This window comes from Sphaerisporangium rhizosphaerae (assembly GCF_042665155.1).
In the GTDB taxonomy this organism is placed as follows: domain Bacteria; phylum Actinomycetota; class Actinomycetes; order Streptosporangiales; family Streptosporangiaceae; genus Sphaerisporangium; species Sphaerisporangium rhizosphaerae.
This window is the reverse complement of the sequence record NZ_JBHTCG010000023.1, coordinates 56,584-112,451: the sequence shown is the minus strand read 5'-3', so window position 1 is coordinate 112,451 and position 55,868 is coordinate 56,584. Positions and strand designations below refer to the sequence as shown.

General features: G+C 72.5%; 51 protein-coding genes (2 of these 51 only partly in view). 17 read left to right on the top strand and 34 right to left on the bottom strand.

From position 1 onward, the window contains the following. Positions 1-733, top strand: partial view of a serine hydrolase domain-containing protein gene (locus ACFQSB_RS27965; RefSeq protein ID WP_380829885.1) — the 3' portion only. It extends 365 nt beyond the left edge of the window; only the last 733 of its 1,098 coding nucleotides appear in the window; its start codon lies off the left edge, out of view; it ends in the stop codon at positions 731-733. A 147-nt stretch (positions 734-880) separates the two neighbouring features. Here ACFQSB_RS27965 and ACFQSB_RS27960 read toward each other — a convergent pair whose 3' ends face one another. Beyond that, positions 881-1,828, bottom strand: coding sequence for a zinc-binding dehydrogenase (locus tag ACFQSB_RS27960; protein WP_380829884.1), 948 nt, complete (start codon positions 1,826-1,828; stop codon positions 881-883). A 476-nt stretch (positions 1,829-2,304) separates the two neighbouring features. Between ACFQSB_RS27960 and ACFQSB_RS27955 the strand changes: the two genes are divergently transcribed. From ACFQSB_RS27955 to ACFQSB_RS27945, 3 genes are all read left to right on the top strand, one after another. Continuing rightward, positions 2,305-3,108, top strand: coding sequence for an NPP1 family protein (locus tag ACFQSB_RS27955; RefSeq protein WP_380829883.1), 804 nt, complete (start codon positions 2,305-2,307; stop codon positions 3,106-3,108). A 196-nt stretch (positions 3,109-3,304) separates the two neighbouring features. Continuing rightward, positions 3,305-7,264, top strand: coding sequence for a metallophosphoesterase (locus tag ACFQSB_RS27950; protein WP_380829882.1), 3,960 nt, complete (start codon positions 3,305-3,307; stop codon positions 7,262-7,264). A 69-nt stretch (positions 7,265-7,333) separates the two neighbouring features. Further along, a complete protein-coding gene (locus ACFQSB_RS27945; protein WP_380829881.1) occupies positions 7,334-8,467 on the top strand; it encodes a HupE/UreJ family protein in 1,134 nt (377 codons plus the stop codon). Positions 8,468-8,521: 54 nt separating this feature from the next. Here ACFQSB_RS27945 and ACFQSB_RS27940 read toward each other — a convergent pair whose 3' ends face one another. From ACFQSB_RS27940 to ACFQSB_RS27900, 9 genes are all read right to left on the bottom strand, one after another. Then, on the bottom strand, positions 8,522-9,136 hold the full coding sequence (locus ACFQSB_RS27940; protein WP_380829880.1) for a response regulator transcription factor: 615 nt from the start codon (positions 9,134-9,136) through the stop codon (positions 8,522-8,524). Positions 9,137-9,334: 198 nt separating this feature from the next. Then, positions 9,335-11,971 carry a glycoside hydrolase family 3 protein gene (locus ACFQSB_RS27935; RefSeq protein WP_380829879.1) on the bottom strand — a complete coding sequence of 879 codons (2,637 nt, stop codon included), beginning with the start codon at positions 11,969-11,971 and terminating at the stop codon, positions 9,335-9,337. Then, complete coding sequence (locus tag ACFQSB_RS27930; RefSeq protein ID WP_380829878.1) at positions 11,968-12,711, bottom strand: PIG-L deacetylase family protein; 744 nt, start codon at positions 12,709-12,711, stop codon at positions 11,968-11,970. Before ACFQSB_RS27930 ends, ACFQSB_RS27935 begins: the two co-directional genes overlap by 4 nt. Further along, positions 12,701-13,723, bottom strand: coding sequence for a glycosyltransferase (locus ACFQSB_RS27925; protein WP_380829877.1), 1,023 nt, complete (start codon positions 13,721-13,723; stop codon positions 12,701-12,703). The genes ACFQSB_RS27930 and ACFQSB_RS27925 overlap by 11 nt, the downstream gene beginning before the upstream one ends. Next, positions 13,720-14,979: a sugar efflux transporter gene (locus ACFQSB_RS27920; protein WP_380829875.1), complete on the bottom strand. Its 1,260-nt coding sequence runs from the start codon at positions 14,977-14,979 to the stop codon at positions 13,720-13,722. The genes ACFQSB_RS27925 and ACFQSB_RS27920 overlap by 4 nt, the downstream gene beginning before the upstream one ends. 28 nt (positions 14,980-15,007) lie before the next feature. After that, entirely contained in the window at positions 15,008-16,606 is a 1,599-nt protein-coding gene (locus tag ACFQSB_RS27915; protein ID WP_380829874.1) for a flavin-containing monooxygenase, read from the bottom strand. A 9-nt stretch (positions 16,607-16,615) separates the two neighbouring features. Next, positions 16,616-17,776 (bottom strand): radical SAM protein, encoded by a 1,161-nt coding sequence (locus tag ACFQSB_RS27910; RefSeq protein ID WP_354835639.1) that lies wholly within the window; start codon positions 17,774-17,776, stop codon positions 16,616-16,618. Beyond that, on the bottom strand, positions 17,773-19,023 hold the full coding sequence (locus ACFQSB_RS27905) for a glycosyltransferase family 2 protein (protein WP_380829873.1): 1,251 nt from the start codon (positions 19,021-19,023) through the stop codon (positions 17,773-17,775). The genes ACFQSB_RS27910 and ACFQSB_RS27905 overlap by 4 nt, the downstream gene beginning before the upstream one ends. Before the next feature lie 203 nt (positions 19,024-19,226). Next, a complete protein-coding gene (locus tag ACFQSB_RS27900; RefSeq protein WP_380829872.1) occupies positions 19,227-20,486 on the bottom strand; it encodes a sulfate adenylyltransferase subunit 1 in 1,260 nt (419 codons plus the stop codon). A gap of 154 nt (positions 20,487-20,640) precedes the next feature. Here ACFQSB_RS27900 and tnpA point away from each other — a divergent pair, with 154 nt between their 5' ends. Next, on the top strand, positions 20,641-21,042 hold the full coding sequence (gene tnpA, locus ACFQSB_RS27895; protein WP_380829871.1) for an IS200/IS605 family transposase: 402 nt from the start codon (positions 20,641-20,643) through the stop codon (positions 21,040-21,042). Then, positions 21,035-22,219, top strand: coding sequence for an RNA-guided endonuclease InsQ/TnpB family protein (locus ACFQSB_RS27890; protein ID WP_380829870.1), 1,185 nt, complete (start codon positions 21,035-21,037; stop codon positions 22,217-22,219). The genes tnpA and ACFQSB_RS27890 overlap by 8 nt, the downstream gene beginning before the upstream one ends. Before the next feature lie 174 nt (positions 22,220-22,393). Here the strand turns inward: ACFQSB_RS27890 and cysD are convergent, their stop codons facing one another. The 11 genes from cysD to ACFQSB_RS27835 form a co-directional block, all read right to left on the bottom strand. Next, positions 22,394-23,299, bottom strand: a complete 906-nt coding sequence (gene cysD, locus ACFQSB_RS27885; protein ID WP_354835632.1) for a sulfate adenylyltransferase subunit CysD — start codon at positions 23,297-23,299, stop codon at positions 22,394-22,396. A gap of 11 nt (positions 23,300-23,310) precedes the next feature. Continuing rightward, entirely contained in the window at positions 23,311-24,093 is a 783-nt protein-coding gene (locus tag ACFQSB_RS27880) for an SDR family oxidoreductase (protein ID WP_380829869.1), read from the bottom strand. After that, positions 24,078-25,049: a sulfotransferase gene (locus tag ACFQSB_RS27875; protein WP_380829868.1), complete on the bottom strand. Its 972-nt coding sequence runs from the start codon at positions 25,047-25,049 to the stop codon at positions 24,078-24,080. Before ACFQSB_RS27875 ends, ACFQSB_RS27880 begins: the two co-directional genes overlap by 16 nt. A gap of 22 nt (positions 25,050-25,071) precedes the next feature. Beyond that, positions 25,072-25,968, bottom strand: coding sequence for a family 3 encapsulin nanocompartment shell protein (locus tag ACFQSB_RS27870; protein WP_354835626.1), 897 nt, complete (start codon positions 25,966-25,968; stop codon positions 25,072-25,074). A gap of 13 nt (positions 25,969-25,981) precedes the next feature. Then, positions 25,982-27,022: a transketolase family protein gene (locus ACFQSB_RS27865; RefSeq protein WP_380829867.1), complete on the bottom strand. Its 1,041-nt coding sequence runs from the start codon at positions 27,020-27,022 to the stop codon at positions 25,982-25,984. Then, a complete protein-coding gene (locus ACFQSB_RS27860; RefSeq protein ID WP_380829866.1) occupies positions 27,019-27,792 on the bottom strand; it encodes a 1-deoxy-D-xylulose-5-phosphate synthase N-terminal domain-containing protein in 774 nt (257 codons plus the stop codon). The genes ACFQSB_RS27865 and ACFQSB_RS27860 overlap by 4 nt, the downstream gene beginning before the upstream one ends. Continuing rightward, a complete protein-coding gene (locus ACFQSB_RS27855) occupies positions 27,789-29,792 on the bottom strand; it encodes a M20/M25/M40 family metallo-hydrolase (RefSeq protein ID WP_380829865.1) in 2,004 nt (667 codons plus the stop codon). Before ACFQSB_RS27855 ends, ACFQSB_RS27860 begins: the two co-directional genes overlap by 4 nt. Further along, positions 29,783-30,811: an N-acetyl-gamma-glutamyl-phosphate reductase gene (argC, locus tag ACFQSB_RS27850; protein ID WP_354835618.1), complete on the bottom strand. Its 1,029-nt coding sequence runs from the start codon at positions 30,809-30,811 to the stop codon at positions 29,783-29,785. The genes ACFQSB_RS27855 and argC overlap by 10 nt, the downstream gene beginning before the upstream one ends. Beyond that, positions 30,808-31,716, bottom strand: a complete 909-nt coding sequence (locus ACFQSB_RS27845; protein WP_380829864.1) for a RimK family alpha-L-glutamate ligase — start codon at positions 31,714-31,716, stop codon at positions 30,808-30,810. The genes argC and ACFQSB_RS27845 overlap by 4 nt, the downstream gene beginning before the upstream one ends. Next, a complete protein-coding gene (locus tag ACFQSB_RS27840; RefSeq protein ID WP_354835614.1) occupies positions 31,709-31,894 on the bottom strand; it encodes a lysine biosynthesis protein LysW in 186 nt (61 codons plus the stop codon). The genes ACFQSB_RS27845 and ACFQSB_RS27840 overlap by 8 nt, the downstream gene beginning before the upstream one ends. Positions 31,895-32,049: 155 nt before the next feature. Then, positions 32,050-32,778 carry a 2OG-Fe dioxygenase family protein gene (locus ACFQSB_RS27835; protein WP_380829863.1) on the bottom strand — a complete coding sequence of 243 codons (729 nt, stop codon included), beginning with the start codon at positions 32,776-32,778 and terminating at the stop codon, positions 32,050-32,052. Between the two features lie 334 nt (positions 32,779-33,112). Here ACFQSB_RS27835 and ACFQSB_RS27830 point away from each other — a divergent pair, with 334 nt between their 5' ends. Next, a complete protein-coding gene (locus ACFQSB_RS27830; protein WP_380829862.1) occupies positions 33,113-35,860 on the top strand; it encodes a helix-turn-helix transcriptional regulator in 2,748 nt (915 codons plus the stop codon). Between the two features lie 13 nt (positions 35,861-35,873). After that, positions 35,874-36,281, top strand: coding sequence for a hypothetical protein (locus ACFQSB_RS27825; protein ID WP_380829861.1), 408 nt, complete (start codon positions 35,874-35,876; stop codon positions 36,279-36,281). A gap of 29 nt (positions 36,282-36,310) precedes the next feature. On the opposite strand, the gene ACFQSB_RS27820 is transcribed toward ACFQSB_RS27825, so the two are convergent. Further along, complete coding sequence (locus tag ACFQSB_RS27820) at positions 36,311-37,636, bottom strand: trypsin-like peptidase domain-containing protein (RefSeq protein WP_380829860.1); 1,326 nt, start codon at positions 37,634-37,636, stop codon at positions 36,311-36,313. Positions 37,637-37,854: 218 nt separating this feature from the next. Here ACFQSB_RS27820 and ACFQSB_RS27815 point away from each other — a divergent pair, with 218 nt between their 5' ends. The 5 genes from ACFQSB_RS27815 (at position 37,855) to ACFQSB_RS27795 (ending at position 41,165) form a co-directional block, all read left to right on the top strand. Then, positions 37,855-38,190 carry a PadR family transcriptional regulator gene (locus tag ACFQSB_RS27815; protein ID WP_380829859.1) on the top strand — a complete coding sequence of 112 codons (336 nt, stop codon included), beginning with the start codon at positions 37,855-37,857 and terminating at the stop codon, positions 38,188-38,190. Further along, on the top strand, positions 38,187-38,591 hold the full coding sequence (locus ACFQSB_RS27810; protein WP_380829858.1) for a DUF1048 domain-containing protein: 405 nt from the start codon (positions 38,187-38,189) through the stop codon (positions 38,589-38,591). The genes ACFQSB_RS27815 and ACFQSB_RS27810 overlap by 4 nt, the downstream gene beginning before the upstream one ends. 23 nt (positions 38,592-38,614) lie before the next feature. Continuing rightward, complete coding sequence (locus ACFQSB_RS27805; RefSeq protein ID WP_380829857.1) at positions 38,615-39,460, top strand: ABC transporter ATP-binding protein; 846 nt, start codon at positions 38,615-38,617, stop codon at positions 39,458-39,460. Further along, positions 39,457-40,218, top strand: coding sequence for an ABC transporter permease (locus tag ACFQSB_RS27800; protein WP_380829856.1), 762 nt, complete (start codon positions 39,457-39,459; stop codon positions 40,216-40,218). The genes ACFQSB_RS27805 and ACFQSB_RS27800 overlap by 4 nt, the downstream gene beginning before the upstream one ends. Before the next feature lie 125 nt (positions 40,219-40,343). Then, on the top strand, positions 40,344-41,165 hold the full coding sequence (locus ACFQSB_RS27795) for an NAD-dependent protein deacetylase (RefSeq protein ID WP_380829903.1): 822 nt from the start codon (positions 40,344-40,346) through the stop codon (positions 41,163-41,165). Between the two features lie 77 nt (positions 41,166-41,242). Here ACFQSB_RS27795 and ACFQSB_RS27790 read toward each other — a convergent pair whose 3' ends face one another. After that, positions 41,243-42,469 (bottom strand): NAD(P)-binding domain-containing protein, encoded by a 1,227-nt coding sequence (locus ACFQSB_RS27790; RefSeq protein WP_380829855.1) that lies wholly within the window; start codon positions 42,467-42,469, stop codon positions 41,243-41,245. A 58-nt stretch (positions 42,470-42,527) separates the two neighbouring features. Between ACFQSB_RS27790 and ACFQSB_RS27785 the strand changes: the two genes are divergently transcribed. Continuing rightward, positions 42,528-43,448: a LysR family transcriptional regulator gene (locus tag ACFQSB_RS27785; protein ID WP_380829853.1), complete on the top strand. Its 921-nt coding sequence runs from the start codon at positions 42,528-42,530 to the stop codon at positions 43,446-43,448. Here the strand turns inward: ACFQSB_RS27785 and ACFQSB_RS27780 are convergent. From ACFQSB_RS27780 to ACFQSB_RS27770, 3 genes are all read right to left on the bottom strand, one after another. Then, entirely contained in the window at positions 43,435-44,220 is a 786-nt protein-coding gene (locus tag ACFQSB_RS27780) for a ribonuclease HII (protein WP_380829852.1), read from the bottom strand. The two genes, ACFQSB_RS27785 and ACFQSB_RS27780, sit on opposite strands and share 14 nt — an antisense overlap. A 270-nt stretch (positions 44,221-44,490) precedes the next feature. Next, positions 44,491-45,108 (bottom strand): FMN reductase, encoded by a 618-nt coding sequence (locus ACFQSB_RS27775; protein ID WP_380829851.1) that lies wholly within the window; start codon positions 45,106-45,108, stop codon positions 44,491-44,493. A gap of 285 nt (positions 45,109-45,393) precedes the next feature. Further along, a complete protein-coding gene (locus ACFQSB_RS27770) occupies positions 45,394-46,515 on the bottom strand; it encodes an LLM class flavin-dependent oxidoreductase (RefSeq protein ID WP_380829850.1) in 1,122 nt (373 codons plus the stop codon). A 222-nt stretch (positions 46,516-46,737) separates the two neighbouring features. On the opposite strand from ACFQSB_RS27770, the gene ACFQSB_RS27765 reads away from it, so the two are divergent. Then, positions 46,738-48,369, top strand: coding sequence for a sensor histidine kinase (locus tag ACFQSB_RS27765; protein WP_380829849.1), 1,632 nt, complete (start codon positions 46,738-46,740; stop codon positions 48,367-48,369). A 114-nt stretch (positions 48,370-48,483) separates the two neighbouring features. Here ACFQSB_RS27765 and ACFQSB_RS27760 read toward each other — a convergent pair whose 3' ends face one another. Together ACFQSB_RS27760 and ACFQSB_RS27755 are read right to left on the bottom strand one after the other, a co-directional pair. Further along, positions 48,484-48,945 carry a nucleoside deaminase gene (locus tag ACFQSB_RS27760; protein ID WP_380829848.1) on the bottom strand — a complete coding sequence of 154 codons (462 nt, stop codon included), beginning with the start codon at positions 48,943-48,945 and terminating at the stop codon, positions 48,484-48,486. Positions 48,946-49,000: 55 nt separating this feature from the next. Continuing rightward, on the bottom strand, positions 49,001-49,234 hold the full coding sequence (locus tag ACFQSB_RS27755) for a zinc-ribbon domain-containing protein (RefSeq protein ID WP_354835572.1): 234 nt from the start codon (positions 49,232-49,234) through the stop codon (positions 49,001-49,003). A 110-nt stretch (positions 49,235-49,344) separates the two neighbouring features. Here ACFQSB_RS27755 and ACFQSB_RS27750 point away from each other — a divergent pair, with 110 nt between their 5' ends. Continuing rightward, positions 49,345-49,956 carry an ArsR/SmtB family transcription factor gene (locus ACFQSB_RS27750; RefSeq protein WP_354928213.1) on the top strand — a complete coding sequence of 204 codons (612 nt, stop codon included), beginning with the start codon at positions 49,345-49,347 and terminating at the stop codon, positions 49,954-49,956. Further along, entirely contained in the window at positions 49,956-50,699 is a 744-nt protein-coding gene (locus tag ACFQSB_RS27745; RefSeq protein WP_380829847.1) for an SRPBCC family protein, read from the top strand. Before ACFQSB_RS27750 ends, ACFQSB_RS27745 begins: the two co-directional genes overlap by 1 nt. A gap of 48 nt (positions 50,700-50,747) precedes the next feature. On the opposite strand, the gene ACFQSB_RS27740 is transcribed toward ACFQSB_RS27745, so the two are convergent. From ACFQSB_RS27740 to ACFQSB_RS27715, 6 genes are all read right to left on the bottom strand, one after another. Next, positions 50,748-51,068, bottom strand: coding sequence for a hypothetical protein (locus ACFQSB_RS27740; protein ID WP_380829846.1), 321 nt, complete (start codon positions 51,066-51,068; stop codon positions 50,748-50,750). Positions 51,069-53,076: 2,008 nt separating this feature from the next. After that, positions 53,077-53,232, bottom strand: coding sequence for a hypothetical protein (locus tag ACFQSB_RS27735; protein ID WP_380829845.1), 156 nt, complete (start codon positions 53,230-53,232; stop codon positions 53,077-53,079). A 604-nt stretch (positions 53,233-53,836) separates the two neighbouring features. Further along, positions 53,837-54,115 (bottom strand): MoaD/ThiS family protein, encoded by a 279-nt coding sequence (locus ACFQSB_RS27730; RefSeq protein WP_354928219.1) that lies wholly within the window; start codon positions 54,113-54,115, stop codon positions 53,837-53,839. Between the two features lie 3 nt (positions 54,116-54,118). Further along, entirely contained in the window at positions 54,119-55,201 is a 1,083-nt protein-coding gene (locus ACFQSB_RS27725; protein ID WP_380829844.1) for a WD40/YVTN/BNR-like repeat-containing protein, read from the bottom strand. Positions 55,202-55,340: 139 nt separating this feature from the next. Continuing rightward, complete coding sequence (locus tag ACFQSB_RS27720) at positions 55,341-55,643, bottom strand: DUF6510 family protein (protein WP_380829843.1); 303 nt, start codon at positions 55,641-55,643, stop codon at positions 55,341-55,343. A gap of 1 nt (position 55,644) precedes the next feature. Beyond that, positions 55,645-55,868, bottom strand: the final stretch of a protein-coding gene (locus ACFQSB_RS27715; protein ID WP_380829842.1) for a ferredoxin reductase. 517 nt of this gene lie beyond the right edge of the window; 224 of the gene's 741 nt are visible here — the last part of the coding sequence; its start codon lies off the right edge, out of view; the stop codon is at positions 55,645-55,647.

Here is a 55,868-nt window from a genome sequence, read left to right as displayed (position 1 = left end):
CGACGAGCCCATCACCGTCGAGCAGGTCTGCGATCGGGAGGAGTCCACGCGGCGGCTCGCCGGGCAGTTCCCGCGCTGGGAGCCGGGCACCCAGGCCGGCTACCACGCCGTCACCCAGGGGCACCTGGTCGGCGAGGTCGTCCGCCGGGTCACCGGCCGCACCTTGGGCGCCTTCTTCGCCGAGGAGGTGGCCGGGCCGCTCGGCGCCGACTTCCACATCGGGACGCCGGCCGAGCACGACCACCGCGTCGCCTCCGTCATCGCGCCCCCGCCGTCGCCGGGGGACTCCGGCGAGCCCGGCAACCCCCCGCTCCGGGCCGAGGACGCCAACACCGTCGCCTGGCGGCGCGCCGAGATCCCGGCCGGGAACGGGCACGGCAACGCCCGGGCGGTCGGCGCCGTCCAGTCCGTGCTGTCCAACGGCGGGACGGCGCGCGGGGTGCGGCTGCTGTCACCGGCCGGCTGTGAGCGCGCCCTGGAGGAGCAGTACCACGGCCCGGACCGCGTCCTCGGCGTGCCGATGCGCTACGGCATCGGGTACGGGCTGGGGGGCGGCATGTTCCCCGGCCGGCGCACCTGTTACTGGGGCGGGTGGGGCGGTTCGCTGGTCGTCAACGACCTCGACGCCCGCATGACCGTCGCCTACGCGATGAACCGCATGCTGAGCGGCAGCCTGGGCGACGACCGCGGCCTCCTGCTCGTCACCGCCGCCTACGAAAGCCTTCCGGCGTAGGCGCCGACTGTTCCTCATCGGCGCCTCCACCCGGCCAAGGGCCGACCAGGCCGGCTACGTCTGAGGCTGGGCGTACTGTCGCCGGGAGGGCGACCGCGGTCGCAGGTGGCTGCTGTACCGCACCGTCCACGCGGACCCGCTGGTCGTTCAGGGGATCAGCAGGGTCTTGCCGGTCGTCATCCTGGATTCGATGGCGTGGTGGGCTGCGGCCGCCTCGGCGAGGGGGTAGGTCTGGCCGATGACGGGGCGCAGGCGACCGGACGCGGCGAGCGCGAGGGCCTCCTCGGTGAGGGCGCGCGTCCGCGCGGCGTCGGGCGGAGGCGCGGAGATCACCTTCACGTGCTCGCCGGCCTGCGGCCACGACCCGCCGGCCATGCCGTAGATACGCGCGCGCCCGCCGGGCCGCACGGCGGACATGCCCTGAGTGCCCACCGGCCCGCCCACCCCGTCGAAGACCACGTCGACGCCGGCGCCGCCGGTCAGCTCGACCACCTCGCGTTCCCATCCGGGACGGGTGTAGTCCAGGCAGGCGACCGCGCCCAGAGACCTGACCAGCTCCGCCTTGCCGAGACCGGCCGCGCCCACCACCTTGGCGCCCGACGCCGCCGCCAGTTGCACCAGCAGGGTGCCGACGCCGCCTCCGGCCGCCTGGACCAGCACCCACTCGCCCGGCCGGATCTCCGCCTGCCGGTGCAGCATGACCGCCGTCCGCCCGTCAGCGAGCAGCGCCACCGCGTCGGGCAGTGCCACGCCCGGCGGGACCGCGATCGCGTCCTGCGCCCGGCCGAGGGCCAGCTCCGCGTAACCGCCGGCACCGCCGGTCGTCATGACCACGGTCGTCCCGGCCAGCCCCGGATCGACCTGCGGCCCCACGGCGCGTACCCGGCCGCCGACGCCGTTGCCCGGGACGCGCGGCAGGGTGGGCGTGCCGAAGACCGGCGGGGCGTTCCCGCCGCGCACCTGCGTCTCCACGAACGTGATGCCCGCGTACGCCACCTCGACCAGCACCTGCCCCGGTCCGGGGACCGGATCCTCGACCTGCCGGAGGCGCAGGACCTCCGGCCCGCCGACCCGCTCCATCACCACAGCGCGCACGCCCGCCGTCCCTTCCCGGACCTTCGTCGAAGCGCCGTCGCCGGCGCGTCCCGGACGATCGGCACGCCGGTCGCCGGGTGGCCGCTTCGTCTCGCAGGGGCCAGCATGCGAGTTGAACCTAGGTTGAGGTCAACCCGGCACGAGCGGCCCGCCCGGGGGCGTCCCTGAGGCGGGGGCGCGAGGGTGGCGACGACTGCCCTCGAGGGGGAGCCGAGCGTTCGCTCGTGATCCATCTTTCCGCCCTCGCCGCTCCATGCCGATGTCATCCGGCGCGGGGACCTTGATCATGTGCCTGCCACGTGGTGTCGTGACACTGCGAGGCATGTTCCACATCGGCGCCGCAACGCCGCCGGTGCCCCTGCCACCCCCCACCATGCCGGCGCGATGTCGCGGCATGGCCCGTGCTTCGAGAGAGCGGAAGAATGCGAAAACTGCCGTCATCCACGTCGTCCCCCAGGGCATCGAAGTCAGCGACCGTGTCGGACAGGAGCACGTCCCCCGCCAGGCGTTCCAAGCGCGGGCGTTCCCGGCTCGGGGTCGTGCTCGGCGTCACCGCTCTGGCGGTCGTCGTTCCCGCGTCGGCGGCCTTCGCCGACCCGCCGCACAACCTGCCGCAGAACGCCGGCGGCTACGAGCAGTCGTTCTCGCCGGCCTTCGACTACGACGGCGACGGCTGCTACGCGACCCCCGCCATCGGGCCGGACGGGACCCTCGCCCCCGGGCTGAACCCGACCGGCGCGGTCAACGGCAACTGCCGCGACCAGTCGGACCTGGACAACTCGCAGACCTACGCCCGTTCGAAGTGCAACAACGGCTGGTGCGCCGTCGTCTACGCCGGCTACTTCGAAAAGGACCAGGCGCTGCCCGGCAGCAGCCTCGGCGGCCACCGCCACGACTGGGAACACGTCATCTCCTGGATCAACCAGGCGTCCAACCAGGTGGAGTACGTGTCGACCACGCAGCACAGCGGCGTGGTCACCTACGCGCGCTCGCAGGTGCGCTTCGACGGCTCCCACCCCAAGATCGTCTACCACAAGGACGGGCTGTCCACGCACTTCTTCCGGCTCGCCAACGGCAACGACGAGCCGCCGGAGAACCACTACCACAACTGGCGCTACCCGCCGCTGGTGGACTGGAACGGCTGGCCCAGCACCGCGCTGCGCGACAGGCTGATGAACGCCGACTTCGGGGCGGCGACCATCAAGATCAACGACGGGCGGTTCCAGGACCTCCTGTCGCGCTCCAAGCCGGCCGGCATCCCGTTCGACCCCGCAGCCTGAGCGACCCGCCCCCTCCGCCTGACCGGCCGGTCGTTCCGCTTCATAGCCGGATGATCAAAATGAGGGGATAGTTCCGACTCCCTTCAGCCTCCCCATGCGAAGCGTTCATTCGTGCGCTCCAGTGTGTCCGCCCGAGGACAAGCCGCTTGATCGGTGCTTGTGGACACGATGGAAGGACTGCATTCTGATGCGGCCAATGGCAGCACGAAGGTCGCTGGGCGGCTTGGGGGGACGCGGACGTCTTGCCGCGGCCGCCGCCGTCGTGGCGTTGCTCGTCAGCAGCGCCACGACGACGGCGTACGCCGACCCGGCGCCGGCAGGACACGATCGCGGACGGCCCAGCCCGTCGCCGACCGCCTCCCAGGCCCCTCCGACGCTCACCCCCGCCGAGGGCGCGTACGTCGAGGGCACGGCGAAGGTCGCGGCGGCCCCGGCCGTGGCCGGCGACAGCGTCGCGAAACTCGCCATCGACGGCACCGCGCTCGACGCGACGCCGACGCCGGGCGTCTCCCGGCTGAGCTTCGACGTCGGCTCGAACTCGACCGAGGCGCAGTACCACAGCTACGTGCTGGTCAACGGCCACTACCGCAGTGACATCGGCGACCACGTGAACGAGCGGGCGACCATCGAGATTCCGAACGAGCACCTGGTCAAGGGCGAGAACACCGTCGAGGTCGTCCTCGGCGCGATCCAGACCTCGTGCGGTCTCAACTACGACGACTACGTGCTGTCCGACGTGGGCCTGGAACTGCTCGGCGAGGTCGCCGACGGCGAGGACAACCCCTACACCCTCTCCTTCGGCGACGGAAGCTGCGGCACCAACACCTCGCTGCTGAAGCACGCCACACTCAAGTTCTTCGTCCAGTCCGACCCGCGCGGGACCACGGGTCTCACCGCGGACGTCGACACCACGACGCTGGCCAACGGCGAGCACGCCCTCACCGCCACCACCACGGCGGGAGTGACCGCCGAACACACCGTGACCGTGAACAACGCCCCGGCCGGGGCACCGCGACTGCTGCCCATGGACGGCACGCTCGTGGCCGGCGTCAAGCCGGTCTTCGCGACCGTCCCGGCCGACGGTGAGAGCGGCGTCGCCTCCCTCACCGTGGACGGCGAGAAGCCGGTCACCAAGGCCACCCTCGGCAACGGCGCCGCGACGTTCGCCTTCGACGTGGGCGCCGACGCGATCGACGACAAGTACGACGACCACCTGCTCGTCAACGGCAAGCGCGTCGACCTGGGCGGCTCCTGGGCGAGCCGCCGCGTGAGCGTCGCGGTCCCGGCCCGGTTCCTGGTGCCCGGCGAGAACGTCATCAAGGTCGTCACCGGCGACTGGAAGAACACCTGCGGCAACGACCGCGACGACTTCACGATCGCCAACCTGGACCTCGCGCTCGACGGCGCCACCGTGACCGGTAAGGACGTCAAGCCGTCCTACGACATGGGCGACGGCACCTGCGGCAGCGGCCAGGCCCTGCTGCGCGAGGCCGAACTGCGCTACACCATCGACGCCCCGGCCACGCACGTCATCGAGACGCTCGGCTCGGGCGACGCGACCCTTGGTTTCACCGTGGGCACCAACTCGATCGAGGCGCGCTACCAGAACTACGTGCTCGTCAACGGCCAGAAAGTCGTGCTCGACGGCGACTACGTGAGCAAGCGCGTCGACCTGGCGATCCCGGACGAGTACCTCGTGCCGGGCTGGAACACGATCGACTTCGTGACCGGCACCTTCCCGACGTCGTGCGGCGGCAACCGCGACGACTTCACCATCTCCAACATCACCCTCACCCCGGTGCGCGGCACGGCGACCGGCCAGATGCTCAAGGCCTCCTACGGCATGGGCGACGGCAACTGCGGCGACAACGTGAACCCGCTGACCGAGATCAACCTGGAGTTCCTCGTGGACGCGCCGGCCCGCGGCCTGCGCGCGGACCTGGACACCACCGCCGTCAAGGACGGCAGGCACACCCTGGCCGCCAAGTCGGCCACGGGTGAGGTCGCCACCCGGATCCTGCTCAGCGACAACTCCGCGCCCGCCGTCGCCGTGAGCGTCCCGGCCGCGGGAGACAGGATCACCGCCGCGGTCGTGCTGGACGTCAAGCTCAAGGACGCCTCCGGCGTCGTGTCCGGGCCTGACGTCAAGCTCGACGGCCAGGCGATCGCGCTCGGCGCCCAGGTCGGCCCGGGGCTGCGCGCCGGCAGGCACACCCTGGCCGTGACCGGCGCCGACGGGCTCGGCAACACCGCGACCCACGAGATCGTGTTCGAGTCCGCGGGCATCCCGGACGCCCCCGCCGGGCTGACCCCGGCGCTCGGGGCCGTCGACGTGTCCGACCCCGTCAAGCTCTCGGCGAAGGTCGCCGAGCCCGACGGCGGCAAGGTGACCGCGACGTTCTCCCAGGCCGAGATCCTCACTCCCGACCAGGTGTTCCAGGGCACGGCGACGTCCCTCCCCACGACCCTGGCCGTCCCGGGGGAGAAGAAGGTCAAGGCCGACGGGCTCGACCCCGCCGACGGCAGGACGCTCGACGCGCCCGCCGGCCGCGACCTCACCTACCAGCGGTACGACATCCAGGTGAAGGGCCACGCGGACGCGCCGGTCCTGCGCTGGGAGGGCGTCATCGACCCCGAGCGCCTGGCTTCGCTGCGGGTGTGGAACACCGAGACAAAGGCGTGGGACCTGCTGACGAGCGCCCGCGGCGCGGCCGAGGGCAAGACCGTCCTCACCGGCGTCGTCGGCGGCGACCACATCGACAAGCAGAAGGTGCACGTCCTGGTGACCGGCGAGGACCCGTTCGCCGACGACATCGACCCCGGCGACCCGAACGGTTTCGCCGACCCCGCCTCCTACGACTTCTCGATCGTCCACTACACCGACACGCAGTACCTCTCCGAGGGCGCGGTGGAGCAGGAGACCCCCGAGGAGCGCGCCGTGTGGGAGTCGGCCTACTCCCGCGTCGTCGACTGGATCAAGGAGAACAAGGACCCGCGCAAGATCTCCTACGTCGCGCACACCGGAGACCTCATCGAGAACAACATCCGCAAGCCCGCGGACGAGGCGACACAGCGGGAGGTCGTCGGCGAGTTCGAGGTGTCCTCCAAGCAGCAGCGCGTGCTGGACGACGCCGGCATCCCGAACGGCGTGATCGCCGGCAACCACGACAACCAGTCGGGCACCGAGGATGGGCCGGACGCCATCTACAACACGTACTACGGCCCCCGCCGGTACCAGGACGCGGCACAGGGCTGGCAGCACGCCGAGTACGGCGGGCCGTGGAAGGAAGGCGACAACCAGAACCACTACGACCTGTTCTCCGCGGGCGGGCTGGACTTCGTCGTGGTCGGCCTGTCCTACGGCGTGACCAGGGAGGAGGCCGAGTGGGCCGACTCGGTCTTCAAGAAGTTCCCCGGCCGCAACGGCATCCTGCTCTCGCACGACTACCTGGTGCCGAGCACCGACCCCGACGGGCGCGGCGCCGCGTTCTCGGCGCCCGACGGCTCGATGCTCTACAAGACGGTGGTGGAGAAGAACCCGAACGTCTTCCTCATCCTCGCCGGGCACGAGCACGGCGTGGGCACCAACGTCAAGCCGAAGGTCGGCCAGGTCGGCAAGGGCGTCGTCGAACTGCTCGCCGACTACCAGTTCTACACGGTGTCGGCCGACCGGCTCGGGCTCACCGAGGTCGGCGGGTACGACCCGCAGGACCAGCTCCAGTTCGGCGCGAGCTTCTTCCGGCTGCTGCAGTTCAACGTCAAGAGGGCCGAGCTCACCGTGGACACCTACTCGCCGCTGCTCGGCGACTTCGGCGCCACCGAGTTCGACCCGCTGCGCCGCTACGACGGACGTGAGGACAACATGGTGTTGCCGGTCGACCTCACCTCCCGCACGACCAGCTTCCAGACCGACTCCTTGGCGCTCTACAAGCCCACCCGGGTCATCGGCAGGAGCACCGTCGCGTCGGGCCAGGTCGCCTCGGTCACCTGGGATCGCCTCAAGGACGACACGGCCTACGCCTGGTTCGTCACCGCGCGCTCCGAGGGCGGCGGCGTGACGGCGTCCGAGCCGAGCGTCTTCGTCACCAAGGACGGGCACGGCCGCCCCGGCACCTGGGGACCGGGCTCGCCCATGTACCGCTGGTTCCGCCACTGACCCTTCCACCCGCCGCCCCGGACCCGGTCCGGGGCGGCGTGCCCATCCCCGACACGGAAGGGACCGGACATGTCCCGCAGACGCCGGCTGACCGCCGTCGTCCTCACCGTCGCCCTCGGTGGGGTGCTCATGTGCCTGGCGCGTCCTGCCCCGGCGGTGGCGCACGACGCGACCACGACCGCCCACGCCGAGGTGACCGGCACGGGCACGGGCGTGCGGGTCGTGCTCGACCTCGAGTACGACCTGCTCATGAAGTCGGCCTGGCTCTACGCCGAGGCGTACGAGGCCAAGGAGCGGGCCGAGCGGCTCCGCCAGCTCGAGATCAACCGCGACGCGGTGACCGGCTATGTCACCCGCCGCTTCGCCGTCTCCTACGACGACAGACCGTGCACGCCCACGATGGTCGGCGACGCGGACATGCGGCTGCGCGGCGAGGTGGCGTTCGCCGTGCTCACCTACGCCTACACGTGCCCGGGGGGAGCGGGAGGGGTCCACGCGATCTCCAGCGCGCTGTTCCCCGACGCGGAGAGCTTCGTCCACAGCACCGAGACCATCGTCCGGTACGACCTGGACGGCAGGAAGGGCTCCGCGGTCCTGGTCGCCAAGAGCCCGACCCTGCGCATCGACCAGCGCCGGGCGGCGAAGCAGATCTGGGAGTTCGCCGTGCTCGGCGCCGAGCACCTGGCGTTCGGCCTCGACCACATCCTGTTCCTGCTCGCCCTGCTGATCGGCGCGCGCCGCCCGCGCGACGTCGTCGTCACGGCCTCCGCCTTCACCGCCGCCCACAGCATCACCTTCCTGCTGGCCGCGATGGGGATCGTGGCGGTGCCGGGCGCGATCGTCGAACCGGTCATCGCGGCGTCCATCACCGTGGTCGCGCTGGCCAACCTCTTTGGCCGCCGGGAGGACAGGCTGGGCAGATGGCGGCTGCCGGTCGTCTTCGCCTTCGGTCTGGTGCACGGGCTGGGCTTCGCCGGCAGCCTGGACATCCACGAGAGCGGGTCGTGGGAACTGCTGCTGTCGCTGCTGAGCTTCAACCTCGGCATCGAGGCGACCCAGCTCGCGATCATCGCGGTGGTCTTCCCGTTGCTGGCGCTGCTGCGCAGGACGTCCGTGGCCCGCTGGGCGCCGGTCGCCATGTCGGCCCCCATCGTGGCGGTCAGCCTCTACTGGTTCCTCGACCGCGTCGCCCTGTCAACCTGACCGGGCCCTTCGCGACCCGGCCGGCTCCGGCTCCCGTCCTCGCGGACCCGGAGCCTAGGGGACCCAGCCGGCCTCGGTGGCGATGCGGATGGCGTCGACGCGGTTGCGGGCGTTGAGCTTCATGACGATGGTCGTCAGGTAGTTGCGCACCGTGCCGGAGGACAGGTGGAGGCTGGCGGCGATCTCGGGGGCCTCGGCGCCCTTGGCGGCCATGCGCAGCACCTGCAGCTCGCGTTCCGACAGCGGGTTGTCGCCCACGTCCCAGGCGCTCAGGGCGAGCTGGGGGTCGATGACGCGCTTGCCGGCGGCCACGTTGCGCACCGCCTCCGCGAGCTGGTCGGCGGGGGCGTCCTTGAGCAGGAACCCCGACACCTGGGCGGCGAGCGCGCGGCGCACGGTGCCCGGCCGGCCGAGGCTGGTGAGGATGAGCGTGCGGCACGACGGCAGTTGCTGCCGCAGCAGCTCGGCCGCGGTCAGGCCGTCGACGGCCGGCAGGTCGATGTCGATGATCGCCACGTCGGGCCGATGCTCCATGGCGGCCGACACGATCGCGTCACCCCGGTCGAGCTGTGCCACGACGGTCAGATCGGGCTCGAGTTCGAGCAGGGCCACGAGCGCTCCACGCACCATGTGGACGTCCTCCGCCAGGAGGATCTTCAGGGTGCGCACCAACAGATCCCGCTTTCCGTAGGCACCCGCCGCTTCCCTTCGTTGATCTCCCGGACAACCCTATGTGCCCGGCCCCGGAAACGTAAGCGACGGTCCTGTTTGACTTCACCTTCGCACAAAGGTGAACGGCGGGAGTTCGGGAACTCCCGCCGTTCAGGTCAAGCGGCTGGTCAAAGCGGTCGAGCGACTGGAAATCGGTCAATCGGTCAGCCAGCGCACCTCGCCGATCGAAAGGAGCGTCCTGCCCTCGGTGTAGAGCATGAAGGGCACGTCCACGTGGCGCAGGTCCACGCCGGCGCGTTCGAGGTCGGTCAGAGGCACCTCCAGGGTGGTCCAGGTCCCCGCCGGCAGCGCGCGCAGGGACGGGGCGAGGTCCAGCCCGGGCTGGGCCGGGTAGTCGTCGTGACAGCCGAGGTACACCGGCAGGTCCGGGGCCTCGTCGACCCGCACGTCGAAGGCGATGCGCCCGCCGGCCTCGCGGTAGCCGCGCAGGTCCCGCGGCCGCTGCTCGGGGTCCTGCGCGTAGACGAAGGCCACGTACCCCATGAACCGCAGCGACACCGCGGACGTGCCGCCCGGCCCGGGGACGGGCTCGGCCCGCACCACCAGCGTCTCGGTGGGCCGGTCGAAGGAGATGTCCTCCCGCGACCAGGTGTTGTGCCCGCCGATGCGCAGCCGGTACGCCCCGCCCGCGCGGGCTCCGGCCACCTCCAGCGGCCCGGCGGCCGGGGGAGCGGGCGGCGGCGGGGGCTCCTGGTCCAGCGGCAGCTCGCCGGGGTCGGCGGCCGTGCCCGTGTCGCGCAGGGACAGTCCGAAGCCGTAGGGGAACAGCGGCTCGTGTTCGCCCTCGGGGGACAGCTCCTCCGCCGGCACCCGGTAGCCGGGGATGTGCGGCGGGACGCGGTTGACGCTCATCGACCGCTTCCTGCGCGGCCAGCTGAAGGTGAGCCGCCCCTGGAAGTCGTGGGCCGGCGCGCCGTCGGGCCCGGCGAACAGCACGTCGGTGATCCCCACTCCCTCGGTGCCGGGCAGCCAGGCCACCACGAACGCGTCGGACAGGTTGATCTCCTCGGTGACGTACAGCGGGCGCCCGGTGAACATGACCGTCACCACGCGCACCCCGGCCTCGCGGAGCCGGCGCAGCGTCGCCAGGTCGCGGGCGTAGGACTGCTTGAGCCTGGCGTACTCCAGCGTCCCCCACGGCTTGATCGTGCCGCGCATCTCGGCGTAGGAGTCCTCGCCGATCGCCACCACGGCCACGTCGAACGCGGCCGGGTCGGCGTGCTCCAGGTAGGGGTCCACCTGGCAGCGGTCCTCGCCGGTGACCGAGGCCACGGCCGCGGCGAGCGTCGTCGCGCCGGGCAGGTCCGACAGGGTCACCTCGTTGCCCTGCCAGCTCAGGGTCCAGCCGCCTGCCTGCTTCCTGATGTCGTCGGCTGCGCTGCCGGCGACCAGCACCCGCGACGCCGGGGACAGCGGCAGCGTGCCGCCCGCGTTCTTCAGCAGCACCAGCGACTTGCGCACCGCCTCGCGGGCGAGCGCGCGGTGGTCGTGGTGGCCGAGCACCGACGCCTCGCCCGCCAGCGACCGCTCACGCGGGCGCGGCTTGTCCCACAGCCCGGCCCGCATCTTGACGCGCAGCACCCGCCGCACCGCGTCGTCGACGCGCTCCATGGGGATGACGCCGGACAGGACCTGCTCGCGGGCGTTGCGCCACACCGACCGCCAGGCCTCCCGCCCGGCCACCATGAGCACGTCCAGCCCGGCGTTGATCGCGTACCCGGCGTCGCCGACGGTGCAGCCGGCCACCTCGGCGTGCGCGTCCCAGTCGCTGATCACGATGCCGTCGAAGCCCATCGCGCCCTTGAGGACGTCGGTCAGCAGGTACCGGCTGCCGCAGATCTTGTGGTTGTAGGCGACCGGGCGCCCGGGGGTGTGGTCGTAGTTGGCCGGTCCCGACCAGCCGCTGAAGGACGCCATGACCGCCTGCGCGCCGGCCTCGATGGCGGAGATGAACCCCATCGCGTGGATGTTGCGCAGCACGTCCTCCTCGCAGCGGGCCGTGCCCCGGTCGACGCCCTCGAAGGTGGCGCCGTCGGCGACCCAGTGCTTGATGGTGGAGATGACGTGCGCGTCGGTGGCCAGCCCGTCCGTGCCGCCCTGCAACCCGCTCACCATCTCGCGCGCGTAGGCGTACACGACCTCCGGGTCCTCGGAGTAGCCCTCGTAGTAGCGCCCCCAGCGGCGGTCCCTGGGAGTGGCGACGGTCGGGGCGAAGGTCCAGTCCATCCCGGTCGCGGCGATCTCGCGGGCGGTGGCCTCGCCGATCCTGCGCACCAGGCCGGGGTCGCGCGCGGCGCCCAGGCCGATGTTGTGCGGGAAGATCGTCGCCCCGTACACGTTGTTGTGGCCGTGCACCGCGTCGGTGGCCCACATGAACGGGACGCGGAAGGGACGCTCGGCGTACCCCTCCTCGACGGCCTCCCAGAACGCGTCGACGGTCTCGACCCACTCCTTGACGTCGGCGTGCCGGTTCCCGCCCGGCCAGATGCCGGCGCCGTTCAGCGCCGAGCCGATCTTGTACTCGCGGGCGTCCTCCAGAGTCAGCTCGGCCAGCTCGGGCTGGATCATCTGGCCGAGCTTCTCCTCCAGCGTCATCTGCGCCAGGATGCCCTCGACGCGCTCCTCGACCCGCGGGTCGGCCGCGAACGCCGAGGCCACGCGCGGCCACTCGGGGAAGTAGGGCGGCCCGGCCGCGGGCGCCCCGGCGCCGTCCCGCCCCGTCCCGCCGGCGGCGGCGTCCTCGGTGGTCCGGTTCTCCGGCTGGCCGGTCACGCGTCCTCCTCGGGCTCGTCGATCCAGAAGTCCTCGGTGCGCTTGGCGCGCAGGCGCGCGAGGAACGGCTCGGGCACCACGGTGCGGGTCTGCGCCGGGGAGAACAGCGTCACCTGGGTGCGGTGCTCCTCCAGCGCGTCCAGCTTGCGGGCCACCCACGGCGCGATGTCCACGCTCACCAGCCGCTCGGTGGGGGACGGCTCGCGCTCGGGCTCGGCGCGGTTGGCGAACGCGAACGCGGCCTCGGTGTCCTCGTCCCACACCACGTACTTGCGCAGCCGCGGCGACAGGCCGAGCCCGGCCAGGCAGCCGGCCACGCCCTCGCCGGTCAGCCGGTGGTCGGCGTTCAGCTCGCGCACGTCGTGCGGCAGGTACACCTCGGCCACGTCCCTGTGCCCGGCCAGCAGGCGCGTCACCTGGGCGCGGAAGGCGTCCATCGACGCGGCGAGCCGGGTGTCGGTGTGGCCCAGCCAGACCACGTTCTCGGCCGGCACGCCGAGCGCCTTGGCGGCCGACTCGGCCTCCTTGCGCCGGATGACCGCCAGTTCGGCGGGTGTGGGGTCGGAGTCGATGCCGAGGACGGCGCTGTGCGAGCGCGACCCGTCGGTGGAGAACACGATGAGGACGCGGGCGCCCGCGGCGGCCCTGGCCGCGATGACGCCGCCGCAGGCGATGACCTCGTCGTCGGGGTGCGGGGCGAAGACGATGACCGTCTCGCCCGCCGCCGGCTCAGCGCGCATGCTCCACCACCTTGGCCAGCGCCCGCTCGCGCGCGGCTCGCGCCCGCGCGGTGACGATCTCCGCCTGCTCCAGCAGGGGCAGCTTCGGGTGGACGGTACCCGCCGGCTCCGGCGCCGCCGCGCCGGCCAGGTACTCCTCGCAGGAGGGCAGGCCGCGCTCACGGACCAGGTCGTTGATCAGGAAGAAGTGGTTGCCGACGACCAGGCGCGTGATCGGGGTGTCGTGCTTCTGGGCGATGTACTCGTAGTTGCCGAGCGCGCCGCCGACGTTGGCGTCGTAGTCCTTCTCGTGCGGGTGGTGGATGGCCGCGGCCTCGCGGTTGAGCACGAACCTGGCGCCGCCGCGGTGCAGCCGGTAGCCGATCTCGACGTCCTCCCCGCCCCAGCGGCTGAACCACTCGTCGAACCCGCCGATCTCGCGCAGCAGATCGGTGGACGCCGAGACGTCGCAGGTCCAGTAGACGACCCAGGGGACCGGCTCGTCGGCGAAGTCGTCGCCGTAGATGGCGTAGAAGTCCTCGCGGATGTCCAGCCACTGCCCCTTGTCGCGCAGCATGGCGATGGTGGCGTCGGGGTCGTCGACGTCGATCACGCGCAGCATCTGCGCGCCGTCCTCGTTGCCCTCGTTGAAGCAGTAGACGTAGCCGACCACGGCCACCGGGCCCGGCCAGGCCGCGTGGCTGGCCAGGTGGGCCACAAGGCAGCCGGAGGCGAGCAGGACGCCGGAGTCGACGAAGACGCAGACCTCGCCCCGGGCGTTCGCGATGCCCACGTTGCGGGCCTTGGCCACCCGGTAGCCGCGGTCCTCCTGGTAGAAGTAGCGCACGTCGAGACGGTCCTTGAACGACTCCACCACGGCCGCGGTGTCGTCGCTCGACCCGTCGTCGACCACCAGCACCTCGAAGTCCGCAGGGGAGAGGGTCTGCCGTACGAGGGAGTTGAGGGTGTGGGCGAGCAGCTCGGCCCGGTTGTACGTCGGGATGATCACACTGCACGTGGGCGTGCTTTTCATGCTTTTCTCCTAAGGAGGACGGAGAGGAGCGCTCCGGCGGACAGGACGGCGCAGGCCCAGAAGACGTTGGTGAAGCCCACGTACTGGGCGACGATCCCGGCGACGACCCCGCCGAGGAAGATGCCCGCCTTGAACGCGCTGGAGTACAGGGAGGAGGCGACGCCGGGACGGTCGGGCATCGAGTCCTGCAGGATGGTCACCGGGATGCTGAGCGCGATGGCCGTCCAGATGGCGTTGGGCACCTGCAGCAGCAGCAGCGCCGGCTTGGAGGTCGCGAACGGCATGGCGGCGAAGAACAGGGTGGCGCAGACGGCGGCCGCCATGACCACCCGCCAGTGGCCGATGCGGTCCGCCTTCGCGCCGATGTACATGATCGCGGGAACCTCCAGCGCCGAGCCGAGCCCGAGGACCAGCCCGGTGAACCCCTCGTCCATGCCGAGGTCCTTGGTGATGTAGAGCGCGATGTCGAACTGGTACATGGCGTTGACGGCCAGCAGCAGCACGATCGTGACCAGCAGCGCCTTCACCTTCGGGGTCAGCCCCGCGAACGGGTTGCGCGTCCTGCGCTCCGGTTCCGCGGTCACGGCCGCCCCGCCGGAGCCGCCGGTCTCGGCGTCGGCGATGAGGGAGGCGGTGCTGTCCGCGTCCGGGGCGGGCCGCCGGTCGGTGTTGGGCAGCCCCACGAAGCAGATCACCCCGCCGATGGCGTAGAGCACGGCGGCGACCCCGTACAGCGTCTCGAACCCGCGGGTGGCGATCAGCGCGAACGCCAGCGGCGGGCCGGCGATCCAGGCCAGCGAGGTCACCGCCCGCAGCGCCGAGTTGAAGAACGTCACGCCGTGGCCGCGGGTCTCGGCCAGCTCGCGGGTGTAGGCGAACATCTGCGGGAAGGTGGCGCCGCCGAGCCCGAACATCACCGCGGAGGAGGCCAGCAGCAGCCAGTACTCGCGCATGAACAGGTAGCACAGCGCGCCCCCGGCCGCGAACATGGCGCACACGCCCAGCACGATCCTGCGGTTGCCGATGCGGTCCGACAGAACCCCGACCGACAGGTCGGTGGCGATCTCGGCGATCGCCCGCCCGGCGACGAACGCCCCGATCATCAGCGGCGTGGCGCCCACGGCGTCGGCCAGAAAGAGGCTGACGGTGGGGACCACCATCGCGCCCCCCACCCCGATGGCGGCGGTGGCGGCCGCGAGGCGGGTGACCGCGCCGTCCCTGAAGATGCGCAGGCCGCTGCTCTTCGTCGAATACACATCGTCTCCTTGGGGGGTGAGGGCGGGACTAGCCGGCGTCCGGCCCGGGACGCGCCCGCAGGGACGCCGTCCCCGCGGCGGGCGGTGGGGGATCGCCCTGCAGCCGCTGGCGGTAGGGCAGCCACGGGGCGACGCGGCGCGCCGGCGGCACCTCCAGCGCCCCGGCGTGCTCGGCCGCGCCGATCTGGCCGGACGCCAGCAGAGCGTCCAGCGCCGGCCGGGGCAGCCAGGCGAGGACCCGCAGCTTGAGGCCGGGAAGGTCGAACAGCTCGTCGCAGGGCGCCGGACGGTCGGCCTGCGCGCCCGGCCGCAGGTTCGCCGGGTCGACGACCCCCGACACCAGCCGCCAGTAGTCGGCGAACTGGGTGGCGGGGTCGGGCAGCGCGCCGCTGTCCAGGCCGATGCGGACGGTCTCCAGCCAGCAGTCGTAGTAGCGGCGCTCGTGCAGCGCGCCCATGTGGCGCTCGCACCAGGCGGCCATCTCCTCCCGGCCCGGCAGCTCGGCCTTGCCCGACAGCACGGCGAGCGCCCATCCGGCGATCGCCTCGAAGTACGGGCAGGCCGTGCCGAACGCGTCGGTGTCCACCGGGGTGTTGACCACCACCAGGGACGGGTCCCGGTACCAGAAGAAGTGCTCGTACAGCTCCCGGCGGTCGAAGCCCTCGACGAACCCGTAGTCGGGCATCTGGTACCCCAGGCACAGGATCACCGCGTCGTACCGGCCCCACGTCCCGTCCGCGAAGACGACGCGGCCGTCGGCGGCGAAGCGGTCGAACGCCGCGCGGGCCCCCACCTCGCCGCGGTGCACGTGCGGCACGATCTTCTCGTTGACGTGCACGGCGCCGTGGAATCCGGTCTCCGGCAGCAGACCCGTGTCCCGGTACATGGCCATGTACTCCGGCATCAGCCGCGACAGCCACGCCAGGTAGTCGTCGAAGGGCATCTCCTCCAGGGCGACCCGGCCGATGTAGGAGAACAGCATGTCGTTGGCCAGGCCGCCGCAGTCGCGGGGCAGGAACAGCGCCTTGCGGCGCACCGCCCAGTCGACCGCCGCCGCCTCGCCGACCAGCTCCGAGGCGATGTCGGCGCCGCTCACCCCGCCGCCGGCCACCAGCACGCGAAGGCCGCGGAAGGCGTCCGGGCGGCGGTAGTCCTTGGCGGTCAGCACGCGGACGCCGTGCGGCGCCTCGCCGGCGGCGGGCGGCACCCGGGGCCGCCACAGCTCGCCGTTGGCGACCATGACCGCGTCGAACCGGGCGGTGACCGGCACGCCACGGCACTCGGCCGTGACGTGCCAGTCGCCCTCGCCGCCGGCCACCCGGGTCACCTCGTGCCCGAACCGGATGACCGGCCACACCCCGAACCGTTCGGCGTATCCGCGCAGGTACGCGTGCACCTCGGGGACGGTCAGGAAGTCGCCGCCCTGCCGCGGGGCGAAGTCGGAGAACGGGAAGCCGGACCGCGAGGTCTGCATCCTTACGCCCTCGTAGGCGCCGAGCGACGCCGGATTCCAGATGCCTCCCACGTCGTCGTGCTTCTCGAACACCACGACGTCATGTCCCGCCTCCAGCGCCTGCTTGGCGCTGGTGAGGCCCGCGGGCCCCGCTCCGATCACCGCGATGCGCATTCCCGCCGCCTAGATGAAGGGGTCGAAGTCGTCGAGGAGCTCCACCGGCCGGCCACGGCCGGGCATCGCGGCGATCTCCAGGTTGGTCTGGTGCCGCGCGCAGTGGAACCGGCAGTCGGTGCTCGGGTCGACGACGGTGGTGTCCGCCTTGGCCCACAGCTCGGCGAAGGACGACTCGTTGATGTCGCCGAGCCTGGCCTTGTCGTTGCCCCGGTGGTAGGGGCAGACGAACACGCCGTTCGGCGTCACGGTCGTGCGCAGCTCGGCCACGTGGCAGGTGCGGTAGTCCTTGGGCTGCACCGGGTCCAGGTCGTGGCGCACCGTCTCCCAGTTGGAGGAGCCGAGCAGGTGGAACGAGCCGTCCTCCAGCTCGCGCAGCCGGGCGATCTGCTCCTCGACCAGGGCGACGTCGGCGGGCGTCTGGTTGACGGTGAAGTGGTCGTCGTCGAGCATCGCCTTCAGCTCGAAGTAGTCGCAGCCGAGGTCCTTGGCGAGCTTCCCGGCCGTGTAAACCTCGTGGTAGTTGGTGTCGACCACGGCGCCCGCGGCGTCGCGGCGCTGCATCAGCAGGAAGGAGTACCCGAGCGCGCCGCGCTTGCGCTCGGCCAGCGCCCGCAGGTTGTCCACGATGAGCGGGAAGACGCTGGTCTTGCGGCGGCTCGGCCGGAACTTGTCGTAGGTCTCCATCGTGCCGGCGTCCATCGACACCCGCACCCAGGACACCATCTCGGCGAGCTGGTCGATGTAGCGGGCGATGAGCGTGCCGTTGGTGACCAGGCCGACCTGGATGCCGGCCTCGTACAGGATCGTGATGATCGTCCCGATCGACCGGTGCATCAGCGGCTCGCCGCCGCCGATGAGGATCACCGCCTTGACGCTGGAGGCGGCCAGTTCGTGCGCCAGCTCGACGATGCGGTCGCGCGAGAGCTGGCCCTTATGCAGCACCCCGGCGCTGATGCACTCGGGGCAGGCCAGGTCGCACAGGGTGGTCGGGTCCAGGTCGACCACCAGGGGGGAGCCGAGCCTGCGCCCGTGCGCGACCTCCGCGGCGCTCGGGTACACCGACCGCTGGTACAGCTTGCCGGCCAGGTCGAGGTTGCGGTCGATCCGGTCGGTTCCCAGGGTCCGTTCGGACCTGCCGGCGGCCGACAGGTCGTGGATGAGGGTCATGCCGCCTCCACCGCCGTGGCGCGCTCCGCCGAGTCGCCGCGCTCGGCGCGCTCGGTGAACTCGTGGGCGAAGCGGTCGATGCGCCCGATGGGCTCCTCGGGCTTCCAGCTCAGCGGCGGGATGTGCGCGTTGGTCAGCTCGCCGTCCTCGCGCAGCGCCGACGCCGGGGGGTGGCGCAGGTGCAGCAGCGGGTCGTCGTAGCTGTCGTAGGCGTTGGCGAAGTCGAAGCGGTAGTTGAAGTCGATGTCCTCGCCGCCCCAGCCCTCGTACCGCTCGTCCATGCCGTCGATGCGGTGGAAGGCGCTGGTGCGCACCCACAGCGAGCAGCCCGGCCCGCGGCGCAGCGTGTAGCCGCGCAGCCGGTCCAGATCAGGCCGGCCGGCGCGGTCCCACAGCCGCTCCTTGATCGCCCTCTGGCTGGAGGGGGTGTCCAGGCAGAGCATGTTGCGGTAGGTGAGGTGGCCCATCGTGCCGGGCCGCTCGAACCGGGTCGCGTTGCGCTCGACGAACTCGCGGTCGGCGAGCACGTCGGCGTCCAGGATGGAGATGACCTCCGAGTGGCCGGGGGAGTGCACCACGCCGACGTTGACCACCCACGACTTGTTGAAGGTGCTCGCCTTGGGGGCGAACAGGTAGTTGTCGGCGTAGGGCTCGATGACGTCGCGCCAGCGCGGGAAGGAGTCGGACTCCACCACCGTGACCTGGTAGCGCTCGCGGGGGAAGGACTGGTCGCGCAGCGACTGCAGGCACGCCAGCAGGTTGCGCAGGCGGGCGCCGCCGGTGTCGCGGTCGCGGAAGGGCACGACGATGAGCACCTCGGGGTCGGCGCCGGCCGGCAGCCCGGGCCCCGGCGGCAGGGTGCGCAGCTCTTCGACGGTGACCACGCTCTCCTTGGCCGTGTAGGCGGCGCCCACATGGTGGCCCAGGCGGTTGTTGCACTCCGACTGCCACGCCAGGTCGAAGATGCGGTCGAGGCTCGGCCCCTGCGCCTCGGGCGCCTTCAGGGCCTCGCGCAGGGCGGCGTACCGGACGGCGTCGGACGGGTCGGCGATCAGGGCGCGTCCGAGCTCCCGGACGGCGGGGTCCTCGGCGTCGCGCACGGCCTCCACCACCGCTCCGGTGAACGGGCGCGCGCACTCCCAGTAGTAAAGGCCCGACTGGGGCGCGTCCGGGTCGAGGGCAACCGCGATGGAGTCCACGACGGCGGTGGCGAGAGTATCGAGATCCGACGGTCGCAAGGTGGGCATCGGAGCTCCTTCCGGTTAAGGGGGACATACGGGGGCGGCGCCGTTTGCCAAGACGAAGGTACGAAAGGCGGCGGTGCCGGGTTAATGGCCGGCGCTACTCCATTGGCGCCCGGCGTTACTCAATTCGCGGACCGGCCGCCCGGAACCCCCGGGCGGGTCCGTCCCGGGGGTGGCGCCGCGTCCGCGTGACGGCAGGCGGGACTTCAGTCGAGGCCGCCCGACCCGGTGATCATTCCGGCGCCCACCGTGGCGTTGGTCGCCTCGTCGATGAGGATGACCCCGCCGGTGAGCCGGTTGCGCGAGTAGGGGTCGCAGAACAGCGGGCGGGTGACCCGCAGGCTCACCCTGCCGATCTCGTTGCGGCGCAGGACGCCGGCGTCCTGGTCGCGGTGCAGCGTGTGCACGTCGAGCCGGTAGTGCAGGTCGCGGACCTGCGCCCGCGCGGTGCGGGTGGTGTGCTTGACGGTCAGCGTGGACTGCGGCCGCATCGGCTGGTCGCCCATCCAGCACACCATCAGGTCGACGTCCTGGGTGACCGACGGCGCGTTGCGGGGACGGCAGAGCATGTCGCCGCGGGAGATGTCGATGTCGTCGGCCAGCCGCAGCGTCACCGACATCGGCGGGAACGCCTCCGCCACCGGCCCGTCGAGGGTGTCGATGGCGGTGACCCGGGTGGTCAGCCCGGACGGCAGGTGCAGCACCTCGTCGCCGGGCCGCAGCGTGCCGCCCGCGAGCTGGCCCGCGTAGCCCCGGTAGTCGCGGTGGTCGCCGGTCTGCGGCCTGATCACGTACTGCACGGGGAAGCGCAGGTCGACCAGGTTGCGGTCGGAGGCGATGTGCACGGTCTCCAGCAGGTGCAGCAGCGAGCCGCCCTCGTGCCAGGGCATCTCCGGCGATCGGGCGACCACGTTGTCGCCGTTCAGCGCCGAGATGGGCACGAAGGTCACGTCGGAGGCGGTGAGCTTGGCGGCGAACGCCGTGAACTCGTCCTTGATGCGCTCGAAGACCTCCTGGCTGTAGCCGACCAGGTCCATCTTGTTGACGCACACCACGATGTGCGGCACGCCGAGCAGGCTGAGCAGGACGGCGTGCCTGCGGCTCTGCTCCAGCACGCCCTTGGTCGCGTCGACCAGGACGATGGCCAGGTCGGCGGTGGAGGCCCCGGTCACCATGTTGCGGGTGTACTGCACGTGGCCGGGGGTGTCGGCGATGATGAACTTGCGCTTGGGCGTGGCGAAGTAGCGGTAGGCCACGTCGATGGTGATGCCCTGCTCCCGCTCGGCCCGCAGGCCGTCGGTGAGCAGCGCCAGGTCGATGCGGTCGTTCCCGCGGGCCAGGCTGACGCGTTCGACCGCGTCGAGCTGGTCCTCGAAGATCGATTTGGAGTCGTACAGCAGGCGGCCGACGAGCGTGCTCTTGCCGTCGTCGACCGAGCCGGCCGTCGCGAACCGGAGGATGTCCATCACATCCTCCCGAGGGGACCGTCGCCTTCAGGCGACGGAGGAATCGGGAGCGGGAGGGCCGCCAAGGCCCGGGCGTGTCCTGACCGGTCAGGTCTGCGCATCAGAGTTCTCCAATCACCGCATGTCAGATGCATAGTGCTGCTAAAAAGATCGTGTGACTCGTCAGGTGCGCACCTCTCCCGGCGCGGCGTACGACCTCGGGTGCCGCCTCGTGTGGTGCCCGAAGTACCGCCGCCCCGTTGTGGGCGGCCGGGTCAAGGCTGCCGAGCACGGCCGGCCGATCGTGGCGCTGGAGGTCATGCCCGGCCGTGGGTGGCTGTTGGTCAAGCTGTACCCGAACACCACGCCGTCGTTCGTGACCGACCGGTTCAAAGGCTTCATTCCCTACCACCTACGGGTCCGGTTTGCGCACCTGCGTTCCCGGTTGCCCACCTTGTGGTCACGCTGGTCGCGGTCGTACGTGGTGGCCACGGCTGGCGCGGTGCCGGCTGAGATGGTGCGGTGTTACATCCAGACGCAGGACGAGCGCATCCCCAAGCAGGAGAGCCGTGCGTAGGTCGTACAAATTCTTGCTGCGCCCTACCGGCAAGCAGGTGATCGCGCTGACGGCGTGCCTGGACGATCACCGCGCCTTGTACAACGCTGCGCTGGAGCACCGCCGCACCGCCTACGCCAAAGCCGGGGTGAGCATCAGCTACGGCGATCAGTCGGCCGAGTTGAAGCACATTCGCGCCGAGGATCCCTCGGGTCAGGGCCGGTGGTCGTTCTCCTCCCAGCAGGCCACCCTGCGCCGTCTGGACAGGGCGTTCGCGGCGTTCTTCGCCCGGGCCAAGGCCGGGCGCGCGCCGGGCTTTCCCCGTTTCAAAGGTAAGGGCCGGTTCGACACCGTGACCTGGCCCAGCAACGGTGACGGCTGCCGGTGGGACGCCCAGTCCGATCACCCGTCGGCGACGTTCGTCCGTCTCCAGGGCGTGGGGCATGTCCGAGTCCACAAGCACCGGCCCGTGCGGGGCACCGTCAAGACGATCAGCGCCAAGCGGGAGGGTTCCCACTGGTACCTGGTGCTGTCGTGTGACGGCGTGCCCGCCGAACCGCTGCCCGCGACCGGTGCGGCGGCCGGGATCGACATGGGAGTGTCGTCGCTGGTCACCACCAGCGACGGCAGGCACCTGGCCAACCCGCGCCATCTGGCCGCCTACGCCGGCCGCCTGGCCGCCGCCCAGCGCGACCTCGCCCGCAAAAGGCGCGGTTCCAAGCGCCGCCGCAAGGCCGCAGCCCGGGTCGCCGCCCTGCATGCCAAGGTGCGCCGCCGACGCTTGGACGGCGCGCACAAGGCCGCCCTGGCCGTGGTGCGCGGTTACGACGTCATCGTGCATGAGGACCTGCGGATCGCGAACATGACCCGCTCGGCGTCCGGGACGCTCGATGCCCCAGGGCGCAACGTCGCCGGCAAGTCCGGTCTCAACCGTTCGATTCTCGACGCGGGCTGGGGGGTGTTCCTGACGATCCTGTCGCACAAGGCTGAAAGTGCCGGTCGAGAGCTGATCGCGGTGAACCCCGCCGGCACATCCCGCACCTGTGCCCGATGCGGGCACCAGGCAAAGGAGAACCGCCTCACCCAGGCCGAGTTCCGGTGTGTGAGATGCGGGCATGTCGCGCACGCCGACGTGAACGCGGCGATCAACATCCTCAGGGCAGGGCTTGCCCTTCGCGACGCTGCGAAAGCGGCTTAACGAGAAGCCGCTCTCTTCAAGGAGCGGAGGAGTCACGGTCATAGCTGGCTCGATTCGCCGAGTCGGACAAGGCCCGTGTCATTGCGGGGCATTGCGGGGGCGTGGCGGGGTGGGGGCGGCGCCGGGAGGCGGCTCGGACGCGGTCGCCGGCGCGCCCCCGCCGGCCCCTGAAGGTCAGAAGTAGCCCTCGCGTTTGCGGTCCTCCATCGCCGCCTCGCTCGCGCGGTCGTCGGCCCGGGTGGCCCCCCGCTCGGTGGTCCTGGCGACCGCGATCTCCTTGATGATCGAGTCCACGTCGGAGGCGGCGGAGGAGACCGCCCCCGTGCACGTCATGTCGCCCACCGTGCGGAAGCGCACCGTCGTCCGGTACACCGGCTCGTCCGGGCCGGGCGACAGGTACGGGTTCTCGGCGAGCAGCATGCCGTCGCGCTCGAAGACCCGCCGGGCGTGGGCGAAGTAGATGGAGGGCACCTCCAGCCGTTCACGCTCGATGTACTGCCACACGTCCAGCTCGGTCCAGTTGGACAGCGGGAACACCCGGATGTGCTCACCCTTGCGGATGCGGGTGTTGAACAGGTTCCACAGCTCGGGCCGCTGGTTCTTGGGGTCCCACTGGCCGAACTCGTCGCGGAAGGAGAAGACGCGCTCCTTGGCCCGCGCCTTGTCCTCGTCCCTGCGGGCGCCGCCGAACACCGCGTCGAACCGGTGCTCGGCGATGGTGTCCAGCAGCGTCGTGGTCTGCAGCCGGTTGCGGCTGGGCCACCGCCCGCCCGGCTCGGCCACCCGGCCGGCGTCGATGGAGGCCTGCACCGAGCCCACCACCAGCCGCATGCCGAGCTCGTCCACCCGCCGGTCGCGGAAGTCCAGCACCTCGGGGAAGTTGTGTCCGGTGTCGACGTGCACCGCGGGGAAGGGGATCGGCGCCGGCCAGAACGCCTTCTCCGCCAGGCGCAGCAGGACGATGGAGTCCTTGCCGCCGGAGAACAGCAGGGCGGGACGCTCGAACTCGGCGGCGACCTCGCGGAAGACGTGGATCGCCTCCGACTCCAGCGCGTCGAGCTGCCCGAGCTGGTAGTCCATCACCGCCGCCCTCATCCCAGCCCCCGCGTGTTGCCGCCGTCGGCGACCAGCACCGTGCCGGTGACGAACCGCGCCTGCTCACTGGCGAGGAACGCCGCCAGAGCCCCGAAATCGTCCGGATCGCCGACCGTGCCGAGCGGGATCTCCGCGGTGATCTCCTTGAGCGCGGTCTCCTTGTCGTGGGCCAGGCGAGCGTCCAGGAAGGTCTCGAACGCGGGCGTGCGGTGGCACCCGGGCGCCAGCACGTTCACCGTGACGCCGCTCGCGCCCAGGGTGTGCACCAGGCCCTTGGCGAAGCCCAGCAGGCCGAGGCGGGCGGTCGCCGACAGGGCGGTGCCCGGCAGCGGCTGGCGCACCGCCTCGGAGGTGATCAGCAGGACGCGGCCCCAGCCGGCGGTCTTCAGGTGCGGCAGCGCGGCCAGCGCCAGCGCCACGTGCGGGAGCATGGAGGAGTCCATCGCCTCCCGGTACTGGTCAGGGGTGAAGGCGTCGGCCCGGCCGTGCGGCACCCCGCCGGAGTTGGTCACCACCACGTGCAGCGCGCCGAACGCGGCGACGGTCCGCTCCACCCAGCCGGCCACCGCGCCGTCCTGGCGCAGGTCCACCGCGGTGCTCAGCACCCGCCCGGGACCGGCGGCGTCGACCTCGGCGTGCGCGGCGGCCAGGCGCTCGGGATCGCGGGCGGCGATGGACACGTGCGCGCCCTCGGCGGCGAGCGCGCGCGCCACGCCGAGGCCGAGCCCGCTGCTCGCCGCCGCGACCAGGGCGACCCGCCCGGTCAGTCCGAGGTCCATCTCAGGCTCTCCTTTCCGATCGGGGTGCGGCGGCCCGGCACCTGCACCGGGTAGCCGTAACGGGGCAGCAGCGGCAGGGCCAGAGCGGTCGCCGTCACCGTGTGGCGGGCCGGCAGGTCGGTGCGCCACCGCTCGTCCGGGCGGATCGCCACCGCGCCCTGACGCAGCCGGTCGGGGTTGCCGGTGACGGTGTGGTTGCCGCCCAGGTGGACGGTCCCGCCGGCGTCGACCGGCGTCGCGTCGTCCAGCCCGGCGAACCGGATGACCCGCTCGACCACCTCGGCCGGGGCCGCGCACAGGTCCTCGTGGCGCACCCGCAGGTAGCGGTCGCCGGCGGCGGAGCCGACCAGCTCGGAGGCCACATTGAACCCCGTCCAGTAGGCGGTGCTGGCCGCCGGGCTCATGGGCGAGATGTACTGCTTGCTCTTGTGGTACGAAAGGGCGGTGGCGCGCGGGTCGCGCACGACGTGCAGCACCCGCACGTCCAGGTCGTCGCGCCCCAGCAGCGCCGCGGCCTCGGCCGGGTACTTGGAGCCGTCGACCACCAGCCGCTCGCCGCCCCGGGCGGCCAGCTCGCGGTAGAGCCCGGCCATCCGGTCGAGCACGGCCGCCACCGGGGCCGGGGCGGGCCGGCCCGACCGCGTCTCGGCCAGCCGGGCCCGCGTGTGCCGGGTGCGCAGCAGCCGCCGCTGGGCGGCCGTCATGCCGCGCGCCGCGGCCGCGAGGTCCTCCTCGCCGGTGGAGGCGAGGACCGCCGACCACAGGGGGCAGGCCCGAACCTGCTCCCCGCAGCCGCAGACCGAGTTCGTACCCGCCCGCAGCACCCCGTTCTGCCACAGATAGTGCAGCTCGCCCGCGTGAAGCACCCCCGGAAGCTCGTTGAGCACGTTCCCCAGGAGGGTGCTGCCGCTGCGCAGCCAGCCGGTGATGTACAGGACTCTGGGTCGGTCTGTCATCGTGGGTGAACCTCCGGTCGCATCAGGGGCGGGACAGCAGCAGGAAGTGCTGGGGCAGGTGCACGGCCAGGCCGACCCGGGCGTGCGCCCTGACCACGTCCTCGCCCTCGGGCCCGGCGTTCCTGCGCAGTGACAGGGACGACACGCCCGGGTCGAGCAGCGTGACCGCGGCGCGGAAGTCGCCGAGCAGCGCCTTGCCGCGCGGCATCATGCGGGTGCGGGCCACCTTGATGCCCACCTCGGTGAGCTTGCTCAGGGTGCCGTCCTGCACCAGCCGCCAGTACAGGGACGGGTGGGCGACGATGCCGTCGCAGGAGCCGCCGGTGTCCTCCACGCGTGCGGCGGCGGCGGTCAGGTCCGCGCAGACGTCGTCGCCGAGCTCGCCGGTGCGCACCTCGGGCAGGGTCAGCAGGCCGCTGATCCTTCCGTCGGCGGTGCCGTGCAGCAGCGACTCGTTCTCCACCACGCCCAAGCGGACCAGCACGCGGTAGTCGACGAACGCGGCCAGCAGGGCGGGCTCGTCCAGCAGGCCCTTCGGCAGCGGGACGTCGATCACCAGGTCGGTCAGCTCGGCGTGCTGGACGCTCGGCCCGAACGCCGACTCCGGCGTGCTGGCGTAGGTGTTGCCGGGCACGTCCCGGCCCGCCTGGGGGGCCTCGCGGACGTAGGCGGAGGGCCGGTCGCTCACGCTGGCCACCTTCAGCAGGTGGCGGACGGTGTAGCGCGGGCGGGTGGCGAACAGCGGGAACGCCGCCGGCAGATAGCCGTGGATCGGGACGACGGTGTCGCCGTCCTCCCGGCCGCGCGAGACGGTCCAGGCGAACTCCTCGCCGGGGCTGCGCCTGGTCAGCGCCGGGTCGGCGAGGGTCTGGCGGGTCACCTCGAGGGCGGTGGCGCTGCTGTGGGTTGTCGTTGTCATGTCGCTCCCTGGCTCAGGTGGTGGGGGAGAGCGTGGCGCCGGGGTTCGCCATGCTGGGGGTGGGACGGCCGGCGGGGGCGCCCGCCGGACGGGTGAGGGGGGCGTGCGGCCGCGCCGGGCGGGACGCGCCGAGGACCGATGCGCCCGCGGGGGTCTCGCCGGCGCCCGCCGCGGCCAGCACGGCGGGCACGGTGAGGCCGAGCGCGGCCAGGGTCTCGTCGTGGGACCCGCCCTCCGAGGGCCAGGAGGGCCCGGCGTTGACGCTGTGCACCTCGTGCCGGGGCAGCAGCAGCGCCAGCGTCGAGGCGACGCTGCCGGCGGCCCGGTGCTCCTCGACCACGACGATCCGCCGGGCGTGGTCGGCGAGCTCGGCGGCGGCCTGCGACAGGCTCTCGAAGTCCACCCAGCACAGGTGGGCGTGCGAGAGGTCCGGGCGCCGCTCGGTGGCGGCCACGCAGAGCTGCGCGGGCTTCTCACCGACCGACACCAGCAGGGTGGGCCCGCCCGTGCCGCTGACCCAGCCGACCTCGCCGCGCCCGGCCGGCTCGAACGGCGCCTCGTAGGGCTCGTTGCGCGCCAGCCGCACGTAGCAGGGCCGGTCCTCGTCGGCGGCGGCCTGGATGACCGCCCGGGTCTCGGCCTCGCCGCACGGCACGGCGATGCGCACCCCGGGCAGGCTCTGCACCACGGCCAGGTCCTCCAGGCTGTGGTGGGTGGGCCCGAACCAGCCGCCGGACACCCCGCCGTACGGGCAGACCAGCACGACCGGCGCCTGCTGGTAGCCGAGCCCGAGCTTGACGCTCTCGGCCGCCCGCCAGGTGCCGAACGCGGCGAAGGTGCTGAGGAAGGGCCGCAGGCCGGCCGAGGCCAGCCCGACCGCGATGTCCACCGCGGCGGCCTCGGCGATCCCCAGGTTGAGGAACCGCTCGGGGAAGCGCTCGGCGAACGGGTGCGACGGGCCGCCGAGGTCGGCCTCCAGGCAGACGATGCGCGGGTCGAGGGCCGCGAGCGCGGTCAGCTCGTCCTTGTAGGCCTCGCGTCCGGGGAGCGTCATCGGAGCACCGCCTTCCACTGCCGGGCGCGGGCCGGGCTGATCTTGACGTAGTGGGAGGCGGCCTTGCCCTCGGTGGCGGGCACGCCCTTGCCCTTGACGGTCGCGGCGAGCACCGCCTTGGGCCGGTCCTCGGGGACCAGCACGGCGGCGAGCTTCTCGATGTCGTGCCCGTCCACCTCGGCCACCTCGAACCCGAACGCGGCCAGCCGCGCCGGCAGGTCGGTCATCGGCGAGATGTCGGCCACGTACCCGTCGTTCTGGCCGCCGTTGACGTCGACCACGACGGTCAGGCCGCCGATGCGCTTGGCCTGGACGATCTGGAGGGTCTCCCACACCAGGCCCTCCTGCAGTTCGCCGTCGCCGACCACGGCGATGGCGCCGCCGGGCTCGCCGAGCAGCCGCCGCGACAGCGCCCAGCCGGCCGCGTAGGCGAGCCCGTGGCCGAGGCTGCCGGTGGGGAACCGCACGCCGGGCACCTTGGGGGAGGGGTGACCGGTGTAGGGGCCGCCGGCCCGGCCGTAGCGCGGCGCGGGGTCCTCCTCGATGTCGCCGGTCTGGTGCAGCACCGCGTACAGCGCGGCGGCGGCGTGGCCCTTGCTCAGGACGACCTCGACGCCGGGCCTGGACTCCGCGACGGTGTGCGCGGCGACCAGGATGTCCAGCACCGACAGGCTGCCGCCGAGGTGGCAGCCCGCCGGGCTCGCGGCCATGTCTACCACCGACCCGCGAGCGCGCAGGGCGCGCTCGCGGGCCAGGTCGATGTCGTTCATCTCCTTTCTCCCGTCGTCACGGCGCCCGCGATGGCGGGCACGGGGGGCACTGCGGGAACCGCGGTGACCGCCGGCACGGGGGTGACCGCGGGCGCGGCGGACGCGCCGTCGCGCAGCCAGCGCCGCACCGCCTCGCCGAGCACCTGGACGGCCAGCCGGTACTCGGCCGCCTCCAGGCGCTCGTGGGGGGTGTGGTCGAGCGCGGCGTCGCCCGGCCCGTAGGCCACCATCGGGACCTCCCGCCAGGTGGTGGCGAGGGTGTTCATGTCGCTGCTGCCCTTCTTGGCCAGCAGCCGGGGCGAGGCGCCGGTCGTGGCCCGCAGGGCGCGGGTGAACGACTTGACCAGCGCGCTGGTCCGCGGGGTGGCCACGGCGGGGGTCGCCAGCAGGGTCTCCACCCGCACCGGGTCGGGGGCCGCCCTGCGCAGGGCGTCGATGACCTCGCTCGTCGTGGTGCCGGGCGGGACCCGCACGTCCACGACGGCCTCGGCCGTCTGGGCCTCGCCCTCGCTGCCCGCGCGCAGGCTGAGCACGGCGAACAGCGTGTCGGCGCCCAGGCGGGCGACCTCCGCCTCCGCCGCGGTGACGGCGTCGGCGATCCGGCTGGCCGCGGTCCGCGCCGCCTTGCCCGCGGTGTGCGCGGTCGTCTGGGACACGCTCAGGCGCGCCTTGCACACCCCGTGGTAGCCGACGGTCAGGGCCGCGGCCCCGCTCGGCTCGCCGATGATCACCGCGTCGGCCGGGTAGTGGTCGCGGGCGTAGAACGCGCCTTCGGCGGTGCGCTCCTCCTCGACGGTGCCGACGACGCGCACGGTGGCGTCCTCGGGCACCTCCAGGGCGGCCAGCGTGGCCAGGAAGGCGGCCAGGCTGCCCTTGGCGTCGACGCTGCCGCGCCCGGTGATCGCCTCGCCGTCCCAGCGGACCGGCCACCGGTGGGGCACCGTGTCCAGGTGGCCGAGCATCAGCAGCCGCCGCGGCCCGGTGCCGCGGGTGGCCACCAGGTTGCCGGCCGCGTCGACGCGCGCGTCCACGCCGTTCGCGGCGCACCAGTCGACCAGGTAGTCGGCCAGCTCCCGCTCGTCGCCCGACACCGAGGACAGCTCGACCATCCGGGTCAGCAGCCCCAGGTCGGGCGCGGGGGCGGGGGCCCGCCAGAAGCGGGTGCCGCCCCGCGCGTCCAGGGTGTGCGGGCCGGTGATGGCGATGTCGGGCGTGCCCGCCAGCGCCAGCTCGGCCGCGCGCACCTTCTGCCGCATCCGGCCCCCGGCGTAGCCCATGCCCTCGCCCGCGGCGGCCTCCGGAAGCGTGCTGCCGGGGTCGGCCGGGTCGGTGAGCAGCCCCGCCGTCCCGGTCACCAGCCGCAGGTGGTCGGCGTCCAGGGCCAGCGCCGCCTCGGCGGCCAGCACGTCGGCGTCGACGTTGAGCGCCGAGCCGCCGTCGGTGGCGGCCACCGGCGGCGACAGGCACACCACGTCGAAGGCTTCCAGCAGCCGCGCCAGGCGGGCGCCGTCCACCTGGGTGACGGTGCCGGCGCGGTGGTCGCGTACGAAGCGCTGCCGGCCGCCGTCCAGCGCCCGGATGGGGCCGTTCGGCGTCGCGGTGACCAGGCTCTCGGCCCGGCCGGTGGTGGCGAACACCGACAGCCCGCGCCGGCCGAGCTCCTCGCGCACCCGGGGCAGGGTGATCTGCTCGTAGGCGTCGATGATGTGGGTCATCTCGTCCGGAGGGCAGTAGCGCACCTCGTCGCCGCCGCGCAGGGTCAGCGTCCTGACCGGCCGGCCGATGAGGGCGTAGTGCAACTTGATGTCGGCCGCGCCGCCGGTGATCACCAGCAGCCGGACGCCGCGCCCGCTCAGCTCGGCCAGCTCGTCGTACACGCCGTCGTGGCGCAGCGTCGAGCTGCCCAGTTTGACCACGTACAGCGCCCGGTGGCCGTTGACGGCCTTCAACGCGGGGGCGCCGTACCCGGCGGCCGTGCTCACGGCCCTGCTCACGGCCATGGTCCCACCTCCGGCAGTCCGAGGGTCTCCTCCAGGCCGAAGATGCGGTTCATGGCCTGGACGGCCTGGCCGGCCCCGCCCTTGATCAGGTTGTCCAGGGCGGACACCGCCACGCAGCGGGAGCCCTCCACCGACACCCCGACCTCGGCGGTGTTGGAGCCGACCACGGTCTTGAGCATGGGGAACGCCATCGGCGAGCGCCCGTTGCTCATGCGCACGAACGGGGCGTCCGCGTAGGCCCTGGCGTAGGCGCGGCGCACCTGGCCGGCGTCCACGCCCTCGCGCAGCCAGGTGTAGGCGGTGGCGAACACCCCGCGGGTCACCGGCAGGCTGAAGGCGGAGAACTGCAGCTCCGGCGCGGCGCCCGTCCAGGTGGACAGGGCCTGGCGGATCTCCGGCGCGTGCCGGTGCCCGTGCAGCTTGTGCACCCGCACGTTGCCGTCGCGCAGCGCCGGATGCTCGGCGCTGTGGTTGCCGCCGCCGCTGGAGCCGGTCTTGGCGTCGACCACCGCCCTGGGCTCCACCAGCCCGTCGCGGAACAGCGGGTACAGCGCGTACAGCCCGGCCGAGGCCATGCAGCCCGGCAGGTTGACCACCGGCTCGCTCGGTTTGGCGGTGAACTCCGGCACGTAGTAGGGGATCGGCTCGCGCCAGCCCTCCGCCGACTCGGGGTAGTGCTCGGCGATCTCGCCCGGGTCGCGCAGCCGGTAGTCGCCGGCGACGTTCAGCACCAGGTCGGCCTGGCCGCTCACCTCGTCGAGGATGCGCGGGAGCACCCCGTTGGGCAGGCACGAGAACGCCACGTCCACCTTGGACAGCTCGTCGGCGGCGCGCAGCCGCCGCCCGGCGAGCCGCGAGTTGCGCAGCCCGGACACCACCTGCCCGAGCGGCTTGCCCGCGTGCTGCTGGGACGACATGAACGACACCTCGGCCTGCGGGTGGTCGCTCAGCAGCCGGATCAGCTCGGCGCCGATGAAGCCGCTCGCCCCGAGCACGGCGACTCTCATCCGCTCGGTCATGCCGCCCTCTCCTTCCGCTCGGCGAACCTGCCGGCCCGGTCCTGGGCGTCGATGACCGAGCGGGCGAAGCGGGCCAGGTGGGCGGGGATGTCGACGCCGTGGACGCCCACCGACTTGGCGAACTCGGGATTGGTGTTGACCTCCAGCACGTACAGCTCGCCGGTCTCGGCCGACTCGGCCAGGTCGACGCCGTAGAAGCCGGGGCCGAACAGGTCCACGACGCGCCTGGCCAGCTCCGCCGACCTCGGCGACAGCGGGATCGGCTCGACCGTCCCGCCGAGGTGGGTGTTGGTCCGCAGGTCGGGGCTCACCTGCTTGTAGGCCACGACCGGCGTGTGCCCGACGATGATCACCCGCTCGTTGAAGCCGGGCTTGGGGATGTACTGCTGCACGACCACCGGGAAGGAGCGCCCTGCGGGGTCCAGTCCTTCCCAGCCGCCGCTCCAGGCGGCCAGCTCCGCGGGGGTGGTGATGTGCACGATGCCCCGGCCCCAGGAGCCGCTGACCGGCTTGACGACGGCGTGGCCGCCGAGGGCCTCGATCTGCTCGCCCACCTGCTCGGCCGAGAAGGCGATGCGGGTGGTCGGGTGGGGGAGCCCGGCGCGGGCGAAGGCGAGCGCCTGCAGGTCCTTGGACAGGCACAGGCGCACGGCGGCGGGCGAGTTCAGGGTGGGGATACCGGCATGCTCGAAGCGGTCGGACATCCCCGCCAGCTCGCGGTGGGAGACGTTGCGCAGGATGACCAGCCGCGGCGCGAGCGCCGGGTCGTTGAGAAACGCGGTGGTATGGCGGGGCGTCACGGACCGCGCGGTCAGACCGGCCGCGCGGAACGCCGAGAGGAGAAGTTTTTCCTCCGGGCGCATGATCGTGACGGAGACCAGCACGTCCGCAGGGGCGTCACTCACCCCAGTCCTCCTCGACCTCCGGCGCCAGGTCCAGACGGACGACCGGCGCGGTGTCCAGCACTTCGTGCTCCTGGCCGCAGCCGCGGCAGGCCAGGATGTCGCCCAGTTCGACGTCGGACGGCACGGCGATGTCCGTCTCGCACTGCAGGCAGGCGGGGGCGGCCGTGATGTTTGCCATGACAACTCCTCGGCGTGATTTGGCGTTTCGGGTGACGGGACGTCCGGCCCGGCGGGTTCGCCCGGGGCCGGCGCGTTCGCGCGCGCCTCGCATGCGGCGCCCTCGAGGTGCAGGGCGCCGATGGCGTGCGGGCACCGCCCGGGGCGGCGGTCGGTTCAGCCGCCGGGCTGCACGCGGTCGAAATCGATGATCATCATGTCCCGGACGGCGCTGGTGGCGTCGGCCGGCCTGATCGGGGTGACCTCGTGCTCCATCGTGCGGTCGTCGATCACGACGGTCTCCATCGGCTCCAGCAGCGTGTGCTCCAGCGCGGGACGGTCGCCGCCCTTGCGGAACACGCGGCTGAGGCCGCCGGAACAGCGCTCCCGGTTGACCAGGTGCATGATCACGTAGTCGTGGCCGTCGCTGTGCCGCCCCTCGGGGGCCGGCGCCGACGCGGCGTCGCCGGTGGCCACGATGCGGATCAGGTGAACGGTGACCAGCCAGGTCTGGTGCTCGCCTTCCAGGCGTCTGACCAGGCCGAGGTCATGTTCGAGGGCCGCACGGAAGCAGAGGTTCTCGTAGGTCTCGGCGGTGATCGGGGCGAAGGTGCGCACCTGCCCGCCGTACACCGAATTGATCTCAGCGCTCTGGTAGAAGGCCCCGTGCGGCGCCCTCTCCATGGTCACGCCCGCGCCCTCGCCGCCATGGGCCAGCAGGTGCCCGATGCGGCGGAGCCGGGTGGTGCCGTGACTTTCCCTGACGTACTCGTCGGCCGGAAGGTCTTCCCAGTACTTGGCGAACTCGTTCCATTCGCTGGTCGCCGTAATGGGGAGCCTGCCGTGGCTCCACCCTTTCTCGACGACCTCGGCGGGCCATGGGGCGGACGTTTTCGTTATACGCATTGGGCCGCTTTCTCGTGTCGGGTTTCCCTGTTCTGTGCGGAGTGCCGGTCCGATCGGAACTTTCAGCCTTGCCTGCGACCAAGGTAGGCAACGGTTTATCGCGAGGTAATACCTCGCGCTGCTCTGTTGGCCGCACGGCGCTACTCAATGGGCGCCGTGCCGTTACTCACCCGCTTTGCCGCCGGTAACGGCGCAGGTGGGAGCCCATTGTGAGCGTGTAAGGGAACGCACATGACGGATTCACATCGGCCGAATGACCGGCGCACTGGTGTCGGAGATGGGCGCTAAATGACAATGATCGGGAAACGCGCAACGATGACACGGGAGAGGCGATATGACGCTCGAAGTCCCTGTCGCGCCGGACCAGGTCGGCCTGATCGCAGGCGACGGGCGCTCCCCGCTCTACGTTCCGCGGTCATGGGTCGCGATGGCCGAGCTCGGGCACGTCTTCGTCGGCCGGCGCGACGAGCTGGACCGCATCGCCGCCGCCATGCGCCACCCCGGCCTGTCCGGGGCCGCGCTCATCGGCGACGGCGGCGCCGGCAAGAGCCGGCTGCTCGCCGAGGTGGTCCGGCGGGCGGACGAGGAACGGTTCCACGTCGTCCGCGCCTGCGCCTGCCAGGCCACCTCGGCGGTGCCGTTCGGAGCCTTCGCGCAGTACCTCCCCGCCGCCCTCATGGACACCGCCTTCAACGGCAACGCCCTGCGCATGGCCGCCGACGCCCTGATCGGCCAGTCGGGCGGCCGTGACCTGCTCCTGGTCATCGACGACGCCCACCAGCTCGACGAGGCCTCGGTGGCCCTGGCCTTCCAGATGGCCCGCCACCGCGAGGCGTTCGTCCTGACCGCCTCGCGCAGCGGCGAGGGCGTCCCCGACCCCGTCGCCGACCTGTGCACCAGCGGCCTGGCCGAGTGGATCGAGGTGCGCCCCTTCACCCGCGACGAGGTCAGGGAGATCCTCTCGACCACGCTGGGCGGCCCGGCCGAGGGCGTGCTGGTCCAGCGGTGCTGGGACGCCACCCGCGGCAACGCCTTCCTGCTGCGCGAGCTGATCACCGCCATGCTCGAGACCGGCGCGCTCACCCTCGCCGAGGGCGTCTGGCGCGGCGGCGACCCGCTCCCGGTCACCTCCCGGCTGGCCGGGCTGGTCGACAAGCGCCTCGCCGGCCTCACCCCCGAATGCCGCCGTGCCCTGGAGCTGCTCGCCTTCGGCGACTCGGTCAGCCCGGACGTCCTGGCCGCCCTGGTCTCCCGCGCCGCCGTCGAGACCGCCGAGGCGCGCGGCATCGTCAAGGTCGAGCGGCTCGGCGGCCGCGACCGCGCGCGGCTCGCCTACCCCCTGTACGGGGACGTCCTGCGCGCCCGCGCCCCGCGCCTGCGGGCACGCCGATGCAGGGAAGAGCTCGCCGACGCCGTCGAGGCCGCGGAACCCGGCGCGGACGACCTGCTCAGGGTCGCGGCCTGGCGCCTGGAGAACGGCGTGCAGCCGCCCGCCGGCACCATCGCCGCCGCCATGAGGAGCGCCTGGTCGCACATGGACCTGCCGCTGAGCCGGCAGCTCGCCGCCTGCGCCGTCGACGCGGGCAAGGGCGTGGAGATCGCCGAGCCGCTCGGCTACGGGCTGATGTTCGCCGGCCGGCCCGGCGACGCCGAGGCGCAGCTCGCCCGTCTCGGCCGCCCCACCCGCGAGCGCGAGCGCGCGCTGCTGACCGGCGTCCGCGCCTTCAACCTGGCCTTCGGCCTCGACAGCGTGTCCGAGGCGTGGCTGCTGCTCCGCGCCGAGCTGCACGACCTGCACGGCGGCGAACCCCGCGCCGAGCTGCGCGCCCTGCAGGCCCTGCTGCACGTCTTCGCCGGACGCTGCCAGACGGCCGTCGTGCTCGCCGAGCAGGTCATGGCCGAGACGCCCGCCGGCGTGCGCGCCCGCTGCGTCGCCGAGGTCGCCCGCGGCGTGGCGCTGGCCTTCCTGCGGCGGCCCGAGGAGAGCCTCGCCGCCCTCGCCGAGGCCCGCGAGCACAGCCTGCGCTGGCAGGGCGAGCTGCCCTGGCTGGAGATCTTCATCGAGCTGGGACGGGTGCACGCCTGCCTGCTCACCGGCCGCTTCCTGGAGGCCCAGGAGTGCGCCACCGAGGGGTACGACCGGGCGGTGGCGCGGCAGTTCCCCTTCGCGATCGCCTGGTTCTGCCTGCTGCGCGGCCTGGTCGCCCGGGCGCGCGGCGAGGTCCGCGAGGAGCTGCACCGCTGCCGCGAGGGCGTCGCCATCGCCCGCGACCACGGCAACCGCGGCCTGCTCGCCGTCCTGCTCGCCCAGCTCGCCCAGGGCCTCGCGCTCGCGGGGGACGTCAAGGCGGCCCGCAGGGCCCTGGCGGAGGCCGACGGCCTGGACCAGCGGTCCCTGTGGCTGCTCCAGCCGTGGATCGAGCTGGCCCGCTCATGGGTCGCCGCGGCCGGCAACTCTCCCGACGCCCCCGCCATCGCCCAGAAGGGCGCGGCGCTCGCCCGCGAGTTCGGCGCCGTCGGCATGGAGGCCCTCGCCCTGCACGACGTGGCCAGGATGGGCGCCCCCCAGCACGTCCTCGGCCGGCTCCGCGAGCTGGCCGGGCAGGCCGGCGGCGGCGCGGTGCCGCTGTACGCGGCGCACGTCGCGGCGGCCGCCGCCCGCGACGGCGACGGGCTCGCCGCCTCCTCGGCCGGTCTCGAGCGGCTCGGCAGCCCCCTGCTGGCCGCCGAGGCGGCGGCCGAGCAGGCCAACTGCCACCGCGCGGCCGGCGACCTCGCCGCCGCCTCGGCCGCGGCGGCCAGGGCGCTGCGCCTGGCCAAGTCGAGCGGCGCCCGCACTCCCGCCCTGTCCGCGCTGGAACGGCCGCGGCTCACCCGCAGGGAGCACCAGATCGCCGAGCTGGCCGCCAAGGGCATGTCCAGCAAGGAGATCAGCGCCCACTTCGTGCTGTCGGTGCGCACCGTCGAGAACCACCTGCAGCGCGCCTACCGCAAGCTCGGCATCGGCGACCGCGCCGAGCTCGGCGCCCTTCTCGGCCTCTTCCAGCCCGCCCCCGACGACGACCGTGACCCGGCGACGTGAAACGAGGTGTGCGATGAACTCCGGCATGCAGTCCTACGTGGAATGGATGGTCAGGGCCCGCTGGGGCCAGGTCCCCACCACCCCCGACGCCCTCGCGGGGCCCCCGTCCACGCGGCCCCCGCACGGCGACCAGGACCACAGACCCGGCGACCCGGCCCGCGCGGACGACGACCCGGCCTTGACCACCGGTCGGCCGCCCCTCGCGAACGGCGACCCCACCCGCGCGAACGGCGACCCGGGCCTGGCCAACGGCGCTTCGGCCCTCGCGAAAGGTGACCCGGCCGTCGCGAACGGCGAGCCGGGCCACGGCCGCGGGGGCCGGCGTACCCGTGTTCCGAGACTCGCGAGCCTCCTCGGGCGCCGACGCGGCGGGTCCTTGGTGGGTCGCGGGGAGCCGGGGTTCCCTCCGCCTCTCGACTGATCGCAGGCGGCCGGCGGGACAGGGCGGGGTCAGCGGCGGGGAGTCCTGTCCTTGCCGGCGGCGATGGCGTGCCGCGACTCGGTGATGTACGAGGCGACGTAGGGATGGGCGGGGAAGAGCGCGCGCACCCGCTGGAACCGGGGGAGCGCCGCCCGGTAGCGGCCGGAGAAGAAGTCCTCCAGGGCGGCGTCGTACAGCACCGTCGTCCGTGAGGCGGACGGCGCGACCCCGGCGGCGGCCAGCCGCTTGCGCACGATGCTCACCGGCAGGATGAAGCTGTGGTTCTCGGCGGTCTCGCCCGTGGCAGGGTCGACCGAGCCGGCGATCAGCGTCCCGATGACCTTGCCGTCCTCGTCGAAGACCGGTCCGCCGGAGTTGCCGTGGTAGGAAGGCGCCTGAGCCTGGATGTACGGCACGCCGAGCACGGTGGTGCGCCGGGCGTTGTAGGCGCCTTCGGTCAGCGCCGGGTACAGCCGCGAGCGCAGGTCGAACACGGCGGTGTTGGTGGTGATGAGCCCGGGGAACCCGTTGATGTACAGCGGGTCGCCGACGCGGACGTCGGAGTCGCGGCCGAGCGGCACCGTGGGCAGGTCATGGGCGCCGGGCATCTTGAGCACGGCGAAGTCCTCACCGGGGTAGTCGCGGCCCTTGGCGACCAACCGGATCGGCGTCACCTTGGCCGTCTTGTCCCTGCCGCCGCCGGGCAGAGGAGTGATGACGGCGATGCTCCGGTGGATCCCGGTCACCCGCATCTGCCGCGCGTTGAACCGCCCGAACATCTCCTTGGCCAGCCGCACCAGCTCGTCGTCCGGCTGGGCGCTCCTGCGGATCGCCGTGAGGAACGACTTCGCGTCCGCCCCGGTCACCGTGGGGAGCACCTTGGCGCCGTAGAACCGCCGCAGGGCCGCCCGGGTCGCGCTCACGCAGTGCGCGCCGGTCACCATGTACCCGTCCGGCGTCACCCACCAGCCGGTGCACAGGCCAGGACGGACCAGCTTGGCCGTGCGCGCGGGCCCGGCCGGGGCCAGGTAGCGCTCGACGTGCCCGGCGGCGGTGCGCAGCACCCACTTGGCCTGGCTCTGGTGGTCGGCGGGGATGCGCCCCGCCTTGGCGTGCCGGGCGGCCGCGTCGAACAGCGCGGAGAACGCCTTCTTGGCCTTGGGCGACGGCACGGTGACGGTCGCGGCGTAGTCGGTCTCGATCAGCTGCACCGCCGGATCGGTGCGGGCCGCCAGCCGCGTGCCGACCGCCACCCCGCGCTCCGCCTCCGCCGGGGCCACCCCGGTGACCCCCGGCACCACGGCCATTCCCGCCAAGCTCAGCCCCGCCGCCGCCATCCGTAAGCGCGTTCGCATGGCTCCACCCCCTCAGGCATCTCCTCCGCAGAGTCTGGGCGAACCCCCTGAAAGCTCCCTTGCATCCCACTTACTCCCTGTTCCGAGGCGGCCCGTGCCCAGCGGAGAGGCCGCCGGCCATCTACGGGGCGACCGGAGCCACGCGGGCTTGCGCCGTCGCTATTCAGCGTTACTATGTACCAGTAGCTAGTGTCACCAAGTAGCTGGAGGGATGCCTCATGGGCAAGCTGGTGACGGAGATGCTCAAGGGGACGCTGGAGGGCATCGTCCTCGCGATCCTGTCCGGCCGGTCCGCGTACGGCTACGAGATCACGGCGTGGCTGCGCGACCAGGGCTTCTCCGACATCGCCGAAGGCACCGTCTACGCGCTGCTCATCAGGATCGAGCAGCGCGGTCTCGTCGACGTGCAGAAGGTTCCGTCCGAGAAAGGGCCGCCGCGCAAGGTGTATTCCCTGAACGCTCAGGGACGGGAGTATCTCGAAGAGTTCTGGAAGACCTGGAGTTTTCTCGCCGAACGGCTCGAACAGCTCCGCGACGGAGGTAATGGAAAATGACCACGGATCCGATCGAGCAGAAGAATCGCTACCTGCGGTACCTGGAGCTGGTCACCGGACCGTTCGAGCAGAAAAAACGCTACCGGCAGTACAAGGCGCGCACGGAGCGGCTTCCCGCGGACTACCACACGGCGATCGACGCGCTGCAGCGGTACATGTTGTTCTTCGGGCCGGGAAAGGCGGACAGCCTGCTGGCGATGCTGGACGATCTCGCCGACCTGTTCGAGCAGAGCGCGGCGAACGGGACTCCGGTCCGCGAGGTCGTCGGGGAGGACCCGGTCGAGTTCGCCGAGGCGTTCCTCCGCAACTACCCGGAGGGTCAGTGGATCAGCCGCGAGCGGGAACGGCTCACCCACGCCATCGACCGCGCCGCCGATCTGGCCGCGGGTGACAAGTCGTGACGAAACAGAGAACGGATATCGGAATGACAGCCGATCGGATTCAGGGCCCCGCGATCCGGGTGCAGGGCCTGGAGAAGTCGTACAAACAACTGCGGGTGCTGCGCGGCGTCGATTTCGACGTGGCGCGGGGCGGCATTTTCGCCCTGCTCGGCTCGAACGGGGCGGGGAAGACCACGGTCGTGAGAATCCTGTCCACGCTGCTGAAGGCAGATGCGGGAAAGGCGCGCGTCAACGGCTTCGACGTCGCCACGCAGGCCGCGGACGTGCGGGAGTCCATCAGCCTCACCGGGCAGTTCGCGGCCGTGGACGAGATCCTCAGCGGGCGGGAGAACCTCGTGCTGCTCGCCCGGTTACGGCACCTGAAGGATCCAGGCCGGATCGCCGATGACCTGCTGGAACGGTTCTCGCTGACCGACGCGGGCGCGCGGAAGGTGTCGACGTATTCGGGTGGCATGCGCCGCCGCCTGGACATCGCGATGAGCCTCGTCGGCGATCCGCCGGTCGTCTTCCTCGACGAGCCGACGACCGGGCTCGATCCCCAGGCGCGCATCGAGGCGTGGCGGGCCGTCAAGGAACTCGCCGCGCGTGGTACGACGGTGCTGCTCACGACGCAGTATCTGGACGAGGCCGAGCAGCTCGCCGACCGGATCGCGATCCTGCACGAGGGCCGGATCATCGTGAACGGCACCCTGGCCGAACTGAAGCGACTGCTCCCGCCGGCCAAGGTGGAATACGTCGAGAAGCAGCCGACCCTGGAGGACGTCTTCCTCACCCTCGTCGGCGGCGGCGGCAAGAACGGCGAGCACGGCGAGCACGGCGGGAGCGGTCCGGACGCCATCTCGGCACGGACGAGTGAGGAGCGACGATGACCAGGCATTTTCTCGGTGACACCGCGGCCCTGCTGGGACGATCGCTGCGCCACATCACGCGCAGCGTGGACACCATCATCACGACCACGATCATGCCGATCGCCATGATGCTGATGTTCGTCTACGTGTTCGGCGGCGCGATCAAGACAGGGGCGGAATCGTATGTGAACTACCTGCTGCCCGGCATTCTGCTCATCACGGTCGCCTCAGGCATCGCCTACACCGCGTTCCGGCTGTTCATGGACATGAAGAGCGGCATCTTCGAGCGCTTCCACTCCATGCCGATCGCCCGGTCGTCCGTCCTGTGGGCACATGTGCTGACCTCGCTGGTCGCCAATCTGATCTCGCTCGTGGTCGTCGTGCTCGTCGCCCTGCTCATGGGGTTCCGCTCGGCGGCGGGAGTGCCGGCGTGGCTCGCCGTCGCCGGCATCCTGGTCCTGTTCACCCTGGCGCTGACGTGGATCGCCGTCATCCCCGGCCTGTCGGCGAAGTCCGTGGACGGCGCGAGCGCGTTCTCCTACCCGCTGATCTTCCTGCCGTTCCTCAGCTCGGCCTTCGTGCCCACCGCCACCATGCCCGGCCCGGTGCGCGCCTTCGCCGAGCACCAGCCGGTGACCTCCATCGTCAACGCCATCCGCGACCTGTTCACAGAGCGGCCGGTCGGCACTGACATCTGGATCGCCCTGGCCTGGTGTGCCGGCATCCTCGTCGTCGCCTACATCGCCGCCATGGCCACCTACCGCCGCAAGATCGCCTGAACCATGGTGATCGCGCCCGTCTGACCCACCTCAGCGTGGCGAACAGGCGGAATGCTGTTCACCCGCAGGATTTCCGCCCGGACGCGGGCGTGGGGCACCATGGAGGGGTGAACGAGGGCGCGGGCATGCTGGCGAAGTTCCTGGCCGAGGGCGACGTGGTGGTCCTGACCGGGGCCGGCATCTCCACCGAGTCGGGCATCCCCGACTACCGGGGGCCGAGCGGCGCCCTGCGCCGGCACACCCCGATGACCTACCAGGCCTTCACCGGCGACCCGGCCGCCCGGCGCCGCTACTGGGCGCGCAGCCACGCCGGGTGGCGGTCCATGGCGCGGGCCAGGCCGAACGCCGGGCACCACGCGGTCGCCCGCCTCCAGCGGCGCGGCCTGGTGTCCGGCCTGGTGACCCAGAACGTCGACGGCCTGCACCAGGCCGGCGGCGCTCGGAGCGTGATCGAGCTGCACGGCAGCCTGCACCGCGTCGTCTGCCTCGACTGCCGTGACACGACCCCGCGCGAGGAGCTGGACCGCCGCCTGCGGGAGGCGAACCCCCGGTTCGGCGCCCTGGTCACCGCCGTCAACCCCGACGGTGACGTCGAACTGCCCGGCGAGGCCGTCGAGGCGTTCGTCCCCGCCGCCTGCCGGGCGTGCGGCGGCGGGATGCTCAAGCCCGACGTGGTCTTCTTCGGCGAGACCGTTCCGCGGGACCGCGTCGACGCGTGCTTCGCGCTCGTCGAACGCGCCCGGCTGCTGCTGGTCCTCGGCTCGTCCCTCAGCGTCATGTCCGGACGCCGGTTCGTGCTGAGGGCCGCCAAGCTGGGCGTCCCGGTCGCCATCGTCAACCAGGGCCCCACCCGCGGCGACGACTACGCCGACCTCACCGTCGACGCCCCCCTCGGCCCCACCCTCACCCACACCGCCGACCTCCTGGCCCCCGCCGCCGGCTCCTGACCGGCCGGGCGCGCCTCTCCTCCAGGAACGGACGTCCTCACGCGGAAGGTCCCCGCCAGCCCCCTGGTGAGGCCGCGCTATCCGGCGGCGGCCGGGGGGATGACGGCGGTGAGTTCCACCTCGACCAGCAGGCCTGGGCGGAACAGGCGGGAGACCTCCACGGTCGTGCTGGCGGGGGGCTCGCCGGTGATGTGGCGTGTGCGCACGGCGGCGTGCTCCCGCAGGCGGGACATGTCGGTGAGGAACGTCCTGATATGGGTCACGTCGTCGAACGTGCAGCCCTGGTCGGCGAGGATGCGGGACAGGTACTCCATCACCTGCTCCGACTGCGCGGTCATGTCGTCCTCGCCGATCACGTTGCCCTCGGCGTCCAGCGCCACCTGGCCGGAGACGAACAGCAGGTCGCCGGCCCGCGTGGCGTGGGAGTAGCGCCCGTTGGTGGCGGGCACCGAGGCGGGGTTGAGCTTGTCCACCCCGGCACGCGCGCGCGGCGCCGGGCCGCCGGCGATGTGGGGGAACACGGCGGTCAGGTCCTCGCCGCCGAGGCCGGCGGCGACCGCCGCGTCCAGCCGGCTCCCCGCCGCCCCCGCGAGCGTCTGGACGGGGTGCGCGGCGAGCGCGAGGTCCTTGGCCGCGAGGCCGAGCCCGTAGCGGCGTTCGGCGCGCGTGCCCTCCACCGCGGGGCGCACCCGTTCGGCCAGGGCGGCGAGCGGGCTGGCGCCGAGCACGTCCAGCAGCGCCCCGGTGTCCACCCCCGCCGCGCGGGCGTAGGCGACCGTCTCGGCCAGCAGCACCTGGGCGGGCACCACCGCGCTCATCACGGCCAGCTTCATCGCCGCCCCGGCGCCGGGGCCGCCGATCTCCCGCACGTGCCCGAAGACCTCCAGCACCTTGCGGCACCGCGCCAGGTCGCCGGGGGACCCGCCGGCCAGGACGGTGAGCGTGCCCTCGCGCGCCGGGTCCACGCTGCCCAGCACCGGCGCGTCCACCAGGGCAACGCTCGCGGGGAGCACGTCGCGCAGGGCGGCCACCGCGCCGGGGCCGATGGTGGACATCTCGACCACGAGCGTCCCCTCCCGCAGCCCGGGCGCCGCCAGGCCGAGCACGTGCGTCACCGCGGGCGGGTCGCTGAGCATCGTGATGACCAGTTCCGCCTCCGTCACGGCCTCGGCCGGCGAGGCGGCGGTTCGCGCGCCCGGCACCGTCCGCGGGGTGCGGTTCCACGTCGTCACGTCGTGCCCGGCCTCCACGAGTCGCCGGGCCATGGGGACGCCCATGCGTCCCAGTCCGAGAAAGGCAATCACGGGCTCGACCGTAGAGAAGCGCCAAGCATTCCACCAGCGACTAGATTGCATGTATCCCATGCGCTGGAGGAATGTGTTCGACATCGACGCACTGCGCCTGCTCGACGCCGTCGCACGCAGGGGCTCGTTCACGGCCGCGGCCGGTGAGCTCGCCTACACCCAGTCCGCGGTCTCGCGCCGCATCGCGTCCCTGGAGCGGCAGGCGGGCGGGCCGCTGTTCGAAAGGCTCCCCCGGGGCGTGCGGCCGACCCCGGCCGGGGAGCTGCTGTGGCAGCACGCGCGGGCCGTGCTCAACCGCCTGGCCAGGGCCGCGGACGACCTGGCGGGCATCCACGGCGGCTACCGGGGGCGCGTCCGCCTCGGGGCGTTCGCCACCGCCAACGTCGCGCTGGTCCCAGCAGCGCTGAGCGCCTTCCGCCGGGAGTTCCCGCACGTCGAGATGGTTCCCGCCGAGGGACAGAGCGGCACGCTGCTGCGCCGCATGCGTGAGGGCAGCCTGGACGTCGCGGTGGTCAGCGACTACCCCTCAGGGCTCCCCTACGACGAGGACCTGGAGTTCGTCGAGCTGGTGCGGGACGAGCTGCTCGTCGCGCTGCCCGGCGGCCATCCGCTCGCGGCGGCCGGCCACGTCGACCTGCGCGACCTGCGCGAGGAGACCTGGCTGGAGGCGCCGCCTCCCGGGCAGCGCACCATGCTCGCGGACGCCTGCGCCCGCGCCGGCTTCACCCCGCGCACGCTCAAGATCGCCGAGTGGACGGGGAAGTTCGGGTTCATCGCGGCCGGGCTCGGCGTCACGCTGGTTCCCTCCATCGCCGCGTGGGCCGTGCCGGACGGGCTCGCGCTGCGCCCGCTCGGTGAGCCGGCGCCGTGCCGGACCGTGTCGGCGGTGCTCCCGCCCGCGCCGCTGCCCGCCGCCCGCACGGTGGTCGGCTTCCTGCGGCGCGCGGCCGGTCGGGAACCGCCGGCTAGAGCAGAGTGAGCTGGCCGGAGGCGGCGAGCGGGTCGCGGTGCCTGCGCAGGTGCCGCCACTTGGGCAGGTCGTCCAGGTAGGACCAGCTCAGGCGGTGGTGCGGCGTCGGGCCGTGCTCGGCCAGCGCCGCCTGGTGGACGGGGGAGGGGTAGCCGGCGTTGCCCGCGAAGTCGTAGGCCGGATGCCCGGGGGACAGCTCGGCCATCAGCCGGTCGCGGTGCACCTTGGCCAGCACCGACGCCGCCGCCACGCTGACCGACCGCAGGTCGGCCTTGACCTCGCAGCGCACCCGCCACGGCGCCCGCAGGAAGTCGTGCTTGCCGTCCAGGATGACCGCGTCCGGACGCACGGGCAGGGCCGACAGCGCCCGGGACGCGGCCCGGCGCAACGCCTCGGTCATGCCCACCTCGTCGATCTCCTCGGCGCTCGACGCGCCGATCGCGTGGCAGGTCAGCCAGCCGGGCAGCGCCTCGGCGAACGCCTCGCGGTGGGTGCGCGCCAGCAGCTTGGAGTCGGTGAGCCGCACCGTCGTCCCGCCGCGGCCGGGCAGCTCGGGCGGCGGGCCGAGGTCGGTGACCGCGGCGCACACCACGACCGGACCGGCCCACGCGCCGCGGCCGACCTCGTCCACCCCGGCGATGACACGAGCCCCTCCGGCGCGCAGCTCCTGCTCGATCAGGTAGCCGGCGGCACGAGGCTCGGCGGGCGCCTCCTTCCGCGTGGCCCGGGTGGCAGCCGTCGCCGGCGTGGCCTGCGTGGCCTGCGTGGTCCGCTTTCGCATCGGTCCATCATGGCAGGACGGCACGCACGGCGGCGCGGCTTCGCGGACGGACACCGGTCACCCGGGTGGGCGGTGGTCATTGGACGGGTGGTCACCGGACCGACGCCGGTCACGGGCGGGTGGTGACCTTCGGGCGGACGCCGGTCTCCGGCGGGCACCCGTCATCGGACGGGCGCCTGTCACTGGACGGGCGGTGGTCGCCGGCGCCGTCCCCGGCAGGCACGGGCGCCTGTCGCTGGACGACGGCGCGGGCCGACGGACGGAGCCGGATCAGGGGCGCAGCGCCGCCAGCTGCTGTTCGAAGGGGATGAGCTCCTCGACCGGCTCTGCGGCCGGGGGCCGGCGCAGCATCAGGTCGGCCAGCTCGCCGCCCGCGCGGGCGACGCGGGCCGCCAGGCCCTCGGTGCGCTCGTCCCCGGCCGAGCCCCAGTCCTCGGAGGCGGCGTACACCGCGGTCGGCACGACCACCGCGCGCAGGTAGGCGAACAGCGGGCGCATGGCGTGCTCCAGCGCCAGCGAGTGCCGGGCCGTGCCGCCGGTCGCCGCGATCAGCACCGGCCTGCCGGCCAGCGCGGTGTTCGGCAGCACATCGACGAACGACTTGAACAGCCCGCTGTAGGAGGCGGTGAAGATCGGGGTGACGGCGATCAGGCCGTCGGCCTCGCCCACCGCCCGCTGCGCCTCGTCCAGCGCCGGGGAGGGAAAGCCGGTCACCAGATTGGCGGCGATGTCGCCGGCCAGTTCGCGCAGTTCCACAACGCGCACCTCCACCTCCCGGTCCTGCGTCAGCCGGGCGCGGGCGGCCTCGGTCAAACGGTCGGCGAGCAGGCGCGTCGAGGACGGCAGACCGAGGCCCGCGGACACGGCGACGAGCTTCAACGGCTTCATGGGGTGCTCCCGGAGGTCGGGGGATGGCGGGGAAGGGACCGGCGTCCGGGCGGATCGACGCCGGTCAGGAGGCGGGACGGGGCCCAAGTCCGGTTCTCGGACGGGGCCCGCGTGGGCGGTTCCAGGGCCCGGGCTGGAATGGCCGGTTCTAAAGGCCGGGTTCGAGTGGCCGGGCGTGACTACGGGCTCGAGTGACCGGTTCTGAGGCGGGGTTCGAGGGGCGCTACTCCGGCGGGGAATGGCGCCCGAGGGCCGGGGACCCGTGCCTCGTGGGCGTGCGGAGGTTCAGGAGGAGGGTCCGGTGGTGACCTGGGGTTCCTGGGCCGCCGCCTCGGCGTCGCGGTGGGCGACGCGGGCGGCGTGGGTGGGCCCGTCCGGCACCTGGGCCGGCCGGCCGGAGGCGAATTCCTTGCGCAGCACCGGGACGACCTCCTCGCCGAGGATGTCGAGCTGTTCCAGGACGGTCTTCAGCGGCAGGCCGGCGTGGTCCATCAGGAACAGCTGGCGCTGGTAGTCGCCGAACGACTCGCGGAAGGTCAGCGTCTTGTCGATGACCTCCTGCGGGCTGCCCACCGTGAGCGGGGTCTGCTCGGTGAACTCCTCCAGCGAGGGGCCGTGGCCGTACACCGGGGCGTTGTCGAAGTACGGCCGGAACTCGCGCACCGCGTCCTGGGAGTTCCTGCGCATGAACACCTGGCCGCCGAGACCGACGATGGCCTGATCGGGAGCGCCGTGCCCGTAGTGGGCGAAGCGCTCGCGGTAGAGACCGATCAGCCGGATGAAGTGCTCCTTGGGCCAGAAGATGTTGTTGGCGAAGAACCCGTCGCCGTAGTAGGCCGCCTGCTCGGCGATCTCGGGGCTGCGGATCGAGCCGTGCCAGACGAACGGCGGGACGCCGTCCAGCGGGCGCGGTGTCGCGGTGAATCCCTGCAGCGGCGTGCGGAACCGGCCCTGCCAGTCGACGACGTCCTCGCGCCAGAGGCGGTGCAGCAGCGCGTAGTTCTCGATCGCGAGCGGGATGCCCTGGCGGATGTCCTGCCCGAACCACGGGTAGACCGGGCCGGTGTTGCCGCGGCCCATCATCAGATCGACGCGCCCGCCGGCCAGGTGCTGGAGCATGGCGAAGTCCTCGGCGATCTTCACCGGGTCGTTGGTGGTGATCAGGGTGGTGGCGGTGGACAGGATGATCCGCTCGGTGCGCGCCGCGATGTAGCCGAGCATCGTGGTCGGGGAGGAGGGGACGAAGGGCGGGTTGTGGTGCTCGCCGGTGGCGAAGACGTCCAGGCCGACCTCCTCCGCCTTCAGGGCGATGGCGACCATCGCCTTGATGCGCTCGTGCTCGCTCGGCGTCGTGCCGGTGGTCGGGTCGGTGGTGACGTCGCCCACGCTGAAGATCCCGAACTGCATCGCCCTCATCATCCTTCTTATTGTTGAAGTTTCAACGACCTAAGCGTCGTCACCGTACCGGTTATTCCACCGGGCCCCACGGCCGCGCGGCCCGGCCGGACCGGTCTCCATGCCCGCTGTGACGACAGACGCGCGGCGCGGGGACGTACGGTCCGGAGCACGCTGGGGGAAAGCTACGATGCCTTGCATGTCCGCCATCGTCAGGGTCGTTTCGGGCACCCTATGAGAGCTCGCTGGAGCGCCCAGGCGTGGTTCGCCTTGGTGCTGGTCGTCATGGTCGTCCTGCTGGCGCTGTCCGCATTGGCGGGCTCGGTCGTCCTGCGTCACACGACGGAGGTCTCCAACCGCCTGACCGACGTGATCTCCCCGGCGCGCATCGAGTCCGAGCGCATCAGGACCGCGCTCGTCGACCAGGAGACCGGCGTCCGCGGCTTCCTGCTCACCGGCAAGGAGGACTTCCTCGGGCCCTACGTCGCCGGGCAGGCCGCCGAGCGGCGGACGGCCGCGGCCGTGCGCGGGCTCGCGCCCGGCGCGCCGCCGTTGCACGAGCTGACCGAGGTCGAGCGGCTGAGCGCCGAGTGGCGCGCCCGCTACGCCGAGCCGCTGATCGCCAGCGTCCGGCGCGACGGGTTCGACAAGGTGTCGGCCGAGCGCACCGAGGCGGGCCGCCGCGCGTTCGACACCCTGCGGTCCGCGCTCGACGCGCAGGACGCCGCGTGGCTGCGGACCCGTCAGGCCGCCCGCGCCGAGCTGAGCTCCGCGCGCACGGTCAGAAACGTCAGCTTCAGCGGCATCATCGTCTTCTTCCTGCTCACCATCATCGCGCTCGCGGTGCTGCTCCGGCTGGTGGTCTTCCGGCCGCTGGAGCGCCTGCGCGCCGCGTCGCGGCGGGTCACGGCGGGCGACTTCGGCCACCACGTCGACACCGGCGGCCCCTCCGACGTCGCCGAACTGGCCCTGGACATCGAGGCGATGCGGGTGCGCATCGTGACGGAGCTGGAGGAGACCCGCCAGTCGCGCGAGATGCTCGAGCGGCAGACGGAGGAGCTGCGGCGCTCCAACGGCGAGCTCGAGCAGTTCGCCTACGTCGCCAGTCACGACCTGCAGGAGCCGCTGCGCAAGATCGCGAGCTTCACCCAGATGCTGGAGCAGCGCTACGGCGACCGGCTGGACGAGCGGGCCAAGCAGTACATCGGCTTCGCCGTCGACGGCGCCAAGCGCATGCAGACGCTCATCAACGAGCTGCTGACCTTCTCACGCATCGGCAGACTGAACGTCGAGTTCACGCGGCTGAAGCTCAGCGAGACCGTGGAGCTGGCCGTGCGCAACCTCGCGGTCCGGGTCGAGGACACCGGCGGCACCGTCGAGGTGGGCGAGCTACCGGAGATCACCGGCGACCGCACCCAACTGGTGATGCTCTGGCAGAACCTCATCGGCAACGCGCTGAAGTTCCGCCATCCCGATCGCGCCCCCGTCGTGCGGGTCGACGCCGAGCGGGTCGAAGGCGAGCAGGGCGGCGGCGAGCAGGGCGGCGACGAGTGGCGCATCACGGTGACCGACAACGGCATCGGCATCGAGCCCAAGTACGCCGACAAGATCTTCCTGATCTTCCAGCGGCTGCACACCCGCGACGCCTACGAGGGCACCGGCATCGGGCTCGCGATCTGCCGCAAGATCGCCGCCTACCACGGCGGGCGCATCGAGCTGGACCTCGCCTACACCGGCGGGAGCCGCTTCATCATCCACCTGCCCGTCACCGACGGGCCCGCCGCGCCCGTCGGCGCACCGGTCGTCGCCGCCCCGGCCGCGTCCGCGGTCCCCGCCAGGCAGGCCACCGCCTCCCGCGACGCCTGAGTCCCGGCCTCCCCGTCGCCTGCCGGCACCGTACGGCCGCGACGCGGTCTCGGAGCCGGGACGCCGCGACGCCGGGCCGTGCTCGCCGGCCTGATCCTTCCGCCGGCGGAGGGGTCAGGTGTCCTGGCCGATGTCCTCGTACCACAGCTCCGGGTGCTCGCCGATGAACGCCGTCATCAGCTCGGCGCATTCGGCGGAGTCGAGCACGACCACGTGGACGCCGTGGCGGGCCAGCCACTCGTGCTGACCGGTGAACGTGCGGCTCTCGCCGACGACCAGGCCGGTGATGCCGAACTGCCGGATCAGGCCGCTGCAGTACCAGCAGGGTGACAGCGTCGTCACCATGGTGGTCCCGTGGTAGGTGCGCTGCCGGCCGGCGTCGCGGAAGGCGGCGGTCTCGCCGTGGACCGACGGGTCGCCGTCCTGCACCCGGCGGTTGCGGCCCCGGCCGAGCAGCCGCCCGTCCGGTCCGAACAGCGCCGCGCCGACGGGGACCCCGCCCTCGGCGAACCCCTTCCTGGCCTCTTCCAGCGCCACGGCCAGCATCGCGGCCGGGGAGGTGTGCTCGACGGTCATGGCGTGAGCATTCCGCGACCGCCGCCACGGGAAACCGGCCGCGCGTCGCGCCGCGTCACAGGATGGCCGAGCGGGTCGCCTCCTGCCGCGACAGGCCGTACGTCGCGCCGCACGCCGTGCACTGCGCCGCGTACCTGGTGCGCAGCCGGAACAGCGGGACGAAGAACAGGCTGAAGCGGGTCACCCGTTCTGACAGCATCTGGGCCGCCACGGTGCCGCAGACCCGGCAGGCGGAGCGGAGCGTGCCGAGCGGGTGGATGGTCGTGCGGAGCCCGAACAAGATGAACATCACCCACCTCTACCCAATGCGGGACGCTCGAGTCCGTTTCGCCATCGCCCCCGCGATCCGACAACTTAGACAGTCTTGACAACTTCGTTTGTCGGTGAGACCGTTGTGTCATGTTCGAAGTTGCGGTGATCGAAGATGCGGCGGCGGCCCAGGTCTCGCTGGACCCGGTGCGGGCCCGGCTGCTGGCCGAGCTGGCCGAACCCGCTTCGGCCGCGACGCTGGCCGGGCGGGTCGGACTGCCGCGCCAGAAGGTGAACTACCACCTCAAGGCGCTGGAGCGGCACGGCCTGGTCGAGCTGGCGGAGGAGCGGCGCAAGGGCAATGTGACCGAACGGGTGATGCGGGCCACGGCGGCCTCCTACGTCATCTCGCCGGTGGCACTGGCGGCGGTGGCGCCCGATCCGGCGCGCTCGCCGGACGCGCTCTCGGCGCGCTGGCTGCTCGCCGTCGCCTCGCGGCTCGTGCGCGACGTGGGAAGACTCGTCGTCGCCGCGGCCAAGGCCCGCAGGCGGGTGCCGACCTTCACCATCGACGGTGAGGTGCGTTTCGCCTCGGCCGCCGACCGTGCCGCGTTCGCCACCCGGCTGGCCGAGGCGGTCACGGCCCTGGCCGGCGAATACCACGACGAGTCGGCCGATGGCGGCCGCGTACACCGCCTGATCGTGGCGATGCACCCCTACGTGCCAAGTGAGACAGACCTCGAGCCTGAAGGGACCCCGTGATGACGCATCCGTTCGAAGTGCGCAAGAAGATCGAGCTGCGGGCGAGCGCCGAGCAGGTGTGGGAGGCGGTGGCCAGCGGGCCGGGGTTGAACTCCTGGTTCCTGGGCCGCAACGAGGTCGAGCCGTGGGTGGGCGGCAAGGCGGTGCAGTTCTTCGGTGACTTCCCGGTGGAGGCGACGGTGACGGCGTGGGAGCCGGGGAGGCGGTTCGAGTTCCGGGGAGCCGAGGGCGAGGACGGCACGTTCATGGCCTTCGAGTTCCTGATCGAGGGGCGCGAACAGGGCGGAACGGTGCTGCGGCTCGTGCAGAGCGGTGTTCTGGGTGATGGATGGCAGGCGGAGGTGGAGGCGTTGGAGCGCGGCTGGGACATGTATCTGCACACGCTGGATCAGTATCTGACGCATTTTCCCGGTCAGTTCGCGCTGGTGGTGTTCGCGGCGCGGCCGGGTGGCGGCGGGGTGGAGCCGGTGTGGTCGGTGCTGGAGCGTGGTCTGGGATTGTCGGGGAAGGTCGTTCAGGGCGATCGGGTGCGGTTGACGCCGGAGGGCTTCGCGCCGATCGAGGGGGTGGCCGATTATGTGGCGCCGGACTTCCTGGGAGTGCGGACCGGCGATGGGTTGTACCGGTTCATCCGGGGCCAGCAAGACACGGTCGTGGTGGCGCACCACATCTTCACCGACAAGGTCGACCCGAGGAAGGTCGAGCAGGCCTGGCAGGACTGGCTGGACAAGCTCTTCGCCTGACGGCCCTTCCCGCCGCACGTGAGAGCGGCGGCCCCCACCAGCGCAGCATCAGACGACAGGACGCCGGTACCGAAGGTCACCATGGGCATGGACGAGAGCACGAATCCCCGATACGGCGACGACCGCGGTCGCGCCGACGATGACCCCCAGGCGGGCGAGCCGCGCGACCGCCTGGGTCACTCTTCCGCCTCCGTCCCCCGTTCGGGGAACGGCGGCGCTGAGGGCGAACCCCAGGCGGGCGAGCCGCGCGACCGCCTGGGTCACCCTTCCGCCCCTGTCCCCCCTCCGGGGAACGGCGGCGGCCCGCGGGACCAGGACGAGGTGGTCCTTCACCGGGACCCGGGCGAGCCCGGAGAGGAACCGTTCCATCAGGACCCTCCAGGGGCGGCCCGCGGCGTGCTCCCACGCCCCCCGGAGCCGCCCGGCGGCGGGCCCTTCCAACGTCCCCCGCCCAACCCCGCCGATCGGGACCACCCCACCCCCAACGGGGCAGGCCGTCCTGCGGCCCCCGGCACTCGTCGTACGGAGCCGGTTCCGGGTGAGGGGCTCTCCCCGCGGGATCCGAGTGGCTTCGGTGAGGAAGAACGTGCGGCGGACCCGGATGGTCCGGCCGCGGGTTCTCCGGGGCCGGATCGCGGCAGGGGTGAAGAAGAAGACAGGCGGCGGCCTGAGCCGTCCGCCGACAACGACGCGCACGCCGATCGGCCGGCCGGCGAGGACGACCATCGCCAGGAGCCCCCCGGCTCCGGCAGGTCCTTCCTCCTGGGACTCGCCTGGTGGCCCTAGACCGCCCGGCCCGCCGCGCGGGCCCGGCCCTCCGTCCCCGTCCGGGACGGCGGGCCGGCGCCGCGCGGCGGGCGAGCCGGCGGTCCGAATCTTCCGCGCAACCGATGAGGATGACCATGTCTCCACGCGACGACCACCACGAGCGCTGGGAAGAGGAACCGCCTTGGTGGGAGCAGGACCCGACCGAGTGGACACATCACCCCACCCCGGATGACGACCATCTCCCGCCGGGCGGGAACGACGAGGCCGCTGCCGACCGGCGCCGGCTGCCACGTCCCGACCAGGACGCGTTCCGGCCCGGGATCTTCTCCGCGCCCGGCGAGGTGTTCCCGGACCCGAGCCGGCCTTCCCGCCGCGGTCAGGACGGCCCCTCGCCGAGGCGGCCCTCGACCCCGAGGAAAGCGTTCCCAGGTGAGGACGGTCGGCCGCGGCCGAGTAACGGCGCATTCGGCCTCGGAGAGCAGCCGGTGCCCAAAGACGAGTTCCCGGGCGAGAGTCGTCGTCCGTGGCCGGGCGATGGCGCCCCCGGCCTCGGAGGACAGCCGGTGCCCAAGGACGAGTTCCCGGGCGAGAGCGGTCGTCCAGGGCCGGGTGGTGGCGCATTCGGTCTTCGGGAGCAGGCGGGGTCCAAGGACGGGTTCCCGGGGGAGAGTCGTCGTCCGCGGTCGGGCGATGGCGCCCCCGGCCTCGGAGGACAGCCGGGGCCGAGGGATGTGTTCCCGGGCGAGAGCGGTCGTCCAGGGCCGGGTGGTGGCGCATTCGGTCTTGGGGAGCAGGCGGTGCCCAAGGACGGGTTCCCGGGCGAGAGTCGTCCGTGGGCAGGGCATGACGTGCCGGGTTCTTCGGACCGTCCGGCGCCGCAGAACGTGGTCCCGGGGCAGGGTGGTTCTTCGTGGCCGGGCAATGGCGCTCCCGGCCACGAAGACCGTCCGGTGGCGGGGGAGGCGTACTCCGATGACCGGCGACGGTCGTGGCGCGGAGAGGACGTGACCTCACACCGGGACCGGTCCGCCCCGGCGGAACCGGGTGACGGGGAAACGCCCCGGCCGGAGGCGTCCCGGCATGTCTCCCTCGGCGATCACACCTACCTGTGGGAGCAGCACGTGGCCCTCTGGGAGGAGGAGATCGCCGAGGCGCGACGGGAGGCCGCCGCACGTGGGGGTCGCACCGCTTCCACGGCACGCCCCGTGCCGCGCCGGCCCGGCGTCTGCGTGCGCGGCATGGGCTGCGTCGGATGCCCTGGACCTTCCGCGGCCGACGGAGATTCCTCCTCCGCGTCCACATGCTGGTGCACCCGGCGCCGTGATCAGCAGTGAGGGCCGTCGGACGAACCGCTCCGCATCGCCATGGGCGGTCCGAGGACGAGGAGCGGGGACGTACGTGCCCGTCTGAGTGATCGCGACCATCCTGAGCTGCCGGTTCAGGAGCCGCCGCCCGGTGGCCCGGCCCTTCGGGGCCGGGCCCGTGGCGCCGGATCCGGACCGGCGTGTCGCCCGGCGAGCCGGTGCCTGCCGCAGGTGCGGTCGGCGGGTACCGGCTCGTCGGCCTTTCACCTTCCGGTGGCCGGCCTTGTCTCGGGGGTGGTCCAGGGTCACTTGACCGAGGGATATTCCACCGTCACCGGAACAATGTTTCGTGGCGGTATCGGGTTGACCGGAATGGCGGTGATGGTGTTACCGATATGAGTCAGGGGAAACCATCCTGAAATATCGGAATACTTCGAATAGGGGGCGACAACCTGCTGCATGAGCCTGTTTTCCTGCATGAGAAGCGTACCGATAGGGAGTGAATAGCGGGCGCGAATAGCTTCACTAGTGCGACGGCGGGACGGCACAACGCCAGAACCGCCATGGACGAGGGGTCAGCGCAATGAGCGAGTACGTCGGGACCACCGCCTCACCTCAAACCCTCATCGACACTCTGACTTCGGTGGTGGGGTTGAGCCTGACCCCCGACAAGACTGGCAACACTCCCTGGGGCTGAGCCCCACCAGAGCCGTGATCCTGATGCGGCCGGAGCCCACACGGCTCCGGCCGCATCGCCGTTTCCGGACATCGGCATCCCGCCCTTGCCAGGGGCGCCCTTCCGCCGCTACCAGACGTCAGCCGCCCGCTCCGGTCCGAGGTCAGCCGACGGCCGGCCGTTTTCGGACACCGGCATCCCGCCCTTGCCAGGGCACCCCTCTGCCACCGCCAGACCTCAGCCGCCACCGCCAGACCTCACCCGTCTGCGCCGGCCAGCCGTGCGCGCCGGACCGAGGTCGGCCGTCGTCTACTGCAAGAGAGCAGCCGTCCGGGACTGGCATGGAGGATGACCGTGCAGGGGCCGGCCGGGTGCCGGCCTGCGTGAGGTCAGCCGCCTGCGACGCTGGGGAGGAGGTGGACTTCCGCCTCACCGGGCACAGGGGCATCCGAGCCGCCGATGGAGCGGCAGTCGACCCCGTCGATGTAGACGTTCATGTAACGCCGCAGAGCGCCCTGCTCGTCGCGCACCCGCCGTTCGAGGCGGGGCCAGCGCCGGCCCACCTCGTCCAGCACCGCGCGCAGCGTGCCCGTGGCGTCCACGCTGAGCGCCTTGACGCCGTCGACCTCGCCGCGCAGCGTGGAGGGCACTAGAACGGTTACCGCCATCGGTCAGACCACCGCTGCCCGGACGCAGAGCACATCGGGAAGGTGGGAGGCGACCAGCGCCCATGAGTCGCCCTCGTCGGGGCTGGCGTAGACCTCGCCTGACCGGGTGCCGAAGTAGACGCCCGCGGGGTCGGCGTCGTCGGTGCACATGGCGTCGCGCAGCACGGCCGGGTAGAACGGCTCGGACGGCAGGCCGTCGGACAGCGCCTCCCAGCTCTTGCCGGCGTCCTGCGAGCGGTAGACGCGGCAGCGCTCCTCGGGCGGGAAGCGCATCGCGTCGGCGACGAGCGGGAAGTTGTAGACGACGTCGGGCCGGTGCGGGTGGGTGACGATGGTGAAGCCGAAGTCGCTCGGCAGGCCCTCGGCGATGGACTCCCAGTGCGCCCCGCCGTCGTCGGAGCGGTAGACCCCGTGGTGGTTCTGCGCGTACAGGCGGTCGGGGTCGCCGGCGTCCCTGCCGACCTTGTGCACGCACTGGCCGAACTCGGGGAAACGGTCGGGCTGGAAGGTGGCCTGGATGCCGGAGTTGGCCGGCGCCCAGGAGCCACCGCCGTCGGCGCTGCGGTAGACGCCGCCGGTGGACATCGCGACCAGCAGCGAGGACGGGTCGCCGGGGTGGGGGAGGATCGTGTGGATGGCCTGCCCGCCGAAGCCTGCCTGCCACTGCGGACGGTGCGGGTGATCCCACAGGGAGCGCACGAGCTCGAACGTCATCCCGCCGTCGTCGGAGACGAAAAGGGCCGAGGGCTGCGTGCCGGCGTAGACGCGCCCGGGGCGGAAGGGGTCGGGGACCAGTTGCCAGACGCGTTCGAGCGCCGTGCCGGTGTCCTGCGGGAAGGCCACCGGCGGGCGGTCGGGCTCGTGCCATGTGGCGCCCAGGTCGTCGCTGTAGGCGACGCTCGGCCCGTAATGGGAGCTGCTGACCCCCGCCAGCAGGCGCGGGACCGGCCCCCGCTTGTCCACGCACACACCGTAAACGCCGGTCATGGGGAAGTGGGGGCCGGTGACGTCCCACGACGCGCGGTCGTCGTCACTGCGGGCCAGGAACAGCCCCTTCGCGGTTCCAAGGGCCAGAAGGACGGTCATCGCGATGCCTTTCGGTGTGGACGGAATGGTTACCGACGGTCAGTATTCCGTCCACGGCACCGGTTCCGGAAGACCTGGACGCCAGGTTTCTAGAACAGGTGTTTGATCGGGCGCGTCGTGAGCCCTCGCTTCGCGCGGATCAGGGGCCCGCGGTCCCCTGCGGATCGGCGGGCAGCGGGATGCGCAGGCTCACGGTGCCGCGCATGTCCAGCCAGGCGGCATCGGGGCCGCGCACCAGGCGTAGGACGACCTCTTCGCACCCGGGGCAGCGGGCCACCCAGCCCGGGCCGGGCCCGTACACCCGCAGGGACGCGAGCGGGCCGGCGAGCCCGCAGCCCGCGCACCGGCCGTCGGCGGCGGTCACGTCGACGGCGAAGATCTCGCGCAGCGGGCCGGCCAGGGCGTTGCCGTCCTGGTAGGCGTCTTCGATCGGTCGGGTCATGTCAGCCTCCGGTGGGGCCGAAGCGTTCGGTCCTGATCTTGCGGGGATCGTGGCCGAGGGCGAGCAGGATGTCGGCGGCCGTCTCGACGAACCCCGTGGGCCCGCAGACGTAGCAGTCGGGCGCGAGCCCGGCCGGCCAGCCGTGGGCGCCGAGGTCGGCCGCCATGAGCCGCCCCGCCGCGCGGGGCCAGCCGTCCGGGGCGGACCGCGTGTACAGGTAGGCGA

Coding starts and splice junctions, on each gene's coding strand:
- ACFQSB_RS27905 (WP_380829873.1), bottom strand. CDS start 19,023: ATGCCCACCTTGCGACCGTCGGATCTCGATACTCTCGCCACCGCCGTC.
- ACFQSB_RS27880 (WP_380829869.1), bottom strand. CDS start 24,093: ATGGACCTCGGACTGACCGGGCGGGTCGCCCTGGTCGCGGCGGCGAGC.
- ACFQSB_RS27785 (WP_380829853.1), top strand. CDS start 42,528: ATGCGCTGGAGGAATGTGTTCGACATCGACGCACTGCGCCTGCTCGAC.
- ACFQSB_RS27945 (WP_380829881.1), top strand. CDS start 7,334: ATGTCCCGCAGACGCCGGCTGACCGCCGTCGTCCTCACCGTCGCCCTC.
- ACFQSB_RS27735 (WP_380829845.1), bottom strand. CDS start 53,232: ATGCAGCAGGTTGTCGCCCCCTATTCGAAGTATTCCGATATTTCAGGA.
- ACFQSB_RS27745 (WP_380829847.1), top strand. CDS start 49,956: ATGACGCATCCGTTCGAAGTGCGCAAGAAGATCGAGCTGCGGGCGAGC.
- ACFQSB_RS27865 (WP_380829867.1), bottom strand. CDS start 27,022: ATGACGCTCCCCGGACGCGAGGCCTACAAGGACGAGCTGACCGCGCTC.
- cysD (WP_354835632.1), bottom strand. CDS start 23,299: ATGGACTACCAGCTCGGGCAGCTCGACGCGCTGGAGTCGGAGGCGATC.
- ACFQSB_RS27770 (WP_380829850.1), bottom strand. CDS start 46,515: ATGCAGTTCGGGATCTTCAGCGTGGGCGACGTCACCACCGACCCGACC.
- ACFQSB_RS27870 (WP_354835626.1), bottom strand. CDS start 25,968: ATGACAACGACAACCCACAGCAGCGCCACCGCCCTCGAGGTGACCCGC.
- ACFQSB_RS27760 (WP_380829848.1), bottom strand. CDS start 48,945: ATGACCGTCGAGCACACCTCCCCGGCCGCGATGCTGGCCGTGGCGCTG.
- ACFQSB_RS27780 (WP_380829852.1), bottom strand. CDS start 44,220: ATGCGAAAGCGGACCACGCAGGCCACGCAGGCCACGCCGGCGACGGCT.
- ACFQSB_RS27805 (WP_380829857.1), top strand. CDS start 38,615: ATGACAGCCGATCGGATTCAGGGCCCCGCGATCCGGGTGCAGGGCCTG.
- ACFQSB_RS27835 (WP_380829863.1), bottom strand. CDS start 32,778: ATGCGTATAACGAAAACGTCCGCCCCATGGCCCGCCGAGGTCGTCGAG.
- ACFQSB_RS27820 (WP_380829860.1), bottom strand. CDS start 37,636: ATGCGAACGCGCTTACGGATGGCGGCGGCGGGGCTGAGCTTGGCGGGA.
- ACFQSB_RS27930 (WP_380829878.1), bottom strand. CDS start 12,711: ATGCGCGCTGAGCCGGCGGCGGGCGAGACGGTCATCGTCTTCGCCCCG.
- ACFQSB_RS27910 (WP_354835639.1), bottom strand. CDS start 17,776: ATGACCCTCATCCACGACCTGTCGGCCGCCGGCAGGTCCGAACGGACC.
- ACFQSB_RS27915 (WP_380829874.1), bottom strand. CDS start 16,606: ATGCGCATCGCGGTGATCGGAGCGGGGCCCGCGGGCCTCACCAGCGCC.
- ACFQSB_RS27800 (WP_380829856.1), top strand. CDS start 39,457: ATGACCAGGCATTTTCTCGGTGACACCGCGGCCCTGCTGGGACGATCG.
- ACFQSB_RS27840 (WP_354835614.1), bottom strand. CDS start 31,894: ATGGCAAACATCACGGCCGCCCCCGCCTGCCTGCAGTGCGAGACGGAC.
- ACFQSB_RS27730 (WP_354928219.1), bottom strand. CDS start 54,115: ATGGCGGTAACCGTTCTAGTGCCCTCCACGCTGCGCGGCGAGGTCGAC.
- ACFQSB_RS27740 (WP_380829846.1), bottom strand. CDS start 51,068: ATGGAACGGTTCCTCTCCGGGCTCGCCCGGGTCCCGGTGAAGGACCAC.
- ACFQSB_RS27765 (WP_380829849.1), top strand. CDS start 46,738: ATGAGAGCTCGCTGGAGCGCCCAGGCGTGGTTCGCCTTGGTGCTGGTC.
- ACFQSB_RS27815 (WP_380829859.1), top strand. CDS start 37,855: ATGGGCAAGCTGGTGACGGAGATGCTCAAGGGGACGCTGGAGGGCATC.
- ACFQSB_RS27825 (WP_380829861.1), top strand. CDS start 35,874: ATGAACTCCGGCATGCAGTCCTACGTGGAATGGATGGTCAGGGCCCGC.
- ACFQSB_RS27795 (WP_380829903.1), top strand. CDS start 40,344: ATGCTGGCGAAGTTCCTGGCCGAGGGCGACGTGGTGGTCCTGACCGGG.
- ACFQSB_RS27810 (WP_380829858.1), top strand. CDS start 38,187: ATGACCACGGATCCGATCGAGCAGAAGAATCGCTACCTGCGGTACCTG.
- ACFQSB_RS27725 (WP_380829844.1), bottom strand. CDS start 55,201: ATGACCGTCCTTCTGGCCCTTGGAACCGCGAAGGGGCTGTTCCTGGCC.
- ACFQSB_RS27875 (WP_380829868.1), bottom strand. CDS start 25,049: ATGACAGACCGACCCAGAGTCCTGTACATCACCGGCTGGCTGCGCAGC.
- ACFQSB_RS27830 (WP_380829862.1), top strand. CDS start 33,113: ATGACGCTCGAAGTCCCTGTCGCGCCGGACCAGGTCGGCCTGATCGCA.
- ACFQSB_RS27950 (WP_380829882.1), top strand. CDS start 3,305: ATGGCAGCACGAAGGTCGCTGGGCGGCTTGGGGGGACGCGGACGTCTT.
- ACFQSB_RS27775 (WP_380829851.1), bottom strand. CDS start 45,108: ATGAAGCCGTTGAAGCTCGTCGCCGTGTCCGCGGGCCTCGGTCTGCCG.
- ACFQSB_RS27855 (WP_380829865.1), bottom strand. CDS start 29,792: ATGGCCGTGAGCAGGGCCGTGAGCACGGCCGCCGGGTACGGCGCCCCC.
- ACFQSB_RS27750 (WP_354928213.1), top strand. CDS start 49,345: ATGTTCGAAGTTGCGGTGATCGAAGATGCGGCGGCGGCCCAGGTCTCG.
- ACFQSB_RS27720 (WP_380829843.1), bottom strand. CDS start 55,643: ATGACCCGACCGATCGAAGACGCCTACCAGGACGGCAACGCCCTGGCC.
- argC (WP_354835618.1), bottom strand. CDS start 30,811: ATGACCGAGCGGATGAGAGTCGCCGTGCTCGGGGCGAGCGGCTTCATC.
- ACFQSB_RS27900 (WP_380829872.1), bottom strand. CDS start 20,486: ATGGACATCCTCCGGTTCGCGACGGCCGGCTCGGTCGACGACGGCAAG.
- ACFQSB_RS27925 (WP_380829877.1), bottom strand. CDS start 13,723: ATGAAAAGCACGCCCACGTGCAGTGTGATCATCCCGACGTACAACCGG.
- ACFQSB_RS27860 (WP_380829866.1), bottom strand. CDS start 27,792: ATGAACGACATCGACCTGGCCCGCGAGCGCGCCCTGCGCGCTCGCGGG.
- ACFQSB_RS27755 (WP_354835572.1), bottom strand. CDS start 49,234: ATGTTCATCTTGTTCGGGCTCCGCACGACCATCCACCCGCTCGGCACG.